48 protein-coding genes (1 of these 48 running past the window's edge) are annotated in these 57,671 nt (G+C 46.8%); 35 read left to right on the top strand and 13 right to left on the bottom strand.

The features are described from left to right. Positions 1 to 49, top strand: the 3' portion of a protein-coding gene (locus B2U97_RS02405) for a PqiC family protein (protein ID WP_110012668.1). 506 nt of this gene lie to the left of the window's left edge; the window shows 49 of its 555 coding nt (coding positions 507-555); its start codon lies beyond the left edge, outside the window; the stop codon is at positions 47 to 49. Here B2U97_RS02405 and B2U97_RS02400 read toward each other — a convergent pair. Beyond that, on the bottom strand, positions 46 to 1,356 hold the full coding sequence (locus B2U97_RS02400; RefSeq protein WP_011234305.1) for a capsule assembly Wzi family protein: 1,311 nt from the start codon (positions 1,354 to 1,356) through the stop codon (positions 46 to 48). The genes B2U97_RS02405 and B2U97_RS02400 overlap by 4 nt on opposite strands. Positions 1,357 to 1,472: 116 nt before the next feature. Between B2U97_RS02400 and B2U97_RS02395 the strand changes: the two genes are divergently transcribed. From B2U97_RS02395 to B2U97_RS02340, 12 genes are all read left to right on the top strand, one after another. Then, the gene (locus tag B2U97_RS02395) at positions 1,473 to 1,949 is read left to right on the top strand and encodes a hypothetical protein (RefSeq protein WP_011234304.1); all 477 of its coding nucleotides are present in this window, start codon (positions 1,473 to 1,475) and stop codon (positions 1,947 to 1,949) included. Positions 1,950 to 2,065: 116 nt separating this feature from the next. Beyond that, on the top strand, positions 2,066 to 2,386 hold the full coding sequence (locus B2U97_RS02390) for a BolA family protein (RefSeq protein WP_011234303.1): 321 nt from the start codon (positions 2,066 to 2,068) through the stop codon (positions 2,384 to 2,386). 84 nt (positions 2,387 to 2,470) lie between these two features. Then, the gene (gene fabV / locus B2U97_RS02385; protein WP_286825147.1) at positions 2,471 to 3,649 is read left to right on the top strand and encodes an enoyl-ACP reductase FabV; all 1,179 of its coding nucleotides are present in this window, start codon (positions 2,471 to 2,473) and stop codon (positions 3,647 to 3,649) included. Positions 3,650 to 3,823: 174 nt separating this feature from the next. Next, a complete protein-coding gene (locus tag B2U97_RS02380; RefSeq protein ID WP_011234301.1) occupies positions 3,824 to 5,164 on the top strand; it encodes a Na(+)-translocating NADH-quinone reductase subunit A in 1,341 nt (446 codons plus the stop codon). Between the two features lie 2 nt (positions 5,165 to 5,166). Then, positions 5,167 to 6,369 carry an NADH:ubiquinone reductase (Na(+)-transporting) subunit B gene (locus B2U97_RS02375; protein ID WP_114981577.1) on the top strand — a complete coding sequence of 401 codons (1,203 nt, stop codon included), beginning with the start codon at positions 5,167 to 5,169 and terminating at the stop codon, positions 6,367 to 6,369. Continuing rightward, entirely contained in the window at positions 6,362 to 7,138 is a 777-nt protein-coding gene (locus B2U97_RS02370; RefSeq protein ID WP_011234299.1) for a Na(+)-translocating NADH-quinone reductase subunit C, read from the top strand. Before B2U97_RS02375 ends, B2U97_RS02370 begins: the two co-directional genes overlap by 8 nt. Continuing rightward, the gene (locus B2U97_RS02365) at positions 7,131 to 7,763 is read left to right on the top strand and encodes an NADH:ubiquinone reductase (Na(+)-transporting) subunit D (protein WP_011234298.1); all 633 of its coding nucleotides are present in this window, start codon (positions 7,131 to 7,133) and stop codon (positions 7,761 to 7,763) included. Before B2U97_RS02370 ends, B2U97_RS02365 begins: the two co-directional genes overlap by 8 nt. Before the next feature lie 5 nt (positions 7,764 to 7,768). Continuing rightward, on the top strand, positions 7,769 to 8,377 hold the full coding sequence (gene nqrE, locus B2U97_RS02360) for an NADH:ubiquinone reductase (Na(+)-transporting) subunit E (protein ID WP_011234297.1): 609 nt from the start codon (positions 7,769 to 7,771) through the stop codon (positions 8,375 to 8,377). Positions 8,378 to 8,413: 36 nt separating this feature from the next. After that, positions 8,414 to 9,640: an NADH:ubiquinone reductase (Na(+)-transporting) subunit F gene (gene nqrF, locus B2U97_RS02355; protein ID WP_011234296.1), complete on the top strand. Its 1,227-nt coding sequence runs from the start codon at positions 8,414 to 8,416 to the stop codon at positions 9,638 to 9,640. A gap of 3 nt (positions 9,641 to 9,643) precedes the next feature. Further along, on the top strand, positions 9,644 to 10,672 hold the full coding sequence (locus tag B2U97_RS02350) for an FAD:protein FMN transferase (protein ID WP_011234295.1): 1,029 nt from the start codon (positions 9,644 to 9,646) through the stop codon (positions 10,670 to 10,672). An 11-nt stretch (positions 10,673 to 10,683) separates the two neighbouring features. Next, positions 10,684 to 10,896, top strand: a complete 213-nt coding sequence (nqrM, locus tag B2U97_RS02345; RefSeq protein ID WP_011234294.1) for a (Na+)-NQR maturation NqrM — start codon at positions 10,684 to 10,686, stop codon at positions 10,894 to 10,896. A gap of 56 nt (positions 10,897 to 10,952) precedes the next feature. Next, positions 10,953 to 13,070 (top strand): aminotransferase class V-fold PLP-dependent enzyme, encoded by a 2,118-nt coding sequence (locus tag B2U97_RS02340; protein WP_153848952.1) that lies wholly within the window; start codon positions 10,953 to 10,955, stop codon positions 13,068 to 13,070. Between the two features lie 13 nt (positions 13,071 to 13,083). On the opposite strand, the gene B2U97_RS02335 is transcribed toward B2U97_RS02340, so the two are convergent. Beyond that, a complete protein-coding gene (locus B2U97_RS02335; protein WP_114981575.1) occupies positions 13,084 to 14,154 on the bottom strand; it encodes a WD40/YVTN/BNR-like repeat-containing protein in 1,071 nt (356 codons plus the stop codon). An 81-nt stretch (positions 14,155 to 14,235) separates the two neighbouring features. Next, positions 14,236 to 14,988 carry a YciK family oxidoreductase gene (locus tag B2U97_RS02330; RefSeq protein ID WP_272988226.1) on the bottom strand — a complete coding sequence of 251 codons (753 nt, stop codon included), beginning with the start codon at positions 14,986 to 14,988 and terminating at the stop codon, positions 14,236 to 14,238. Positions 14,989 to 15,173: 185 nt separating this feature from the next. Between B2U97_RS02330 and B2U97_RS02325 the strand changes: the two genes are divergently transcribed. The 3 genes from B2U97_RS02325 (at position 15,174) to B2U97_RS02315 (ending at position 19,994) form a co-directional block, all read left to right on the top strand. Further along, the gene (locus B2U97_RS02325; RefSeq protein ID WP_286825107.1) at positions 15,174 to 17,543 is read left to right on the top strand and encodes a VolA/Pla-1 family phospholipase; all 2,370 of its coding nucleotides are present in this window, start codon (positions 15,174 to 15,176) and stop codon (positions 17,541 to 17,543) included. A gap of 72 nt (positions 17,544 to 17,615) precedes the next feature. Continuing rightward, positions 17,616 to 18,614, top strand: coding sequence for a protease SohB (sohB, locus tag B2U97_RS02320; protein WP_153848953.1), 999 nt, complete (start codon positions 17,616 to 17,618; stop codon positions 18,612 to 18,614). A gap of 96 nt (positions 18,615 to 18,710) precedes the next feature. Beyond that, a complete protein-coding gene (locus B2U97_RS02315) occupies positions 18,711 to 19,994 on the top strand; it encodes a dicarboxylate/amino acid:cation symporter (RefSeq protein ID WP_286825103.1) in 1,284 nt (427 codons plus the stop codon). Positions 19,995 to 20,038: 44 nt separating this feature from the next. Here the strand turns inward: B2U97_RS02315 and miaE are convergent, their stop codons facing one another. Beyond that, complete coding sequence (gene miaE, locus B2U97_RS02310) at positions 20,039 to 20,821, bottom strand: tRNA isopentenyl-2-thiomethyl-A-37 hydroxylase MiaE (RefSeq protein WP_286825100.1); 783 nt, start codon at positions 20,819 to 20,821, stop codon at positions 20,039 to 20,041. Between the two features lie 198 nt (positions 20,822 to 21,019). Here miaE and B2U97_RS02305 point away from each other — a divergent pair, with 198 nt between their 5' ends. Then, positions 21,020 to 21,619, top strand: a complete 600-nt coding sequence (locus B2U97_RS02305) for a Yip1 family protein (protein ID WP_153848955.1) — start codon at positions 21,020 to 21,022, stop codon at positions 21,617 to 21,619. 87 nt (positions 21,620 to 21,706) lie between these two features. On the opposite strand, the gene B2U97_RS02300 is transcribed toward B2U97_RS02305, so the two are convergent. Both B2U97_RS02300 and cysS read right to left on the bottom strand, forming a co-directional pair. Beyond that, positions 21,707 to 23,251, bottom strand: a complete 1,545-nt coding sequence (locus B2U97_RS02300) for a M17 family metallopeptidase (protein WP_153848956.1) — start codon at positions 23,249 to 23,251, stop codon at positions 21,707 to 21,709. A 28-nt stretch (positions 23,252 to 23,279) separates the two neighbouring features. Continuing rightward, positions 23,280 to 24,659: a cysteine--tRNA ligase gene (gene cysS, locus B2U97_RS02295; RefSeq protein ID WP_153848957.1), complete on the bottom strand. Its 1,380-nt coding sequence runs from the start codon at positions 24,657 to 24,659 to the stop codon at positions 23,280 to 23,282. A 117-nt stretch (positions 24,660 to 24,776) separates the two neighbouring features. On the opposite strand from cysS, the gene B2U97_RS02290 reads away from it, so the two are divergent. Both B2U97_RS02290 and B2U97_RS02285 read left to right on the top strand, forming a co-directional pair. Continuing rightward, positions 24,777 to 25,274 carry a peptidylprolyl isomerase gene (locus B2U97_RS02290; protein ID WP_011234283.1) on the top strand — a complete coding sequence of 166 codons (498 nt, stop codon included), beginning with the start codon at positions 24,777 to 24,779 and terminating at the stop codon, positions 25,272 to 25,274. A 4-nt stretch (positions 25,275 to 25,278) separates the two neighbouring features. Then, positions 25,279 to 25,980, top strand: a complete 702-nt coding sequence (locus B2U97_RS02285; protein WP_011234282.1) for a UDP-2,3-diacylglucosamine diphosphatase — start codon at positions 25,279 to 25,281, stop codon at positions 25,978 to 25,980. On the opposite strand, the gene B2U97_RS02280 is transcribed toward B2U97_RS02285, so the two are convergent. Both B2U97_RS02280 and B2U97_RS02275 read right to left on the bottom strand, forming a co-directional pair. Continuing rightward, the gene (locus tag B2U97_RS02280; RefSeq protein ID WP_153848958.1) at positions 25,962 to 27,665 is read right to left on the bottom strand and encodes a GNAT family N-acyltransferase; all 1,704 of its coding nucleotides are present in this window, start codon (positions 27,663 to 27,665) and stop codon (positions 25,962 to 25,964) included. The two genes, B2U97_RS02285 and B2U97_RS02280, sit on opposite strands and share 19 nt — an antisense overlap. A 127-nt stretch (positions 27,666 to 27,792) precedes the next feature. Then, positions 27,793 to 29,439 (bottom strand): M28 family metallopeptidase, encoded by a 1,647-nt coding sequence (locus B2U97_RS02275; RefSeq protein ID WP_011234280.1) that lies wholly within the window; start codon positions 29,437 to 29,439, stop codon positions 27,793 to 27,795. Positions 29,440 to 29,615: 176 nt separating this feature from the next. Here B2U97_RS02275 and B2U97_RS02270 point away from each other — a divergent pair, with 176 nt between their 5' ends. From B2U97_RS02270 to B2U97_RS02260, 3 genes are all read left to right on the top strand, one after another. After that, positions 29,616 to 31,775, top strand: a complete 2,160-nt coding sequence (locus B2U97_RS02270) for a TonB-dependent receptor (protein WP_153848959.1) — start codon at positions 29,616 to 29,618, stop codon at positions 31,773 to 31,775. Positions 31,776 to 31,914: 139 nt separating this feature from the next. Beyond that, positions 31,915 to 34,146 (top strand): S9 family peptidase, encoded by a 2,232-nt coding sequence (locus tag B2U97_RS02265; RefSeq protein WP_272988250.1) that lies wholly within the window; start codon positions 31,915 to 31,917, stop codon positions 34,144 to 34,146. 40 nt (positions 34,147 to 34,186) lie between these two features. Then, a complete protein-coding gene (locus B2U97_RS02260; RefSeq protein WP_272988252.1) occupies positions 34,187 to 34,579 on the top strand; it encodes an acyl-CoA thioesterase in 393 nt (130 codons plus the stop codon). 18 nt (positions 34,580 to 34,597) lie between these two features. Here B2U97_RS02260 and B2U97_RS02255 read toward each other — a convergent pair whose 3' ends face one another. Then, positions 34,598 to 37,000 carry a zinc-dependent metalloprotease gene (locus B2U97_RS02255; RefSeq protein ID WP_153848961.1) on the bottom strand — a complete coding sequence of 801 codons (2,403 nt, stop codon included), beginning with the start codon at positions 36,998 to 37,000 and terminating at the stop codon, positions 34,598 to 34,600. A 5-nt stretch (positions 37,001 to 37,005) separates the two neighbouring features. Next, a complete protein-coding gene (gene fldB, locus B2U97_RS02250) occupies positions 37,006 to 37,527 on the bottom strand; it encodes a flavodoxin FldB (RefSeq protein WP_034820885.1) in 522 nt (173 codons plus the stop codon). Positions 37,528 to 37,632: 105 nt separating this feature from the next. Between fldB and B2U97_RS02245 the strand changes: the two genes are divergently transcribed. After that, a complete protein-coding gene (locus tag B2U97_RS02245) occupies positions 37,633 to 37,929 on the top strand; it encodes a YfcL family protein (protein WP_011234274.1) in 297 nt (98 codons plus the stop codon). Here B2U97_RS02245 and mnmC read toward each other — a convergent pair. Beyond that, entirely contained in the window at positions 37,894 to 39,714 is a 1,821-nt protein-coding gene (gene mnmC / locus B2U97_RS02240; protein ID WP_273025040.1) for a bifunctional tRNA (5-methylaminomethyl-2-thiouridine)(34)-methyltransferase MnmD/FAD-dependent 5-carboxymethylaminomethyl-2-thiouridine(34) oxidoreductase MnmC, read from the bottom strand. The two genes, B2U97_RS02245 and mnmC, sit on opposite strands and share 36 nt — an antisense overlap. Before the next feature lie 133 nt (positions 39,715 to 39,847). On the opposite strand from mnmC, the gene fabB reads away from it, so the two are divergent. The 10 genes from fabB (at position 39,848) to purF (ending at position 51,407) form a co-directional block, all read left to right on the top strand. Beyond that, positions 39,848 to 41,062: a beta-ketoacyl-ACP synthase I gene (fabB, locus tag B2U97_RS02235; protein WP_011234272.1), complete on the top strand. Its 1,215-nt coding sequence runs from the start codon at positions 39,848 to 39,850 to the stop codon at positions 41,060 to 41,062. 21 nt (positions 41,063 to 41,083) lie between these two features. After that, positions 41,084 to 42,229, top strand: a complete 1,146-nt coding sequence (locus tag B2U97_RS02230; RefSeq protein WP_286825084.1) for a 4-phosphoerythronate dehydrogenase — start codon at positions 41,084 to 41,086, stop codon at positions 42,227 to 42,229. 9 nt (positions 42,230 to 42,238) lie between these two features. Continuing rightward, a complete protein-coding gene (locus tag B2U97_RS02225) occupies positions 42,239 to 43,255 on the top strand; it encodes an aspartate-semialdehyde dehydrogenase (protein WP_034820040.1) in 1,017 nt (338 codons plus the stop codon). 79 nt (positions 43,256 to 43,334) lie between these two features. Beyond that, positions 43,335 to 45,683 carry a FimV/HubP family polar landmark protein gene (locus tag B2U97_RS02220; protein WP_011234269.1) on the top strand — a complete coding sequence of 783 codons (2,349 nt, stop codon included), beginning with the start codon at positions 43,335 to 43,337 and terminating at the stop codon, positions 45,681 to 45,683. An 11-nt stretch (positions 45,684 to 45,694) separates the two neighbouring features. Next, positions 45,695 to 46,480: a tRNA pseudouridine(38-40) synthase TruA gene (gene truA, locus B2U97_RS02215; RefSeq protein ID WP_011234268.1), complete on the top strand. Its 786-nt coding sequence runs from the start codon at positions 45,695 to 45,697 to the stop codon at positions 46,478 to 46,480. A gap of 91 nt (positions 46,481 to 46,571) precedes the next feature. Then, entirely contained in the window at positions 46,572 to 47,450 is an 879-nt protein-coding gene (accD, locus tag B2U97_RS02210) for an acetyl-CoA carboxylase, carboxyltransferase subunit beta (RefSeq protein ID WP_011234267.1), read from the top strand. Then, complete coding sequence (gene folC / locus B2U97_RS02205; RefSeq protein WP_153848967.1) at positions 47,450 to 48,742, top strand: bifunctional tetrahydrofolate synthase/dihydrofolate synthase; 1,293 nt, start codon at positions 47,450 to 47,452, stop codon at positions 48,740 to 48,742. Before accD ends, folC begins: the two co-directional genes overlap by 1 nt. 60 nt (positions 48,743 to 48,802) lie before the next feature. After that, positions 48,803 to 49,291 carry an SPOR domain-containing protein gene (locus B2U97_RS02200; RefSeq protein WP_243734820.1) on the top strand — a complete coding sequence of 163 codons (489 nt, stop codon included), beginning with the start codon at positions 48,803 to 48,805 and terminating at the stop codon, positions 49,289 to 49,291. 89 nt (positions 49,292 to 49,380) lie between these two features. Further along, positions 49,381 to 49,875: a CvpA family protein gene (locus B2U97_RS02195; RefSeq protein ID WP_286825072.1), complete on the top strand. Its 495-nt coding sequence runs from the start codon at positions 49,381 to 49,383 to the stop codon at positions 49,873 to 49,875. A 14-nt stretch (positions 49,876 to 49,889) separates the two neighbouring features. Further along, complete coding sequence (purF, locus tag B2U97_RS02190) at positions 49,890 to 51,407, top strand: amidophosphoribosyltransferase (RefSeq protein WP_110012641.1); 1,518 nt, start codon at positions 49,890 to 49,892, stop codon at positions 51,405 to 51,407. A 34-nt stretch (positions 51,408 to 51,441) separates the two neighbouring features. Here the strand turns inward: purF and astB are convergent, their stop codons facing one another. Then, positions 51,442 to 52,785, bottom strand: a complete 1,344-nt coding sequence (astB, locus tag B2U97_RS02185; RefSeq protein WP_286825157.1) for an N-succinylarginine dihydrolase — start codon at positions 52,783 to 52,785, stop codon at positions 51,442 to 51,444. A gap of 296 nt (positions 52,786 to 53,081) precedes the next feature. Between astB and topA the strand changes: the two genes are divergently transcribed. Further along, on the top strand, positions 53,082 to 55,700 hold the full coding sequence (topA, locus tag B2U97_RS02180; protein ID WP_273025031.1) for a type I DNA topoisomerase: 2,619 nt from the start codon (positions 53,082 to 53,084) through the stop codon (positions 55,698 to 55,700). Positions 55,701 to 55,811: 111 nt separating this feature from the next. Next, positions 55,812 to 56,546, top strand: a complete 735-nt coding sequence (locus B2U97_RS02175) for a TadE family protein (protein WP_273025029.1) — start codon at positions 55,812 to 55,814, stop codon at positions 56,544 to 56,546. Positions 56,547 to 56,549: 3 nt separating this feature from the next. On the opposite strand, the gene folD is transcribed toward B2U97_RS02175, so the two are convergent. After that, positions 56,550 to 57,410 (bottom strand): bifunctional methylenetetrahydrofolate dehydrogenase/methenyltetrahydrofolate cyclohydrolase FolD, encoded by an 861-nt coding sequence (folD, locus tag B2U97_RS02170; protein ID WP_011234259.1) that lies wholly within the window; start codon positions 57,408 to 57,410, stop codon positions 56,550 to 56,552. Between the last annotated feature and the right edge of the window lie 261 nt (positions 57,411 to 57,671).

Genomic DNA, 57,671 nt, shown 5'->3' with positions numbered 1-57,671 from the left:
TGTTATGGACACCATCAGTCTGGGAGTAGGGCAGAAGCTGGCGCGTTAAAAGCGCCATTCTCCACTCAATTGCACGCCCACTTCGCCGTCGTAATTGCTGCCGTCAAGGTATTGCAGAGAGAGCTTAACTAACCCCGAAAAAGCAGGTTCAGTGCGCCGCAGTAAAGCCCGTGACAGAGTGTCATCATCTTTTTCTTTACTATGACTGACCAGCGCCGTCCAGGCAGAACCGTCGGCTGAAAACTGGCGATAGCTGGCAGATACAGTCTGACTCTCACGGGGGAAAGGCGAGCCGGGATTACGCTGGTGGTTCAGAAAGTATTGTCGTTGGTTTTCGTCCAGCGAATAAAAGTCATGTTCTTCTCCGCCGTCTAACTGACTGTATTCAACCGTGAAGCTATGACGACGTTCTTTAGAGCCTGTCATCCATTGTGCGCCCAGGGTATATACCGGTTTGTCGTCGGTTTCCAGTTTTCGGTCAATACCCAGTTCTGCGTAAGCTGAAAACTGATGAGTCCCCCAGTCGAAACCGGTTCTGGCATCGGCGGTCAACATCCGGTTGTCGGGGCGGTTGTCGCCGCTCTGCTCAATGGCGCTAATGCCGAACCATAAATGTTGAAATAACTGACTGGAGAAGCGGATGCCGTTAACCCGGTAATGGTCGCTGTATCCGTCGTCCTGATAGGCACTGAATAAACTGATTTTGAATGGATTCATTCCGGCTGGTGGATAATCAGGAGCGTAATCGATTCGAATTTTAGGCATAGGGCGTGCATTGTTAGAAAACAGCAAGCTGCTGTGCTCTGCCGGCCCCCAACGCAGTGGCAGTGAGTCCAGACTGAAGCTCCAGTCATTCAGGTTGTAAGCTAAGTAACTGCCATCCAGAGTCTTTTTGTGATCACCTTCAAAGGGATCCTGACGATAGTTTACCTGAATTCTTGCCGCCCAGTTTGTACCGTGCATACTGCGGCTTAGGCTAATTTTACCTTCTTCATAGGTGTCGTCGCCGTAATCCTGAACTACCTGCTCGCTATCCGTTGCACCGATATACCATCGTGTTTTAGGCCCATTCTGAGCTTGTGATAATTGATGACGCACATGGCGTAATGCTAATTGCTGGGTTGGGCTCAAACCTTTTAATTCAAGCGCATCCAACTCCGGCAGTAAGCTTTTCCAGGTTATTGGAAATTGCTGAATGGGTGTTTTGATAAGCCCTGATTCAGCTAATACAATCAAGCTGTTCCGCAATTCCGCATCATTTGCTTCAATCCATACGGAGCTAAGCGCAGAAGGGGTCATGAGTAAGCTAAGACCACCAGCAATAAGTGTGTTACGAAAAAATGAGATGGATGACATGAAACTGATTTGAATCCCTATGACAAATTACGTTCTATACTGCCAGAAATTTTAACACTAAGACAACGGTTTATCTGCGCTTTTCAGTTATAATATCAAGCCTTGGAGGTTTCCTTATGGCTTTTAAAAATTTTTTGGTGGCAGGGTTATTCCTCGCCGTTCTTAGTGGCTGCGGGCAGGAAGGTACAACCGATTTGCACAGTGCTGAAGTCAAAGCTCTGGACGAACAGTTACTGCCTAATAATAACTGGCAACTGAGCCGGGCAACGATTGAGCTTAGTTTTTGCCGTAACCGCATTAATGAGGCTTTGCTGGCATCGGAAGCCGAACTCAGAGGCTGGCGCCTATCGGGGGAAAGTACGGCGTTTCCGCCGCACAGAAGCGAGGGCATAAATGCTTTATCAAAGCTTTTCAAACAAACCGATGTTTTATTGTGGCAGGCAGAAGGAAATGTCAGTGCACAACGCTATCATTTGGTCAAACCAGCAAAGGCTTCTAAAGGCGAAGTGGTTGATGCAGTTTTTCCTGCTGTCGTCAGCTTATCCGCCATTGATGAAGTGTGTCATGCAGCAGTCGATGACTCTGAATATTGAGCAAACTTTATTCTCCGAAAATTCGTAGAGTTAGCAAGTTTTTGAAAAAAATTTCTGCGATTCAGTATAAGTAAACTAAACTGAAGATTAGAGGCGAACGCAGAGGGGGAGTCGTAATGTCTATTGGGCTAGATATTGAAAATAAATTGCGGGAAGCGTTTACTCCAGTACATCTGGAAGTAGCGGATGAAAGTCATATGCATTCAGGCGGAGCTAATGCTGAATCTCACTTTAAAGTGGTCTTAGTGACCCCTAAGTTCAGTGGAGAGAGACTTATTAACCGTCACCGTGCGGTTAATAAAATTTTAGCGGATGAACTAATGAATCATATCCATGCACTGGCGTTACACACCTATACCCAAGGTGAGTGGGAGCAATTGGGAGAGTCCAGACGTTCACCGAACTGTCTGGGTGGGTCGAAAATAGCGGCAAATTAAGAAAAATTACGCATGTCTGATGTGTTCCTGTGGTTTGATTGGTTACAATAGCCAAAATAATGCGAACAACAGGGATACATCAATATGATCATTAAGCCAAAAATTCGCGGTTTTATCTGCACCAATTCTCATCCAGTGGGTTGTGCCGAAAACGTCAAACGTCAAATCGAATTTGTCCGTAATAAACCTGCCATCACCAATGGCCCTAAGAATGTTCTCGTCATAGGTTGCTCCACAGGTTACGGACTTGCCTCAAGAATTACTGCTGCCTTTGGCAGCGAAGCTCATACTCTCGGTGTTTGTTTTGAGAAAGAGCCTACGGAAAAGAAAACAGCGACAGCTGGTTGGTATAATACCGCCGCTTTTCATCAGCAAGCGAACAAAGCCGGTTTAGCTTTCCATTCAATTAATGGCGACGCATTTTCTGATGAAATTAAGCAGGAAAGTATCGATTACATTAAGCAAAACATGGGGAAAATTGACCTCGTTGTTTACAGTCTGGCATCACCTAAACGTAAAGACCCCGATAGCGGCGAAGTCTACAGCTCAGTGTTAAAGCCAATAGGCAAACAATACACAACCAAAACCTACAATACGGACAAAGATCAGGTACACGAAGTGACGCTTGATCCGGCTACCGATGAAGATATTGCCAATACGGTAAAAGTCATGGGCGGTGAAGATTGGGAGCGCTGGGTAAAAGCTCTGCACAATGCCGGCGTGCTGGCCGAAAACTGTCAAACCACAGCTTATACCTACATAGGTAAAAAACTGACATTGCCAATTTATGGTCATGCAACCATTGGTCGCGCAAAAGAAGATCTGGATCGAGCGGCATCAGAACTTGTCGCCGAATGCGATGATCTTAATTTGAAAGCTTACGTTTCTTCATTAAAGGCGTTGGTTACACAGGCAAGCTCAGCTATTCCTGTTATGCCGCTGTATATTTCATTAATTTATAAAGTGATGAAAGAAGAAGGCACGCACGAAGGTTGTATTGAGCAAATTTATCGCCTGTTTACTGAAGGTCTATATAGCAGTAACCCTGAACTGGACGACGCAGGTCGGCTTCACATGGACGGTTACGAAACCAATGATAAGACTCAAGCAAAAATAGAAGCACTCTGGGATCAAGTAACTCAGGACAACTTCCATCAGCTTGCCGATTACGAAGGATATCATCAGGAGTTCCTGCACTTATTCGGTTTTGGCTTCGATAATGTCGATTATGACGCGGATATTGATCCAAAAGTAAACTGGTAAGCGTTGTGGGAAAAATGCTAAAATCCCAACGATAAGTGTGGAAAATGTTTCAGGTTGCCGATGACAAGCCCCCTGAAGGCGGTTGTTTGTGTCGGTAACTATTTGATTATTCAGGTTTCCAGCCCTGGTGGCTGGTTGTGATGAATCTTCCCTTAACGAGTAGTGCAAACGCATATGATTACGATCAAGAAAGGGCTGGACATCCCTATTAAAGGGGCGCCCCAGCAAGAGCTATCCGACGGTAAGGCTGTGACGACGGTCGCTACCCTAGGTGAAGAATACGTGGGTATGCGCCCAACCATGCACGTGAAAGAAGGTGACCAGGTTAAAAAAGGTCAGCTGATTTTCGAGGATAAGAAAAACCCTGGTGTCAAGTACACAGCCCCTGGTGCTGGTGTAGTAAAAGACATCCTGCGTGGTGAGCGCCGAGTGTTGCAGGCGGTTGTTATTGAGTTGAAAGGTGACGAGCAAGTTACTTTCGACAAATTTGACAGCGACAAACTCAATTCATTAGGTCGTGAAAAAGTTCAGGACATTTTGGTTGAGTCTGGTCAATGGACAGCTCTTCGTACCCGTCCTTATAGTAAGTCTCCGGCATTAGATGCAGAAGCCAGCGCGATTTTTGTTAACGCGATGGATTCTAACCCATTAGCTGGTGACCCAACTTTATTTATAAATGAACAGAAACAAGCTTTCATTGATGGTCTGAAGGTTCTTTCTAACCTGACCGAAGGTAAGTTGTTTGTTTGTAAAGAGGGTAATGCTGAAGTGGATACTGGTGACGCAGATGTCACGCTGGAGTCATTTTCAGGCCCTCACCCATCAGGTTTGGTTGGTACTCATATACACTTCCTTCAGCCTGCTAGCATCAAACGCCCGGTATGGCACATAGGTTATCAGGACGTTATAGCTTACGGTAAGTTATTCACTACAGGTGAAATCTTTACTGACCGCGTTGTCTCCGTTGCCGGAGAAGGTGTGAAAGAACCTCGTCTACTGCGTACTCGCTTAGGTGCTAACTTGCATGAGTTAACGGATGGTGAGCTAAGTGGTGATAATCAACGTATTATCTCAGGGTCAGTCCTGCATGGTCACACTGCGGATGACGAGCATGCCTGGTTAGGTCGTTTTCACAATCAGGTTAGTGTTATTCCGGAAGGCAATTATAAAGAGTTTTTGGGCTGGATACGGCCGGGCTCTGACTTGCACTCAGTAACACGTGCTTATGCCGGACACTTTAATCCGAAGAAGTTATTCAGCATGACAACGTCACTGAATGGTTCTTCACGTTCAATGGTTCCAATTGGTAACTACGAACGCGTAATGCCTTTGGACATTCTGCCAACGTTACTGCTACGTGACTTGTTGTCAGGGGATACTGATGAAGGTCAGCAACTAGGTTGTCTGGAACTGGACGAGGAAGACCTCGCATTGTGCACTTATGTTTGCCCCGGGAAGTACGAATATGGCCCGGTGCTGCGTGACTGTCTCACTAAGATTGAGAAAGAAGGCTAACCATGAGCTTGAAAGACACACTCGAGCGTATTGAACCGCAATTTGAAGAAGGCGGTAAATACGAGAAGTGGTACGCGCTTTACGAAGCCGTAGCCACTATTTTGTACACACCAGGTACTGTGACTAAGTCGGCTACGCATGTTCGTGACCGTATCGATCTTAAGCGCATTATGATTCTGGTGTGGATGATGACGTTCCCGGCAATGTTCTGGGGTATGTACAACGTTGGTAACCAGGCTGCTTTGGCTTTGGCTGACGGTTATGCGCTTTCTGACGTCTGGCAGGTTGGGTTATTCCACTTGTTCGGCGGCGAGTTAGGCGCTAGTGCTGGATGGGGCACGAAACTTTGGTATGGTGCCTGTTTCTACGTACCTATTTATGCGGTTACCTTTATTGTTGGTGGTTTCTGGGAAGTGTTGTTTGCGTCTATTCGTAAGCACGAAGTTAACGAAGGCTTCTTTGTTACTTCGGTTTTATTCTCCCTGATTTTACCGGCGACAACACCATTGTGGCAGGTTGCTTTAGGTATCACTTTCGGTGTCGTTATTGGTAAGGAAATTTTTGGCGGTACTGGCCGCAACTTCCTTAACCCGGCACTAACCGGTCGCGCATTCTTATACTTCGCTTATCCTGCCAGCATGTCAGGTGATTCCATCTGGACTGCCGTCGATGGCTTTTCTGGTGCAACAAACCTAGGTAAAGCGGCTCTGGGTGAAATGGATTATGGGAATACTCAGCTTTGGTGGGACGCCTTCCTTGGTAACATCCAGGGATCAGTAGGCGAAGTCTCAACCTTACTGATTTTGATTGGCGGCTTAGCGTTAATTTATTTCCGTATTGCCTCCTGGCGTATCGTTCTGGGTGTCTTTGCTGGTATGGTTCTGTTCTCCGGACTACTTAACCTTGTTGGTAGCGAGACCAATCCAATGTTCGCAATGCCTTGGTACTGGCACTTAGTATTAGGTGGTTTTGCCTTTGCAATGATGTTTATGGCTACCGACCCGGTATCAGCGTCCTTTACCAATAAAGGGAAGTTTGCGTACGGCTTGTTAATTGGTTTTATGACGGTCATGATTCGTGTCATTAACCCGGCATTCCCGGAAGGCATCATGTTGGCCATCTTATTTGCTAACGTATTTGCACCGTTATTTGACCACTTTGTAGCACAGGCAAATATCAAACGGAGGTTAGCGCGCAATGGCTAAGAAAAATGAAAGTTTAGGCAAGACCGTTGGTGTCGTGCTAGCGCTTTGCCTGGTTTGCTCAATTGTTGTTTCTGGCGCTGCTATTGGTTTGAAACCAATGCAGGAAAAGAATGCGGCACTTGATATGCAGAAGAACGTTTTGGATGCTGCCGGTATTCTGGAAGCCGATACCGACGTTGTTGAAACTTACAAGCAACGCATCGATACCATGGTTGTCAGCCTTGAAGATTTAACCGTTAAGGAAGACATTGACCCGACATCTTTTAGCAACCGCAAAGCAGCGAGTGACCCTGAAAGAAGTAAAAAACTTGAGAAAAAGAACGACCCTGCTGGTTTGGGTACCCGCGAAAATTTAACACAGATTTATCTTGTTAAAGATGAAAGCGGCGAAACAACAGGTCTTGTTCTTCATGTTCGTGGCCAGGGGCTATGGGGAACCATGTACGGCTTGCTGGCATTAGAAGGCGACTTTGACACTGTTAAAGGCGTTAACTTCTACGAGCACTCTGAAACTCCGGGGCTTGGTGGTGAAATCACCAATCCGGCCTGGGTAAAAACTTGGCAAGGTAAAGAAGTTTACGGCGAGGACGGTAACGTCCAGTTTGAAGTGGTAAAAGGCGGCGCCAAAGGCGAGCACGAAGTTGATGCGCTTTCTGGTGCAACTTTGACCAGTAATGGTGTTGAATACCTGGTTCAATTCTGGATGGGCGAAAATGGTTACGGTCCATTACTCAAGAAACTTCGTGAGGGAGAGTTGAACAATGGCTAATGTAAAAGAAATGAAGTCCGTATTATTCGGACCGATATTCGCCAACAACCCCATCGCACTGCAGATCCTTGGTATCTGTTCTGCATTGGCTGTAACGTCGAAAATGAGCAACACCTTGGTTATGTGTATTGCACTAACTGCGGTTGTCGCGTGCTCTAACTTATTTATTTCGATTATCCGGAATCATATTCCGTCAAGCGTACGTATTATTGTCCAAATGACAATTATTGCGAGCTTGGTTATTGTCGTTGACCAGATACTAAAAGCTTACGCTTACTCAATTTCTAAAGAGTTGTCAGTGTTCGTTGGCTTAATCATTACTAACTGTATCGTTATGGGTCGCGCAGAAGCTTACGCTATGAAGAGCACTCCGTTTATGTCCTTCCTGGACGGACTGGGTAACGGTTTAGGTTACTCAGTGGTGCTGTTGGTTGTTGGCTTCATTCGTGAACTCTTTGGTTCAGGCAGCTTGTTTGATGTACAGATTTTACCTCTGGCATCACAAGGTGGTTGGTTCGAGCCGGTTGGCTTGTTACTGATGCCACCTAGTGCCTTCTTCATCATTGGCGGGTTTATCTGGGTACTGCGTACCTTCCGCACTGAACAAGTTGAACCTAAGGAGTAATGGTCATGGAAAACTATATCAACCTGTTCATCCGCGCGGTTTTCATTGAAAACCTGGCATTGTCCTTCTTCTTAGGTATGTGTACGTTTTTGGCTGTATCTAAGAAAGTAAAAACAGCATTTGGTCTGGGTGTCGCGGTTATTGTTGTATTGGGTATTTCGGTACCGGTTAACAACTTAATTTACCACAACATTCTGGCCCCAGGTGCTCTGGAATGGGCTGGCTTCCCGGATGCGGATCTAAGTTTCCTGAAGTTTCTGACCTTTATAGGTGTTATTGCCGCTATTGTGCAGATATTGGAAATGGCATTGGATAAATATGTACCTGCACTTTACAACGCACTGGGTATTTTCCTGCCACTCATTACCGTTAACTGCGCTATTTTTGGTGGCGTAGCTTTCATGGTCGAGCGTGATTACAATTTTGGCGAATCCGTTGTTTTCGGAATTGGTAGTGGTGTTGGCTGGGCTTTAGCTATTGTTGCTTTGGCTGCAGTGCGCGAAAAACTGAAATATGCAGATGTACCTGATGGCCTGCGTGGCTTAGGTATCACATTTATTTCAGTGGGTCTGATTGGTTTGGGCTTTATGTCGTTCTCCGGCGTATCCTTATAACCAGTGTGTTGAATCGGTAAAAAAAGGTACGAATCGATGCAAGAGATATATCTCGGTGTAGGGATGTTTACCATCATCGTACTGGTTTTGGTTGCGATTATTATGTTCGCAAAATCAAAGCTGGTACCTCAGGGTGATGTGGAAATCCTGATTAATGACGACGAAGACAAAAAAATCGTGACCCAGCCAGGCACTAAACTTCTGGGCGCGCTGGCTAATGCGGGTATTTTCGTCTCGTCAGCTTGTGGTGGTGGTGGTTCATGTGGCCAGTGTCGTGTCACAGTTAAAGAGGGTGGCGGTGACATATTGCCGACTGAACTTGACCACATTACTAAACGTGAAGCTCGTGAAGGCTGTCGTCTTTCCTGTCAGGTTAACGTTAAACAGGACATGGAAATTGAATTACCAGAAGAAGTTTTTGGTATTCGTAAGTGGGACTGTACGGTTAAGTCGAACGATAACGTAGCAACCTTCATTAAAGAGTTTATTGTTCAGTTACCGGAAGGCGAAGAAGTGCCTTTCCGCGCAGGTGGTTTCATTCAGATTGAAGCTCCACCGCATCACGTTAAATACAAAGACTTTGATATCTCCGAAGAATATCATGGAGATTGGGATCGTTTCGGTTTCTTTGATGTTGAGTCTAAAGTTGACGAAGAGGTTGTACGCGCTTATTCAATGGCTAACTATCCGGAAGAAAAAGGCATTATTATGCTGAACGTCCGTATAGCAACGCCGCCACCTAACGACTTAAGCTTGCCTGCAGGCAAAATGTCATCGTACATTTTCAGTCTGAAGCCAGGCGATAAAGTCACAATTTCAGGTCCATTTGGTGAATTCTTTGCCAAAGACACTGACGCTGAAATGGTCTTTATTGGTGGTGGTGCCGGTATGGCGCCAATGCGTTCTCATTTGTTTGATCAGATGCGTCGTATAAAAACGGATCGTAAAGTATCGTTCTGGTACGGTGCGCGCTCGAAAAAAGAAATGTTCTATGTTGAAGATTTCGACATGCTGGCCGAAGAGAACGAGAACTTTGACTGGCACGTGGCATTATCTGATCCACAACCGGAAGATAATTGGGAAGGCGATACTGGCTTTATTCACAACGTTCTTTATGAGCGTTATCTTAAAGACCACGACGCACCAGAAGATTGTGAGTTCTACATGTGTGGACCACCGGTTATGAACGCGGCAGTTATCAACTTGTTGAAAGACTTAGGCGTTGAAGACGAAAATATCATGTTGGATGACTTTGGTGGTTAATTCATGATGCTATCGAAATTGTCGATTGCTAAAATTTGGCTAGCCCTTCTGGGGCTGGCCTTTTTAGTTTCTTGTTCTGATTCACCTGAGAAAATATCCTTTAGCGGTAAGACTATGGGAACCACCTATAGTGTCACTGTCTACTCTAAGGATCCCAGACACAACAAAGAAGAGATTCAGAAGAAAGTTGATATAGTGCTCAAAAGAGTTAATGCACAAATGTCGACTTATGATCCAGAGTCTGAACTCTCCCAGTTTAATCAGTTTAAAAGTACCCAACCTATGGTTATTAGCCGCGACCTTGAACGGGTAGTTAATCGTGGTCTCGAAATTGCTGAGGAAACGGAAGGTGCTCTGGATATAACCGTTGGTCCCCTGGTGAATCTTTGGGGCTTTGGTCCTCAGGCTAGGCCAGAAAAAGAACCGTCTGAAGAAGAGTTGAATGCGGTTCGTGAAAAAACGGGCTATCAGAAACTACGCGTAGAAAATCATCAGTTGATTAAAGACAACCCGGAGCTATACGTCGACCTGTCGACTATTGCCAAAGGCTATGGCGTCGACAGAGTTGCTCATTTATTAGATCAATTGCGGATAAAGCAGTACCTGGTGGAAATTGGCGGTGAGGTTATTGCAAAAGGCGGCAAACCGGATGAAGCATTATGGCGCCTGGCTATAGAAAAACCGGTTTCAACGGAACGTGCGGTGCAACGTGTTGTCCAATTTAAAGACGGCGCTTTGGCGACATCGGGTGATTACCGGAACTATTATGAAGAAGATGGTAAACGATATTCGCATATTATTGATCCGGTAACTGGTGCTCCAGTGCAGCATAACTTGGTTTCTACTTCAGTTTATGCTGAGGACACAATGTCTGCCGACGCTTATGCAACTGCATTATTTGTAATGGGAACGGAGAAAGCAAAGTCCTTCGCAAAAAAACACAATATGGCAGTTATGCTCATTTATAAAACCGATGACGGTTTTGAAGAGTATATGAGTGAAGCATTTAAGCCGTTGTTGGCTGAGCAGTAGTAGGAGTTTTAATGCAAACCTTTATAATGGTATTCGCCTTATTCATCATCGTTGTGCTGGCAATGGCCGTTGGCTATATTGTACAGCGCAAGACAATTTCCGGCAGCTGTGGTGGTATCGGCGCTCTGGGTATGGAAAAAGCCTGTGACTGTGATGAACCATGCGATAAGCGAAAAGATAGAATGAGAAAGGAACAAACCTGGAAAGAAAACCAGATTCATTGACCCTTTTAGTCATAAAGGTTATAAACATATAACTTTTAGTTAATTTGGAGGGTGGCATGAAACCAATAGATATTCAGACAAACGCAAACGAACTTTATCTGGATTGTAATGCTACCACTCCGGTACTTCCCGAAATTATCCAAGCTGTTTCGCATACGATGGAAACAGTTTTTGGTAACCCTTCAAGTAGCCATATTACGGGCTTAAAAGCTCGTTATATTCTGGATACCACGCGTCAGTTAGCTCGTAAAATTGTTGGTTTGCCTTCAGGGCGGCTTATTTTTACCAGTGGCGCGACAGAAGGCATTCAGACGGCCGTGGTTTCTGCAATTAATGCAGCTATGCAGGTTGCTCCCGATAAGCGAAAAAAATACCTGCTGTATGGTGCCACGGAACACAAAGCCGTGCCCCAAGCTTTAGCTCACTGGAATCAGTTACTTGGACTGGAGGCAGAGCTTGTTGCCATTCCGGTTGATAAACAAGGCCTGTTGGATAACCAGTTTATTGCTGAGCATGTCAAAGATGCTGCCATGATATGCACTATGGCTGTTAACAACGAAACCGGTGTTATTCAGAACTTAAAACAACTGGAAAAGACAATACGTCAGCATAGCCCGGATGTACCCTGGATGGTTGACTGCGTTCAGGTACTAGGGAAAAAAGCTCTTAATTTAGATGAAACAACCATTGATTACGCTCCGTTTAGTGGCCATAAGCTTTATGGCCCCAAAGGTATCGGGTTTATGGCGGTTCGGGATTCAGCACCTTATACCCCTTTAATTATTGGTGGAGGGCAGGAGTCAGGCCTGCGTTCCGGAACCGAAAACTTACCCGGAATAGCAGCATTAAATGCGTTATTTGAATTGATGCTGGATGGCAGTAACCGTCGCTTTCATAGTGAAGCTAAATTACAGGATTATCGATCTCAGTTGGTTGGAGCCCTGCGGTCAGCTTTCCCTTCTATTGTATTTAATCATGATTTTGAGCTGTCGGTTCCTACGACGCTGAACTTCTCCGTAGAAGGAGTTGCCTCGCGCGATATTATGGATGTTTTTGACGCCTGTCAGATAAGAGTGAGTTCAGGCTCTGCATGCAGTTCTAAGGTAACAAAAAGCTTTGTTTTAGACGCTATGGGGCTGGAAGAGTGGCGCAGCGGTTCCGCTATTCGATTATCTTTTGGTCCGGCAACGCGACAAGAGGAAATTACTGAGGCTTGTGTACGTATAAAACAAGCTGCTGACGCATTAAGAAATTCCTGTCTAATTGTTGCGGACACGAATAACGATAACGACGCTCAGTTAGATGGTGTTGTGCAACTGAAGTACGATGATCATTGCTGTTACCTGGTGATAGATAAGCAAGCTAAAGAAATAGCCGTTATCGATCCTCATCCGGCTTTGGCTGGCAGAATTGAAAATATTGTCAGCTGCCAGCACTATCGAGTGAAAGCTGTGGTATCGACATCAGCTGATTCAATTACCAGCCAGTCCATCGAGTTGTTATTGCCAATACTTATGCCTGACCAGTCTATAGACGAGTATGATGTATTTGGCTGGCCGCATTCTGCGGCCGATTCGTGCGACGCGGTTCCGGTTGAGTGCGAAGGCAGCGTCATTGGCTGTGTGAGTATTGGTGAGCGGCGTTTATTTCGAGTCGGTAGCCGTAATCCGGTCTATGTATTAAGTGAATCAGCCACACTGAAAAGTCGGGTTGCGTCAGACTTTTTATTTACGGGGGCTGAGGCAGCATCAAGCGCTTATGAGTGTTTTATCGGAGAGAATACGCTTATTTGCCCGGGACAGGATTCGGAGCACCATATCGTTTACACTCCTTGTGAATTAAACGGCGACTGTCGTGTTGATGATGGCGTTAATATTCCGGTCGGAGATACTGACGAATTCTGGCATCGCGATGATTTGTTAATTGTTGATGTGCGAGAGCGGCAGGAGCACGTGTTGTCCGATATTCCCTGTAATGCAGAGGTGGTTAATGTACCATTGACTGAAGTCATTCAGTTTATACACAGTAACTCACACTTGCGAGAACGCGATATTATTTGCTTATGTCGCTCGGGCAACAGAAGCCAGGTTGTCGCTAACGTGCTTAAGCGGCACGGATTTAATAGCCGTCACTTATTAGGTGGGCTGGCTTTATTAAGTTCTCCAGCCGCTTAATGTACGTGAACTGTTAGAGCTTAGGGCGCTGTTGCGGCGCCTGCCATTGCAAACGGCCAACGTAGCCATCTTTACCAACCAGCCAGCAACTGATATCCCCATGACACTGAATATTCCAGATGTTGGCATCAGAGAGCTTAAACCATTTCTTAGTTTGTAGGTTAAGTGCCGCCGCGCCCTGGGGGTTAGACGTTAGTAACCAGGAACCGTTGTGATCGATAAGGCTCAAGCTATAAAGAGCGCCTTTAATTGGTGGCCCGGGCAAGGCTTCAAATTCGTTATTTTGATAATGCCATAAACGATTTTCATCGCCAGAAGCATCATTTAAGTCACCACCAGCAATATAAAAGGTTTTATCGTCAATAGGCCACACACTGGTAATGCCCGCCATAGGGCCTGCTTCCATTGGTGTTTCTACCACACGAAAGCGAATGCCAAACGAGCCTTTAATTAATACTCGAGCTTTATCAGCATTACCCGTTGCAATCATCCAGTTGTCGTTATTAAAGCGGGCACAGCTGCCACTTGAGGCGAAACCACCTTCATTAGATTGAGGCGGCTCGGCGACCGCGCTGCGAACTTGCATCCAGTTGCGACCATCGGCACTGCGTACCATCCGCCATTCATCTCCAACACTGTCGCCATGTACCCAGGCTTCGCCGCTAGGAGAAAGTGCCATGCAGTTGAAGAAGCTGTCCGCTTCGCCGCGATAACGCAGACGCCAACTGTTACCACCATTCTCAGTATAGTAAATACGTGACTGACCTCCTGTACCAACACTTAATGCATAGGCGCGGCGGTCATCAATAGCTTCAATATCGCGAAAATCCAGATCATTAGGTCCGGGTTGAAAATACTCCCAGCTTTTCCCTGAATCTGTGGTTCTGGCTACGGTTCCTTTCTCACCGGAGATCCAAATAGTATCGCGACTAACAGGACTTACCCCCACCCATTGTTGCTGGCGGACGTTATCAAAAATTTCGATTTCCGGAGGCTCAGCAACTGCTGACAAACTGAACAATGCGCTGAAAGGCAAAGCGAGCCTAAGTATATTAACGGCTCGCTGCTGTAGCTTCGATGTCATAGACGTAACCTAATTAATTATGCATGTTATTGAGTGTAACACGTTTCCTTTTTACCGATACGTCAGTTCGAAGCTGCCGGTTTACTGGGCGTCGAAACACAATCCATTATCAGAAATGCTGTCGTCACTCATCAGATACAAATAAGTCGGCATCAGATCTTTTGGTGTTTTAAGTGACTTCGCGTCTTCTGCCGGATACGCTTTTGCACGCATCGCTGTGCGGGTCGCGCCGGGGTTAATGACGTTGGTGCGTAATTTGGTATCTTCATACTCGTCGGCAATAACCTGAGCCATACCTTCTGTAGCAAATTTACTGACAGAATATGGTCCCCAGAATGCCCGGCCGTTTCTTCCTACGCCGGAAGACGTGAAAACTAAGGAGGCATTCGGAGACTTTTCCATTACCGGAATCAGTGCCTGAGTCATGGCAAACTGACCCGTTACGTTAACCTGCATAATGTCGTCCCAGCTGTCTTTCTCAATGTGCGTAAAAGGGGACAGAATGCCAAGCAACCCAGCGTTATGCAGTACGCCGTCAAGTTTACCGAACTGATCGGCAATGGTCGCTGCCATATCGCGGTAATGATTTTCTGTCGCGCCTTTAATATCTAGCGGAATAATTGCCGGTTGTGGGCTTCCCTGAGCGATAATTTCGTCATAGACCGACTCCAGCTTGCTGACCGTACGCCCCAGTAAAATAACTGTAGCACCATGTTCCGCGTAGCTCAGAGCGGCTTGACGACCAATTCCGTCGCCTGCACCAGTAACTAAAATAACCTTATTTTTCAATAATTCAGGGCTTGCCTGATAATCATGTACGGTTTTAATTTCCATAACAGTTTCTTAATACCATTGGACTGTGGTCGGGTGAGTGGGCTATTGTAACGATATTCGAGTAACTTCTCAGCAAACGAACGAAAAATCGGTAAAAAGCCTTTCATCTTATTTGATACAGGTGTATAAAAATCGTTAAGAGAAGACGTAAAATAACAAATCATAAAAAGAATTGAGGATACCTCATGAAGAAATTATTACTTCCGCTTGCAATTGGTTCTGCACTTAGCCTTGTAGGCTGTGGTAGCGGTGACGAAGCTCCTGTTACAGAAACTGAAGTTAGTGTTGCTGCGTCTCGCGTAGTTTTTGATCCGTCGAATGGTGCTTTACCTGTACCAACAAACATACTCTTAAGCGGATCAGTTGACGGTACGTTGAATTTGCCGGTTGAAGATGCGTCAGATATAGCAAACCCTCAGGTTGCTATCAATGGGCTTGATGGCTGGGGTACGCACTCAACCTTAACTTTTAATTTCTCATTACCAGTTGATGAAAACGGTGAGAAAGTCACTATTGAAGCTGCGAGCCTGGAAGCTCAGGGTTCAATACGGGTATTTGAAACGATTCAGGGCGGCAGCGCTGTTTCTGAGCAATGTGCCGCTGCAAATCCTGCGGCTGTATGTGCCGTAACAGGTGAGCTTGAACACAATACCGACTTTACGGTTAAAGCAACGGGTGAGGGCAGTGTTGCCGTTGTACCACTGCGTCCATTCAAACCTAAAACCGGTTACCTGGTGGTATTGACCGACAATATTCAAGACTCCCTCGGTCGCGATGTTAAACCATCACAAACCTATACATTAATGAAGCGTAATGCCGATGAGAAGCCTGTTTCAGGTGATGCAAGTGCAGTCTCTCTGCAGCGCCTGGTTAACAGTTATGAAGGTTCTTTAGAGCAGTTTGGCGTTGATCCTGAAGGCGTGATTTACAGCTCGAACTTTACTACACAGTCTGTGGGTGATGTTTTGGGCGCGACTAAAAGTTTACTAGGACAACGGGTTTCGGCTTCTAATCCACCAGTGCTTCAAGCCGTTTCTCAGGGGATTACTTTGAATACGGTTTTGTCCGGCGCAGGAATTACTGATCCGAACGTTCTGGCTGTAGCAAGTGCAGCAAAAGTTTATGGAGGGCAGGTAGACTTACCTTATTACTCGCCGTTACCTACTACAGAGAACCCAAATGCACCTTTGACAGGACGGTGGACGGCTCAATGTGATAGTCCGGCTGCTATACTAAATGCTTTGCAGGCTGGTGAAATTGATGCTGCAGCTGAGGGAATCAGTGCTGCAATGATTGATGATCCAAAATTGATGCTGCCGCCTAACGACTGCTTTGATATTGAAGGTGTTGATGAGGAACGCAATTTAACTCGATATAATCCTATTCCTGCAAATCAGGGCGATCAGACTATAGAAGCGTTTATTACCATTCCTGATTTGGCAACGGCAAATGGCGTGCGAGCTACAATGGGGCTTGATCCTTTAACCGCTCCGGCCAATGGTTGGCCTGTTATTATCTTCCAACACGGTATTACGGGCGAGAAAGAAAATGCTGCAGCAATAGCGGGGACTTTCGCAGTAGCCGGATTTGCGACTGTTGCCATCGACCATCCATTGCATGGCGGGCGTGCATTTGATGTCGACAATGACGGCACTGATGATATCGACGCATCCAGTGAAAGTGGCGTTACCGCTTATATGAACTTAAGCAGTTTATTAACGACACGAGATAACTTGCGTCAGTCTATTACTGACCTTATTGGGCTTCGTCTAAGTTTGAATTACTTTCAGGATGCGGGTGCTACAGAAGAACTAAACGGTCAGGATGTGCATTTTGTTGGACATTCTTTAGGCGCAATTGCCGGAACTGGTTTCACAGCCTTAGCTAATACGTCTTTCGGTGAAGACAGCCCGCTTGCGGCTCTTGATGGACAGTTTTCTGTTCAAGCCTCAAGTTTAGGTATGCCAGGTGGTAGCATAGCGAGTTTCCTATTGGCTTCTGACAGCTTCGGACCGACTATTAAAGCAACTTTACTCTATTCGTCTAACCCAGAGTTTAAAGCGGCGGCCGACCAGGCTATCGCTGGCGGCGCGACTCTTGAAGAATTCTACGCAGGATTTATGACACAAGCGTCAGAACAGCAAGTTGCGCAAATTAATGCAACTCTTGAACAGTTCGCTTTTGCGGCTCAGACCGTTATCGATTCAGGCGACCCTGTTAACTATGCAAGTAGCGTAGTCGCATCGGAAACACCTGTACTTATGATTGAAGCTGTAGGTGATGCAGTAATTCCAAACGCAGTTGAAAATAAACCTTTGGCAGGTACCGAACCTCTAGCCGGATTACTAGGTTTAGAGGGCATTTCTGAGACAACAACACCTGATGGCAATTCAGTGTCGGGCATCGTTCGTTTTGGCGGTGATGCAGAGCACGCTTCATTAGTTAGTTCAGAATCGTCTGCGGCGGTTACGGCTGAAATGCAGCAACAAATCGCATTTTGGTTTGCATCTGATATGATGCAAGTGACAATCAGCGACGCAGATTTGGTAGAATAATCTCAGGTTATTGAACACTTGGTATTCAAAGGCCGGCAGTTATGCTGGCCTTTTTCGTTTTAGGAGAGTGGTATGGATTTTGTTGCTGATATTGGAGGTTTTTTACTAAAAGCCGCTATTATTGTGGTGGCTGTTGGTTTTATTGTGGGCCTTATTGCTCAGGCGGCGCAGAAACAGAAAAAGAGTAAAGGTGACTTACAAGTCACGCATTTATCTAAAGAGCTGAATGAGCTGAGTGAACAATTGAAAATTGAGCTTATGGATAAAAAAGCTCAGAAAAAAGCACTGAAAGCGTTAAAGAAAAAGAAGGCTGTGCAGAATAAAGAGAAACGTCTTTTTGTTATTGATTTTAAAGGCAGCATGGATGCAAAAGAGGTCGACAGTTTACGCCATGAAGTTAACGCTATTCTAAACTTGGCCACCGAGAAAGACGAAGTACTGGTAAGACTGGAAAGCGGCGGTGGTGTGGTTAATGGTTATGGTCTGGCGGCGGCTCAGTTGCTGCGTTTAAGAGAGCATAACTTAACCGTTAATGTTGCTATAGATAAAGTGGCTGCAAGCGGCGGTTATATGATGGCCTGTGTTGGTCATAAGCTCATGGCGGCACCTTTTGCCTTTATCGGCTCAATAGGCGTGGTTGCGCAAATACCGAATTTTCATCGGCTTTTGAAAAAGCATAATGTCGATTTTGAGCAATTAACCGCGGGTGAATATAAGCGCACTTTGACTATCTTTGGTGAAAATACAGATGAAGGGCGTCGTAAGTTTAAACAGGATTTAGAGGCCATTCACCGTCAGTTTAAGTCTTTTGTTCAGGAAAATCGCAGTGAGCTAGATATAGACAAAGTCGCAACAGGCGAGGTCTGGTCAGGTCAGGAAGCAAAAGAGCTTGGCCTGATTGATGAAGTGACGACCAGTGACGCGTGGTTAATGAAACAGCATAAAGGTTTTGACGTATTAAAATTACAGTATGTTATCCGTAAACCGCTAAGTGAACGTTTTGCGAAAGGTATGTCTGTTATTATTCATACCTTAAAATCTTCCTTAACCCGGTCAGATGTCGCACAATAGAAGGTGTTCAGCGAGGCTTACAGTTTTATAGCTGCTTATTTAAAAGCTTTCTGCTAGGCTGTCGCAGTTTTTTAGAATGAATAATAAAGGACGCTTATGAGCGAAAAGAAAAAACTCAGTCTGACTAGCCGCATTGTTATCGGCATGGTCGCTGGGATCATTCTCGGTACCATTATTCGTTACGTTGCCGGTGATAATGCCTGGGTTTCTTTGTATTTAACCAATGGTCTTTTCGACGTTGTTGGTCAAATATTCATTACCTCTTTGAAAATGCTGGTTGTGCCATTGGTGTTTGTATCACTGGTGGTCGGAACCTGTTCCTTAAGTGACCCTAGTAAGCTTGGGCGCTTAGGCGGAAAAGCAGTGGGCATGTATATGGTCACCACGGCCATAGCAATTACTTTTGCAATTGGCTCGGCAATTCTGGTGCAACCGGGCTCGGGTATTGAGCGTGCTTCAGATGCCAGCTTTGAGCCCAGTGAAGCACCATCGGTCAGCGAAGTCATTGTTAATTTGTTTCCCGACAACCCCATTAACGCAATGGCTGAAGGCAATATGCTGCAAATTATTGTGTTTGCATTGCTGTTCGGTATTTCTATGGCCCTGGTTGGTAAACCGGGTGAACGTTTGAAAGGCTTTTTCGATGATTTGAATTCGGTCATCATGAAGTTGGTTGTTATTTTAATGAACCTGGCGCCTTATGGTGTATTTGCGTTAATGGCTAAGCTGTTTACGGAAATTGGCGTGGAAATGATAGGCAGTCTGGCCAAGTACTTCCTGCTTGTGCTGTTTGTGCTGCTCGCTCATGGTTTAATTGTTTACCCCATATTTATGCGCGTTCTGGCACGGGTTAAGCCGGGTATCTTTATGCGTAAGATGCGGGATGCTCAACTGTTTGGCTTTAGCACAGCAAGCAGTAATGCGACTATGCCTATCACGTTAGAAACCGTTACCCGTCGTTTAGGTGTTAGTAACAGTGTCGGTTCCTTCACTGTGCCGCTGGGCGCTACCATCAACATGGATGGTACGGCTATTATGCAAGGTGTTGCTACCGTCTTTATTGCGCAGGTTTATGGCCTGGACTTAGGCGTTGCTGAATACCTGATGGTGATTATGACTGCGACGCTCGCGTCTGTCGGTACAGCTGGCGTGCCCGGGGTTGGGCTTATCATGCTCGCCATGGTGCTGCAGCAAGTTGGTTTACCGGTTGAAGGTATTGGCCTTATTATCGGTGTGGATCGCTTGTTGGATATGACCCGAACCGCAGTTAACGTAACCGGTGACGCGATGGTCAGTTGTGTGGTTGCGCGCTCAGAAGGCGACTTTGATGAAGATGTTTATTATGACAACGACGCTGGCAAAAAGCTGGAAGAGCTCTAACGGCTGACGTTTTTCCGGTTATTACTTTGAGAGCCGGTGCACACTCAAGTGTGCACCGGTACTCCTGAGTGAAAACGTAGCTCAGTATCTTCAGACATAATCAATTCTGCTTCCCACTCTCTGAACTGATTAACCCGCTCGGTAATGTCCGTATCGCTTAGCTTCTGCGCTAACTCGAGGTAATCCTGATAATGGCGTGCTTCTGAACGTAACAGGGACACGTAAAAGCGAGCTATATCCTCATCCAGATAAGGAGCCAGTGCGGCAAAGCGCTCACAAGAGCGCGCTTCAATAAGAGCGCCTATAATTAACTTATCAATTAAGGCCTGCGGCTCGTATGTACGTACATGCCGGATCAGGCTGGCCGCATAACGCGATGCGCTGAGCTTATAAAGGGGCACATCACGCGCCTGCATTATTTCAAGAACCTGCTGGAAGTGATGTAGCTCTTCCCGAATTAAACGGGACATTTTATCAATAATTTCGTCGGCGTATGTTTGTGACTCTGCGGCTTGTAAAGCGTGAGACAGCTGCTTGCTTTGTTTAAGTTGTTGAAAATCTCCGATACCGCGATAAACCAGGTCTTCGTAAGGCTGCAGAGCGTCAAGCAGGGTTTGTCCGTGATCTTTATTAACGGCATAACGGCGCAGCAATAAGGCTGCACTTTGAGCCGCTTTTAGCTCACAGTGCAAATGATCCAGTAAGATGACGGGCAGATTCTCAGCCAGCGACGCTTGCTTAACCCACTCAGGAGGCGTTCGGCAAAGTAAAAACGAGTGTATTGGGTCGAGTAGATTTAGATAGGGTTCGACGAGACTATAGTTCACAGCGATCCTTCTTGGCGTAAAAGGTGTAATAAGAAATTAACAACTAACCCTTTGTCCTATAACAAAAGGCCTTGACAGAATACCGGTGGTGCTGAATATTAGATACATGGGGTGAATTTTTCAGCAGTACCCGCATCAAAAATTATAACGTATTTACGAATTTGGCGGTATGACCGCGAACTATGGGGAAGTGAAATTATGATACTGAATCATATTTGGGGTTTATACGCCCATCCAGCGCAAGAGTGGAAATCGATAGACAGCAAGCGTGAGAGCTTTCTTTATTCGTGTTCTCATATTTTACTGATAGCAATATTACCTTGTCTGGCAGCTTACTATGCTTCAGCTCATATTGGCTGGAGTGTCGGTGCACGTGAGTCCATTTATCTTACCCAAAGCAGCGGCGTTATGCTTGGCGTCGCAATGTATATTGGTATTTTGGGAGCCACATTTGCATTGGCTTACTTAATTTACTGGATGGCAAAAACTTTTGGGGCTGATCCCAGTTATACGAAGTCGCTTGAATTAGCAGCTTACGCGGCAACTCCGGTTATTATGTCTGGAATAGCGTCAGTTTATCCTGAATTGTGGTTTGTTGCGTCGGTTTTCCTTATTGGCGTGGCTTATTCGGTTTACCTGCTTTACTCAGGCCTGCCGGTTATTATGCACATTCCGGAAGAACGTGGCTTTCTGTACGCGAGCTCGGTAGTGACCGCAGGTCTTATTGCTATGGTTGTACTCATGGCAACAACCGCCATTTTATGGACCAATGGTTTTGGGCCAGATTTTATTTCTTAAGGTAAATGCTAAATAAAAAAATGCCCGGTTCTGTTTAACCAGAATCGGGCATTTTTTATTGTTTTCAATAAAGTGCTTTCGTAAAAGTTATTTCTTCAGGTAATGACCCGCCAGACAAGTAACCGGAGCTGCTGTTGGTTTGCCGTGTTGCCAGTCTCCGCCTTCCACACCGCTACCGGCAATATCAATATGGATATAACTTATTGGGTGCTCACTATCAATGCCATGATTGTCCAGGCCGGATACTCCGGTCAGAAATGCCATTGGGAACTGGTGTCCACGTGGCGTAGCAGCAGAAGGACCGTTGTTAGATGACAACAGGTCATCGCACAAGGTACGGCCTTTAACAAAGTCAAAGTCTTCACGACGTGACCAGGATATTTCTGTTGGGTCACCATAGGTTTCGCCTGCATTGAATAGAGCCTGAGCCAGATTTTGACGACGTGCATGGCCATTGGGTACCAGAGCGCTGTATGGACCTTTTGAAAGGGCTGCGTGGCCTGTCAGAGTTGCTACCGTATACAATTCGTGTTCGCCATCACTTTTCGCCGCCTCTTCGCGCAAATGCGACAACAAGTCGGCCATTATCAGACGGCCTTCGGCATCGGTATTACCAATGCGGACACGCTTGCCGCTGTGGCCGGTAATAATTTCATCGGCAACAAAAGCATCCGAACCAATGCTGTTACGTACCGCGCCTATCTCAGCAACCACATTAAGGTGTTCTGGCTGTAATTCCGAAACCGTTTTTAAGAAGCCGGCAACGCCTGCGGCACCACCTTTATCGCGGCTCATACCAGCCATATGACCACCGGTTTTTAAGTCAGCACCACCGGTATCATAAACAATACCTTTACCGGCAAACATGACCGTACGCTCCGGGTTATTGCCGTGATACTCAAGGCGAATAACACAAGGGCGGTGACGCTCCACAGCCATTGATGAGCGACCAACGGCTGCCAGCAAAGGGTACTCATGTTGGAGTTGTTGGTAGTCATCGATAACCGTGACCTTAACCGAAGTGTGCGCAAAAGCCTGGCGGCAATACTCAGCGAATTTAGGTGGTGCCATACGCTCAGGTTCGGTACCTGCAAGATCGCGAGCAACGCGTTTACCGGCTTCAACTGCCATAGCCCATTCAACGTCAAGCTCTCCAACTAAAATGACGTTCTGAGTCGGTTCAATGGCTTCTTCACCATGAGCTTCACGAGCTTCCAGTGGCTGGTAAAGTGCCTGACAAAAGCCAAGGTAAGCGGCTAAAAAGGCTTGTTGGTAACGTTCGTCATTTACGTTGACATTATTCAGTGCAATAACCGGGTGGCGTGCGCCGGCATCCTGTGCAACTTTTGCTGCAGCATGTGCCGCATCGAAAACTTGACGGACATCGTCAAAGTCGCGGTTTAACGACCCGGTAGGTGCCGCGACCAAACGCTGGCCCGGAACACCGTCTGCTTTTAACAGCAACGGCTGTTTTCCCACTCTTTGATCGGTAATTTGTGCCTGCTGGATAGTTTCAGCCAAAGCTGAGTCGTCAATAGAATCAAAATTTCCAATTAAGATAAGTGCGTCGGCACCATCTTTTGAGTATGCGTCAGCCAGTGAGCTGACGATTTGCAACTGTGCAAATGCCATAGGTAAAACCTCTTAATCAGTTTGTCGGTTAAGCGCGACGCCAGCGGGTGCCTTCAGCACCATCCTCTAAAACAATACCCATGTTGGTTAGTTCATCACGGGCTTCGTCTGCTGCAGCCCAGTCTTTATCTTCCCGGGCTTGGTTACGCTTGGCAATCAACGCTTCAATTTTGGCGACATCGTCGTCGTCACCTTGTAAAAACTCTTCCGGAGACTGTTGCAGCAGCCCCATTACCTCAGCCAGCTCAAGCAAAACGTGCGCTAACTGCGCGGCTGTGTCCGGAGCACTCTCGCGGTTGCGGTTAATTTCCCGGGCAATTTCAAATAACACACTCATGGCTTCCGGCGCGTTTAAATCGTCGTCCATTGCCTGCTGAAAGCTCTGCCAGTATTTACTACGCAATTCTTCGCTGGCGGCTTGCGGTGCTATGTCACGCAATGCGGTGTATAAGCGCTCCAAAGCGGAATGCGCCTGATCCAGATTTTCCTGAGTATAGTTCAACTGCGAGCGATAGTGGCTCGACAACAGGAAGTACCGCACCGTTTCCGCGTCGTATTGTTCCAGTACGCTGCGAATCGTAAAAAAGTTACCCAGTGACTTCGACATTTTCTCATTGTCGACCTGCACCATACCGCTGTGCATCCAGTACTTTACGTACTCAGATTGATTTGCGCAGCAGCTTTGAGCTATTTCATTTTCATGATGAGGAAAAGACAAGTCAGAGCCGCCACCATGAATATCGAAAGTGCTGCCTAAGTGCTTCTTATTCATTGCTGAACATTCAATATGCCAGCCCGGGCGACCTTCACCCCAGGGAGAAGACCAGCTGGGCTCTCCGGGTTTAGCGCTTTTCCAGAGTACAAAGTCGAGCGGATCTTGCTTGGCTGTATCAACATCAACCCGCGAACCGGCTTGTAATTGCTCTAAGTCCTGACGACTGAGCTTGCCATAATCGTTAAATGTGGAAACATCAAACAGAACGTCGCCGTTGCCGGCTTCATAGGCGTTACCGTTTTCAATAAGGCGTTCAATCATATGGATGATTTCATCCATATGACTGGTTACACGTGGTTCAATATCGGGACGGACTAAGTTCAACGCGTCAAAATCTTTGTGCATTTCCCGAATAAAACGCTCAGTCACCTGATGAAAATCTTCTCCGTTTTCTGCTGCACGTTTAATGATTTTATCGTCTAGATCAGTAATGTTGCGGACGTATTTAACGCTGTACTTCAGCTTGCGCAGATAGCGCACAACAATATCAAAAGCGACATAAGTTCTGGCATGGCCAATATGGCAGTAGTCGTAAGTGGTAACACCGCACACATAAATACCCACGTGGCCGGGTTGAATAGGCTCAAATAACTGCTTTTTGCGGGTGAGGGTGTTAAATACGGTTAATGCCATAAATAGTGTCTCTTACTTTTAAACGGTTAGCGATGAAAACTGGGGGCTTATGATACCACCTATGGTACGGCTCTGGTACACTATTGGCTGGTTTAGTCAATGAAACAGGTACATTCAATGCAAGTCGTTTTACATACCAATCATGGTGATATCACTTTAGAAATGCACAATGAAACCGCGCCTAAGACTGTAGATAACTTTTTACAGTATGCCCGTGACGGTTTTTATGACGGCACAATTTTTCACCGTATTATTAGTAACTTCATGGTGCAGGGCGGTGGTTTTGAGCCCGGCATGAAGCAAAAAGAAACACGCGCGAATATTGAAAACGAAGCGCCGACAGCAAAACCCAATGTGGTTGGCTCGGTGGCTATGGCGCGCACGCCCGATCCTCATTCCGCATCGTCTCAGTTTTTCATTAACGTCAATGACAATGCCTTTTTAAACTTTCAGAATGAAACACCGAATGGCTATGGCTATTGTGTATTCGCAGAAGTTGTTGAAGGTATGGATGTAGTAAACACGATAAAAGACGTGAAAACCGGTTCAGCGGGCTTCCATCAGGACGTGCCGGTTGAAGACGTGGTTATTGAAAGTGTGTCGGTTAAAGACTGATTCCATGACCACCGGTTTTATCGCTGACTTACATTTAAGTCCGGGGCGGCCAGATATTCTGGCTGCTTTTGATGACTTTTGTCAGCAACACCAAAATCTTGATGCGCTATATATTCTAGGTGATTTGTTCGATGCCTGGCTGGGCGACGACGACACCAGCGAATTTGCGGCGCAAGTAAAAAGTCAGCTGAAGCACATGACGGATAGCGGTGTACGCCTTTACTTTATGGCCGGGAACCGTGACTTCATGGTGGGTGAGCGTTTTGCCAGCGACGTTGGCTTAACCCTTCTCCCGGATGAAACGGTTATTGACTTGTATGGCGAGCGGATACTGCTGATGCATGGTGACACCTTATGTACGCTGGATAAAGGCTATCTGCGTTATCGGGCTATTATCCAGAATGCTATGGTCAAAGGTATTATGCGCAGCTTACCCTTGTCCTGGCGTATGCGTATTGCTAATCGGTTACGGCAAAAATCCAGTAGCCAAAGACCTGAATTAACTCCGGAACAGCTTTATAAAATGGATGCTCAGCATAGTGAAGTGCTGCATGTTATGGAAAAGCACGGCGTTAGAAAGCTAATCCATGGTCACACACACCGTCCGGCCGTGCATTGCTTTACTCTCGGTGACGGCAAACCTGCTAAACGTATTGTATTGGGCGACTGGTATCAGCAGGCCAGTGCTTATCTCGTTTCTAAATAACGCTTGCGCTTTTTCGCACTGAGTTTGGTGGTATCCACTAACACCAGTCCGTCTATCGAATGATTAAAATCCGGGTCAACGCCAAACTCTAAAAACTGCACTCCGCCGGGTTCGCATAGCTCCGAGTATTGTTTGTAAAGTGTGGGAATGGCAGAGCCGATATTTGCCATGTAGCTTTTTAGCAGAACAAATTCATCGGCGTAGTTGTTACCGGTAAAGTCAGGCACCGTTGAGTCGGTGTTTAAACGATAAGGAATGTTCGCCCTTGCCATGGGTGTTTGCGGTGGGAAATGGCTGCTGTAAAATTTAACTAAAGCGGCCTGTGCATCCTTTGGTAAGGCGTTGCTAATACTGACAGAACCAAATAAGTAACGATAATTTGGGTGCTTACGCAACAGCGCTCCAATACCAACCCAGAGGTAGTCCAGACTGCGTTTACCCCAGTACCGGGGCTGAACAAATGAGCGACCCAGCTCCAGACTTTGCGGAAAAATCTCCTTCATAGCGTCTGAGAACTCATAGAATCCGTCACTGTAGAGTCCGTTTTGGCCGTGCGTTTCTATTATTTTTTTGCAGTCGCCCAGACGGTAAGCACCAGCAATTTCAAGATCATCCGGATCCCAGAGTATCAGGTGCATATACCAGGTATCGTACTCATCAAGGTCGCGTTTACGCCAGGTACCTTCGCCCACGGTGCGAAAAGCCACTTCTCTTAAGCGGCCTATTTCCCGAAGAATAGGGGAGCTACCACTGAATTCATACAGATAAATCTTTTTGCCACATGGGGTTTCACCCAGTAATTCACAGGCTTCAATGGCCGCTTTCAAAGGCTGGCGCGACTCGGGACGGGCTATTGCTGTTTGAGTCGGGAAAATCGGCTTTTTTTGAGTGCCTAAACGGTACAGGTGCTTTTTAAACAGTTTAACCTGCTGATTGACACTCAACCCCTGATGAAGAAAGGCTTCAACCGGTATTCTTTGCCCTATATGACATTTAACCTGCTTACGTTGCTGGCGAAACATTTCCTTCACCAGGAGCATGGTAGCTAAAGGCTTGTAGACCATAGAAGCGGTGTAAAACCAGGCCGAGTTATGAGCGTCGAGACGTATGGGCAAAATGTCACTTTGAGTCGCCTTGGCTATTTTCAGGAAGCCACTTTGCCAGTGTGTGTCACGTACCCCGTTAGGGCGTAACCGCGACACTTCACCTGCAGGAAACAGTATGACGCACCCTTCGTCGTGAAGGTGGTTATGTATGTTGCGAATATCTTTGCGGCTGGGTTTCCCGCCGAAGACATTAACCGGCAGCAATAAAGAATTAAGAGGTTCGAGTGCAGACAGCCATTCATTGGCAACTATTTTTACATCGCTGCGCATTTCACTCACTAACTTTAATAACGCCAGCCCATCAAGAGAGCCTATCGGATGATTCGCAATAATAACCAGACGTCCGCTTACAGGGATATTATCCAGTTCTTGCGAAGAGTAGGAGTAAGTGAAATTGAAGTAGTCCAGAGTGTGTTCAACAAAGTCTATGCCTTCTAAAGAGGGCGAGCTTTTGCCAAACTTCTGAATGTCTTCTTCGTGTAAAAGGTTGCGTAAAACCCAGGTTGTTGGCTTCTCTAACCAGGGTTTACCTTTAATGAGTGGAAGCTTGTCATTAACGACTTTGTCTACAGATAACATCAAGTGCTCCGGCAGCTACTGATGGTAAAAGTGTAGAGAGCGTAAATGACAGTTTAATGACGGTCGCTAACAAAAAAGGGAGCCGGTTAAGGCTCCCTGGAGTTCGTTCTGTGCTTTAACAGTACGCTTAGTCGTTAAATTGCTTACCGAAGAACGAGTCTTCCAGCCATTGTGGACGCTTATCGGCGTTCGCAATTTCTTTGCCAATGGCAAAGTTAATATTGGTAAAGCGGGCTCCTGCTTCGTAGTTAATATCTAAATTGAGTCCATCGCTGGGCTTGTGATAGTGCTCAGCAAAAAACTCGCCCCAGACTTCGCCGCCGTCTTCACCTTCGGTACGTGAGGTAAAGCCAGTCATTAAAAATACCGCCGGAATGCCTTTTTTGACCAGAGTGTAATGGTCTGAGCGAGTAAAAATAGCCTGCTCAGGCATAGGGTCAGGGCTTTGCTTTGTATCGAATTGCTGAGCTGCCTTGCTAACAGTGTCACCCAAAGTTGAATGAGAAGCACCAAAGGCAATGACATCGGCAAAATCATACAGTAGTACCGGCATATCCAGGTTTACGTTTGCTACGATATTTTCTAAAGGAACCGTTGGGTTATTGGCAAAGTAGTCCGCACCTAACAGACCTTTTTCTTCTGCAGTTACCGACAAGAACATAATTGAACGGTCAAATTCTTGCTCTGACTCTACAAACAAGCGAGCGGTTTCCAGCATAATGGAAACGCCACTGGCATTATCCATCGCGCCATTGTTGATATTGTCTTCGCGGCTCATGTCTTTTACTACGCCGATATGATCGGAATGCGCAGTATAAATAACGTATTCGTCTTTCAGCGTTTTGTCAGAACCAGGCAATACGGCTGCGACGTTAGGGCTGGAAATTTCCTCGTGACGCGATTCACGAGCCAGGGTGACTTCGCCTTCCAGTTCAAACCCTTTAGGAGAGAAGTCCGGGTCTTCCTCAATTTTCTCGAAGATAGTGCTCAATTCAGTCGGAGCATTCGCAAACAGTTTCTCCGCAGGTTCATCATCAATATAGGCAGAACCTTTTAACTGTTGCTCTTCACCTTTAGGTAAGCCATTAGGACCTAACCAGGTCATGCGAGGTGTCTTGGTGTAATAAACACTGGTTTCGTATTTGCGAGTTTTTTCGCGCACTGGTGTGTGTAGTGTAATAATGCCAACAGCACCTTTTTCGCGGGCAATATCACTTTTAATGTTGGCCAGGTGAGCACCTTCCTCGCTAGGTAAAAATTCCGGACGGCCGGTTAACATGACAACAATTTTGCCTTCTACGTCAAGGCCGTTGTAGTCATCAAGACCAAATTCAGGAGCTTCCATACCATAGCCGACAAAAACTAATGGCGCAGTAATTTCGTCCTTTTCTTCATAATGACTTGGACCGGTAATGAATTGCTTAGGGAATTCAAACTCGACCACTTCACCATTGTTTTCAAAGGTCATTCGGGCGCTGTTTTCTTTCAGTGTACTTTTACGAAAAGGAATGCGCTGATAATAAGTGCCGTCATCACCTGCAGGCTCAAGGCCTAACTGCTTGAATTCAGAAACGATGTAGTTCGAGGCAATTTCGTGCTCGTTGCTACCGGTTTCACGACCTTTAAGGTCATCGTCTGCAAGAAACTCTAAATGAGCACGAATATTGGATTCCTCAGCACGGATTTCCGTCGTTTTTGACTCGGGTTCTGATGCGCCACAAGCCGCGACCAGCAGGCTTAATGTAACGGGCAGAAGAATATGGGATGGCTTCATATTATGTCCTTGGTTTTATTTTTATCGTAATAGCGAAGCTAGTGTACCGCAGCAGATAACAGACAACCAGAGTGGATAGTTGAAAGAGTGTTGCAAAACGTATCAGGATTTTGTAATGTTATATTATTACAATAACGAGATGGCGTTAATCTGAAACAACGTTAACTGGAGTGGTTATGAAACTGAATGCGTTAACTCTTGCATTACTGGCAACAAGTACCGTCGCGCATGCGCAACAGCAAGAAGAACATGAACACATTAATGACTATGAAGTCATTGTTATTAATGCAAGCCCGCTGGATAAGACAGCGCTTGAATCAGCACAGCCGGTCAATATTATTTCCGGTGACGCGCTTAAGCAAAAGAATGCTCATAGTCTGGGGGAAACTCTGGCAATGGAACCGGGCATCAATAACACTCACTTTGCGAATGTCGCAGGTAGCCCCATTATTCGTGGATTGGGCGGACCAAGAGTGAAAATCACTCAAAATGGTCTTGATACTGGTGACGTATCCCGTGGTGGTCCCGACCATGCAGTAACAACGGAAACCAGTACAGCACAACAAATTGAGGTATTAAGAGGTCCGGCAACTTTGCTTTACGGTAGTGGGGCAATTGGTGGCGTAATTAACGTGGTCGACAACCGGATCCCTTCTGAGCCTGTTTACGGCATTCAAGGTAATGCAAATGTGTCAGCCTCGACTAACAATGATAATAAAGAGGGGTCTTACGACTTGCAAGTAGGCAATGGTCGCTGGGCTCTTTATACCGATGCCTTTATTCGCCGCGCAAATGATTATGAGACGCCATCCTTTACGAATGACGAAGGTGAAACGGTGGATCATGTCGAAAACTCGTTCATTGACGCTCAGGGTGGCACCATTGGCGCCAGTTACCAGTTTGATGACGGCTTTTTCGGAGTGTCTTACCAGGGACTCTATCAGGAATACGGTATTCCCGGTCATGACCACGGTCATGGTGAGGAAGAAGATGAGCATGAGGAAGAGCCGGGTCATGAAGACGAGCATGAACACGCAGAGGCTGGCCCTTATGCAGACCTGGAGCAAGAGCGTATTCAATTTGCCGGTCAGTGGCGTAATCCTTTCAGTGGCTTTAACCGCTTAGATTTTCGCGCAGCTTTAACTGACTACCAGCATCAGGAAATTGAAGACAATTTCGTTGCAACTCAATTTGAAAATGAACAAAAAGAGATACGACTGATTGGTCAGCATAAAGAAATTGCAGGATGGAAAGGTGCTGTCGGCTGGCAGTGGGACATCAGTGATAAGGCGGCTTTTGGCGAAGAAGCCTTTACGCCGAATACCTCGCGTCGCACTCAAGGCTTGTTCTGGGTCGTAGAGCAGGAATTTGGTTCTCATCACGTTGATTTAGGTGTTCGCCATGAGCGCACATCGCTTTCCAGTGAGGAGCGCAAACTGGATACCTTTGATGCCACTTCAGCGTCTGCTGGTTATCTCTACCACTTCAGTGATCACACCTCGGTTTCATTTAACCTAAGTCATGCAGAAAGAGCTCCGGCTGCAAATGAAGTTTTTGCTAACGGGAATCACTTTGCAACCCGTACTTATGAACTTGGCCTGGGTTACGAACTACATGAAGAAGAGCTTGACGAGTATCATGTTGAGCCAAACGAAGTGGCAATTAAAACCGAAACGTCAAACAACATTGATGCGGGTTTTCATTACGAAAATGACAGCTTTCATGCAAATTTGAACGTGTTCTACAATCGCGTTGATGATTTCATTTACGATGATTTTATTGGCCTGAACAGTGAACAATTGCATGGTGATGAGGACCATGACCACGAAGAGCATGCCCGCGAAGAGGAGCACGAACACGAAGGCGAGCATGATCATGGCGGTCTGCAAGTGGTTCAGTTCAAACAAGTTGACGCCGAGCTTTATGGTTATGAACTCGAGTTAGACTGGAAATTCACAGAACAGTGGTCACTTCACGGTTTTAGTGACTATACCCGTGCAAAACAGCGTGATGGCGATGATTTACCGAGAATCCCGGCGCAACGCATTGGTACAGAAGTGCGTTATCAGGCCGTTGGCTGGGATGGTGCTATCGGTTATACGCGCTACATGGAACAGGATAAAATAGGGCAGAATGAGACCGTAACCGATGCTTATGGCTTACTGAACGCCCGCGTCAATTTTTACCCGGAGTGGTTAGCTAACTATGGTGCTACGCTTTATCTGAAAGGTGAAAACCTGACAGATCAGCTAGGTTTTGTTCACAGCTCCTTTATAAAAGATGACGCACCTGTTACCGGTCGTCGTTTCCAGGCTGGCGTTTCTATTAGCTTCTAATTGAACAGCCCTCCCGAAAATAACGCTATCGTCGTAATTCGGCGGTAGCGTTTTCGTGTTATTTCACCGCAGCCAACCGATTTTTATCCCGAACTTTGTTAATATAAGTGGTAATAAACTCATCGTTGGATCTTGCATCATGCCTTTTCATTTTAATCGTCGTATTCAGGCGATTGCTATTATTGTTTTTAGCTTTTTTAGTCTCTCTGTTTTTGCCGAAGAGTTAACCATAGAACGTTTGTTTAGTGGCCCCAGTCTTACGGGGGAAACACCAAAATCGTTAAAGTTTGCGCCCGGCGGGCAATACCTTTCATACTTAAAAGGCAGTAAGGAAGAGCCGCAACGTTATGATCTCTGGTTATACGATATCGAGGCCGAGACACATAAACTGTTAGTCGCGGCAGACCAGATCGCTGCCAGTGAGCTTGAATTATCCGACGAAGAGAAAGCCCGTAGGGAACGTCAACGCATTAGCGGCAGTGGCATAATTGAGTACAGCTGGTCAGCAAAAGGGGATGCGCTGCTTTTTCCCTATAACGGTGATGTTTTTTATTACCAGACTGACGAAGAAAAAGTGACTCAGCTGACAAAAACGGATGCTTTTGAAACTGACGTTAAGTTCTCGCCAAAAAGCAGCTACGTGTCTTTTGTCCGCGAACAGAATTTGTACTTTATTGACCTTGCCAGTGGTGAAGAACATGCGGTTACAACCGAAGGCGGTAACACGCTTAAGTTTGGTATGGCGGAGTTTGTTGCCCAGGAAGAAATGAAGCGCATGACCGGTTACTGGTGGGCTCCGGATGAGTCGGCTATTGCGTTAACCAAAGTTGATGAAAGTCCTGTGCCTCTCGCTACCCGCAGTGAGATATACGCGGACCGAATTGAAACCATACAACAGCGTTATCCGTTCGCCGGAAGCGACAACGTAGAGATTGACCTTGGGGTATATCAAATTGCTGATAAACAGACCAATTGGCTGCAGCTGGATAAGCTAAATGATGGGTATTTAGCCCGGGTTAAGTGGGTTGGTGACAGCAAACGTTTGAGTTATCAATGGCAAAGCAGAGATCAGCAAGCACTGACGCTTTGGCTTTATAATCGAACAAGTGAAACCCAGCGTGAGTTGTTGACAGAAACCTCAGATAGCTGGCTGAATCTGCACGATGACTTGTATTTCTTAAATGATAATAAGCATTTCATTTGGGCATCTGAACGAAGCGGTTTCAAACATCTTTATTTATATCGCCTGGACGGATCGTTAATTCGTCAATTGAGTTCTGGCGATTGGCAAGTAGATGAACTGGAAGCTATTGATGAAAGTACTGGCACGCTGTACTTTACCGCCCGGAAAAAATCACCACTAGAATCTCACCTGTATCGTACTCAGCTAAATGCAAGTTCTGCGGCCAACCCAACGCGCATTACAACGCGTGAAGGTATGCACCATATTGAATTTGATGCCGATGTGCGCTTGTATCTGGACACCTACTCATCGCCTCAGCAGCCCAAACAAGTAAGTTTGCACGGGCCAACTGGTAATCATTTGGTGTGGTTGGCTGAAAACGAAGTGACAGATGAGCATCCACTGTCTCCTTACTTGAGAAACTGGCGTTACCCTGAGTTCGGTGAGCTAAAAGCTGAAGACGGGCAGACGCTTTATTACAAAATGACCAAGCCAGGAGATTTTGATGCAGAAAAAAAATATCCGGTGCTGGTGTATGTTTATGGCGGTCCCGGAGCGCAGCGAGTAACCAAAAGCTGGGGCAGTGGTTTTGTTCAATATATGGCTCAACAGGGCTTTATTGTTTTCACTCTGGATAACCGCGGTTCGGCGAATAGGGGAAAGCGTTTTGAGGCACCTATTTATAAGAATATGGGGAGCCCGGAAGTAGATGATCAGGTGGTTGGGGTTAGGTATTTAACCAGCCTGCCTTATGTCGACCCAAAGCGCATCGGTATATATGGTCACAGTTACGGCGGTTACATGTCGCTGCTGGCTATGTTTAAAGCACCTGAATATTTTAAGGCTGGAGTGGCTGGCGCACCGGTAACCGACTGGCGTTTGTATGATACGCATTACACCGAACGTTTTATGGGCATGCCGGGTGATGGTAATGCCTATGAAAACTCATCGGTTTTTCCATACAGCGATAACTTAAAAGGTGATTTACTGATTTACCATGGAATGGCGGATGACAATGTTTTGTTTACTCATAGCACGAAGCTGTATAAGCAATTGCAGGACAACGCTCAGGCTTTTGAAATGATGAATTACCCGGGGAAAAAGCATTCTATTAACGGGCGTAATACAAAAATTCATTTATATTCAATGATTGCTCAATTTTTTCAACAAACCATTGGCGAACAATAGGTTATAATATGTACATATCTTCCATGAACAAGGAGTGACTATGCGCTTTTTATCTCGCCGACTGGTTATGCCAAATGATTTGAACTTTGCCGGGTCGTTATTTGGTGGCCGTATTTTAGAATGGATTGACGAAGAAGCTTATATCTTTGCCAGTTGCCAGTTAGGGGCAAAAAGCCTGGTAACTAAGCATATTGGCGCTATTACCTTTGAAACTTCGGCGTTTCAGGGCGATGTCGTTGAATTTGGTCTGCAGGTGAAATCTGTGGGACGCACGTCGTTAGCGATTACTTGTCTGGTACGCAATAAGCACACCAAGCAAAATATTTGTTCAGCTGATGATATTGTTTTCGTACATATTGATCCGGAAACTCGTAAGCCAACGCCTCATGGCAAAACCAAAGAGCAGTTAGACGATTTTCCAGAGCCGCTTTAAGCGGCTCTAATCTTTCATTTAAATTGGCGAACCCGGCGGTAACGGCTCGGGTTCGTATTGTTCCGGCCATTGCCCTTCGTTTAAGAATTTATCTAAATCTTTTGCCAATTGCTTTACGAGTAGTGAGTCCGACTTGGCAAGCTTCTGTTGTTGCTCAGCAAGCTCAGCTCGCATAACTAACCGGGTTTCTGCAGCCAGTCCCGAATTTTTTACCGCTCTTACTTCGGCGTTGATAGCTGTTGCCAGCAAGCGCTGCTGAACCGGGGCTTTCTTTGCGTTTTCCCAGTCGCTGAAAACGGTATTGAAAATAGCTGTCATCAGTCCGGCCGGAGAAGGCACTCGGTCATTGTCCGCGTGTTGTTGTGCTAACCGGTTCAGACGCTGGCTGTTTAACATCAAACTTAAACTGTGATCCGCGGCGCTGGCAGCCATGCTGACGGTATCGGGTATTAGCCCTGTTTTACCACTGAAGTTTTCGCGCGATGAGCTTTCACCGTAAGCTGACGGAACCAGCCATTGTTTAATATGTGAAGGCACACGCAAAGTATCTGCCTGAATGGTTTTTAACAACTGTTTAAGAGCCGCTTGTTGTCTGGCGGCCCCTACCGGCTGGTAGTCGTCCGTAGAGTCGTCAGCCATATAGTAATGGTAGTTAACGCCGCCTAACCATTTTACTGCGGCTTCTGTTTGGTACCGGTGCAGCAAGTAAATAGGCACAAAGATTGATTGTAACTGGCTTAATGGCTGATCGCTGTTCAGCATGTCCTTGCTGAAGTTATCCAGCACTTGCTGGCGCACTGAAAGCAGGCGTTCAAGCTCGGTAACAGGTTCGCTGCCGTTATCCCATAAATGTGCCTGAGGGTGAGCACCACCGGCAGGGCGTGCATCTCTGTCTGAAATGAAGCTGAGATTGAGCGTTTTATTTTCATCCAGAATACGGGCGAGCTGCTCGTCAGACGATGGCATACCGCCAAAGTCACTGTACCCATAAGCCAGAACTTGCTTATCCCATACTCCTAAACCTTCTGTATAAGCGTTGCTTAGGCTTAAACCGCCATCTGTTGTCAGGTTTACCAGCGGGTGAGGGTAGTCCATAACGGAAGCTCTGTCTGACGCGCTGGCAGCAAAGTTATGAGCTATTCCTAAGGTATGGCCTATTTCGTGTGCACTTAATTGGCGAATACGAGCCAGAGCCATATTTTTTACCGCGCTTTTAAGTTCACTGCGGTCTTCGATAAAAGGCGTCAACAAGCCTTCGGCTATTTTCATATCCTGGCGAACACGCAGCGATCCCAGGGTGACATGACCTTTAATGATTTCGCCGGTACGAGGGTCTATTACCGACGAGCCGTAAGACCAGCCACGGGTTGCCCGGTGAACCCACTGAATAACGTTGTAGCGCACATCCATAGGGTCAGCACCGTCGGGCAGAACTTTTACCTGAAAAGCATTCTCGAAACCTAAGGCTTCAAAGCCCTGAGCCCACCAGCGGGCACCTTCAAGCAGTGCCGTTTTGACAGGTTCCGGTGCACCTGGGTCAAGATAATAAACAATAGGTTCACGCGCTTCACTTTGTGAGGCAATAGGGTCTTTCTTATTCAACCGGTGACGCGGGATATATTGCACTGTCATCGATTCGCCAAGAGGTGCTGCGTAGTCTTTAAAGCTGTGAGCCCAAAAACCGCTGTTTGGATGAAATTTCCGGGGTTGGTATCCGGCGTCAGGTAGCTTTATAAAGGAGTGGTGCAGGTGCAAAGAAAGTGCATCGGCGTTGGCCGCAACCTGATTTATCCACTGCCCTTTTCCGTCACCGACAAAAGTGACTTTCGCTTCTAGCTCCGTATTTTCTGAAAAGGCTTTGCTACGTTCAGGGTAAATGACTGAGCGGCTTGTATCGGCCTTAAATTGTCCTTGCTCGGTTTGCTGTAAGCGCTTACTAACACCGTGCACATCGCTCAACAAGTAAGGGGTGTAGTCGATTAACACACGTTCATCGTTGCTCGCAACAACGTCAAAACCATAAAGCACGGCGTCGGCAAACGCTTGATCGACACTGCTGCGTTCAGCCTGATTCCGCGTTTGTGCACGAAACTCGGTATTGTGTTGAACCAATAACGCCTTATTTCCTTCAACATGAAATGATGCTAACCGAGTTTCACCCAGTTGCCCGCGGTCCAGCCCGACATCATTAGAACCCAACCCCCAGGGAAGACTGGTTTGAAAAATAAACTGTGGTCCTTGCCTCGGCACTTCCAGATAAAACTTTGCACTAGCTTTATCGTGGTAAAAGGTGAAAAAACCGGGGTGCTCCTGAAATGACGAAGTGAACTCGTCAATGCCGGGAGCTTCGGTTTTTGCCTGGGCCGTTACCGACATCAACAAAGCGAGTAACAGCAGGGTTTTTGAAAGAAAGCTTTGCATTTTTATTATCCTAATTGTTCGGCAATTTCTTCTAAAATTTGCGTCGTCCATTGTTCAATACGTTCATCTGATAGCTCATATTGGGAGTCTTCATCTAGTGATAAACCGACGAACTGAGTGTTATCTGCGGTTAACGCTTTGGAGGCGGCAAATTCGTAGCCCTGATTTGGCCAAAAACCAATGCGCTTGCAGCCGTGGTTGGCTATGGCATCGTGCAGCATGCCCAGAGCGTCCTGGAACCAGTCGGTATAACCTTCCTGATCACCCATTCCAAACAGCGCAACAACTTTACCGCGCAGGTTCACGTCATTTATGTCGTCCCAATGGCTTTCCCAGTCTTCCTGAAGTTCGCCAAAATCCCAGGTGGAAATACCAAAAATAAGAATATCAAATTGCTCAGCTTCTTTTAGCGGGGTATTTTTTATATCAAACAGCTGAACAATGTCCTCGCCAATGGCTTGCTGAATTTTTTCTGCAGCAATTTCGGTATAGCAAGTGGTAGAGCCGTAAAACAAGCCAATTTCCAGGGACATAATAACTACCTCTGTCATAGGTTGAGTCTTTGATGCGGATGCATTGTAACAAAAAGACCGTTAGAATGAGCGCCTTTGTTTTTCAACGGGAAACTGCAGATGGGAACTCGTACGGACTTTGATCAATTAGTGGAACGACTTGAAACCGTATTCGATGATGCGGTGGTTTCCGGCACAGATGATGAGCTATTTGCCTGCGGTTATTTGCGCGGGCATTTCGACTTAGTCGTTGCGCAACTGGAAATGGCTGGTGAGACTCAACCGGAGAGAATTATGCCGGCTTTGCGTGAGGCAGTTCACAAAACGCGGCATGAGTTGTCTCCGGCTGACCAGACTCACATTAACAATGTATTGGATAAGTTAGCCCTTAAAGCGACTAACGGAGATGCGGCGTAAAGCATCTTGAGTTAACGGCGTTAACTCTCCGGTTAACTGACAGGCAATCACTTCTGCCAGAATAGGGGCAGAAGTGAAGCCCCGAGACCCTAGTGCTGTAATGACATATAAGTTTTCGGCAACCGCTCCGGCAACAGGCTGGTGATCGGGGCTGGTCGCCCGTACCGAGACTCTTTGGGATGTTAACTGCAGAGATTCAGCCCATGGCTGCTTCGCGTTTTCAGCGAGTTGTTTCAGGTTTTCTTCGTCATCTTCGGGGGTTGGTTCTAAATCCTCTCTGTCGCGATTAAAGCTTGCGCCAACACAATGATGGTTGCCATCTTCCGGAACTAAATACCCTTTAAAGCATAAAACCGTTTTTAGTGAAGATAATAACGGTGTTGTTTGAACCAGACTGACTTGTCCGCGAACTGGTTGTATTGGCAGGGGGTTAACGCTTTCCGGCAATAACCCATTGATGTGATGACCGGTGGCAATAAGAACTCGCTCAGCGGCCAGCAAACTTCCGTCCTTTAGTGATATCTGCCAACTGCCACTTTCAGTTTTCTCCAAAGCCTTAGCTTCGCCTTCAATAAGCTCAATTTGTGCTGTTTCTAAAAGGCTTTTGACCACAGCCGCCGGTCGTAACCATCCGGCTTTAGGGTAAAGCAGCGCCGGAACCGCCAGCGAAACCCCTGCTTCTTGTTCTGCTTCCGGCTGAGATAAATAGCGTACCGTTTCTGGCGCATACAGTTCATCGGCTATACGTTGATAACGCCGGGCTCTGTCGTCGTTAAATGCTGGCTGCATAACCCCCACGGGAAACCAGTGGTCGTCACAAAAATTACGGTAGAAGCTGGTGGCTGTAGAAAACGCCTGCCAATAGAAGCGACTGAGCGGCGTATGCTCGGCGTGTAACAGAGGGTAAACGGCTCCTTGAGGATTTCCGGATGCGCCGTCGGCGCTACCTGCACTAACGACTCTGACGTTAACGCCTCTATGCTTCAGCGCAAGGGCAGAGCATGCCGCGCTAATGCCGCCGCCAATAATAGTAACATCGCGGCGATCGTAATATTTCTGACAAACTTCGGCGCTAAGGTAGTGACCACAAAGCATGTCTCGTTTGCGACCAAAGCCTGCTACTTTTTGAACCTCGAATCCGTTTTGCTGTAGTGCTCTTTTGACACTGCCTGCAGCGGTGAAGGTAGCAAAGGTTGTTCCGCTATGTGCGGTTTGCTTCATGGCATCAAAAAGTGTCGGCTGCCACATTTCTGGATTCTTCGCCGGAGCAAAGCCGTCGAGAAACCAGGCGTCAATTTGCTTTTGTGCCTGTGGAAGCCATTCTGGCAGTAGCTCATTGAGGTCGCCTATCCACAGATCCAGAATGACCCGGCCCTGTGATAGTATGATGCGATGACAGCCGGGATCGGTTGCCGGGTAATGCTCCAGGAATGACTGACTGAATTCCGCTATTGGTTCTAGTAATTGGTATGCTTGTTCAAGTTGCTGGCGCGATAAAGGGAACTTTTCAAAACTGACAAAATGGAGACGCGTGTTGGCAGGTGCCTGCTCTAAAAAACGTTTCCAGGTCAGAAGAAAGTTCAAGCCTGTACCAAACCCGGTTTCGGCTATGGTAAAGCTATAATGAGCCGGTAGCGACAGCCAGCGATTAGGTAATCCGTTTTGCGCCAGAAATACGTACTGACTTTCGTCAACACCGCTTTCGACAGAAAAATAAATATCATCGAAAGTAGTGGAAACGGGTACGCCTTGCTCGTTAAACTGAACAGATGAATTAGAATTCAAGCGGCTATCCCATGATTTATTGGTTGATGACCGCTATAATAACAACTTTACGAACAACAGTGGACAAAGCAGACCACATTCACACACGACGTTGGTAAGATATCGACGTAGCAATGTCAGACAGGATTATAGAATGAGAAGAGCTGTTATCACCGGACTTGGTATCGTATCAAGTATCGGGAACAATCAAGAAGAAGTGCTGGAATCATTACGTACCGGCAAATCGGGTATTACCCGTTCAGAATCTTTTGCTGAAATGGGCTTGCGTTGTCAGGTATGGGGCGAAGTTAAGTTAGATCCTAAAGACCATATTGACCGCAAAGCGTTGCGTTTCATGGGCGATTCGGCGGCTTATGCCTATATCGCAATGGCTCAGGCTATCGAGGATTCAGGCTTAACCGAAGAGCAAGTTTCTCACCCGCGTACGGGGTTAGTTGTTGGTTCCGGTGGCGCTTCTGGTGAACATCAGGTTGCAGCAGCTGATATTTTGCGTGAACGTGGCGTGAAAAAAGTTGGCCCTTACATGGTACCTCGTTGCATGGCGTCAACGACTTCAGCTTGCCTGGCAACACCTTTTAAAATTAAAGGTGTTAACTATTCAATTAGTTCTGCTTGTGCAACCTCTGCGCACTGTATCGGTCATGCGCTGGAATTAATTCAGTTCGGTAAACAAGACCGAGTATTTGCCGGCGGTGGTGAAGAACTGCACTGGACCCTGGGCATGGAATTTGACGCTATGGGCGCATTAAGTACTAAGTACAATGATACGCCTGAAAAAGCTTCACGTACCTACGACCAGGGGCGAGACGGTTTTGTACCTGCTGGTGGTGGCGGTATTCTGGTTATTGAAGAATTGGAAGCGGCAAAAGCTCGTGGCGCCAAAATTTACGGTGAAATTGTTGGTTACGGTGCGACTTCAGACGGTTACGATATGGTAGCTCCGTCGGGTGAAGGCGCTGTTCGTTGCATGAAAATGGCAATGGAAACGGTGGATACTCCAATCGACTACCTGAATACTCACGGTACCAGTACACCGGTTGGTGACGTTAAAGAGTTAGAAGCTATTCGTGAAGTTTTCCCAGAGAAAACGCCGATGATTAGTGCTACTAAAGCAATGACAGGCCATGCTCTGGGCGCAGCTGGTGTACACGAAGCTATTTACTCTCTGCTTATGCTTAAGAATGGTTTTGTTACACCTTCAATCAATATTGAAGCCTTGGATGAAAAAGCCGACGGCATGAACATTATTCAGCAGACGACTGAAGCACCACTTAGAACGGTTATGTCTAATAGCTTTGGCTTCGGTGGTACAAACGCATCGTTAGTGATGCGCCAATACTCTGAATAATCGACTAGATCGGTTATTTCGATGAAAATCGTTGCCGATCAGAATATTCCCGCACTTTCCGACTTATTGTCGGGTGCGGGAACACTTTCCTACTTTTCTGAACGAATCCCTCCGCAGAAACTGTTGGCAGAAGCTGATGCTTTACTCGTGCGTTCTGTGACTCAAGTTGATGAAGTACTTTTAGAACAAGCTCCCGAACTTAAGTTTGTTGCGTCCGCAACCATTGGCACTGAGCATATCAATCTTCAGGCTCTAGAAGAGCGAGGCATTGGCTTTGCCCACGCGCCGGGGGCGAATGCGCAGTCAGTTGGTGAGTATGTTTTGTGCGCCGTGCTCAATTGGTTAAATGGCAAATCCCGGTACGTAGCTGACGAAATCGATGTTGCCATTGTTGGTGCCGGGCATACGGGAAAAGCCGCCGGAAAGAGGCTGGAAGCTCTGGGACTCAATGTTCATTATTATGATCCGCCCTTGTGTAAAAAAGGCGTTAAGTTTGTGCATGACCATTGGCAGCGTGTACTAACGGCCGATATTATCTCCTGCCATGTCCCTTTGACGCGGGACGGCGATTTCCCAACTCAGCATTTGTTTGAAAATACGGCATTGCAGTCACTGCATTCGCAGCAGTTACTAATTAATGCCAGCCGGGGTGCGGTTATCGACAATAATGCCTTACTGGAGCGTGTAGAGCAGGGGGAGCGGCCATCGCTGGTGCTGGATGTATGGGAGAATGAGCCCGAAGTATTGTCAGGCTTAGTGCCTTATGTTGATATCGCAACTCCACACATTGCCGGACACAGTCTGGAAGGTAAAGTCGGCGGGGCGGTAATGATTTCAAATGCATTGCTGGAACACTTTGGTAAGCCCGCCGATAAGACTTTGTCTGATGTGTTGCCGGGGAAGGCCTGGAATGAACGTGATGCCGGTGGGTTGAATTCACTGGAAAGTCTTAATTTGTGGGCAAAAGAACACTACGACTTGTTCCGGGACGATGAACTTTTCCGACAACAGGGTCTCACTACCGAAGGTTTTGATAGTTTACGACGCAATTATCGCAAAGAAAGCCCGCGCAGAGAGTTCATTAATCAGGTCGTTACATGCCATAATAGCGAGCAATATATCCAGTTTTTACAGTTGGGCTTTAGTGCCCGGCTATTGTCTAAGTAAGGAGTTAGCATGTCACATGGGTTTCGCGTTGCCGTATTAGGTGCAACAGGTTTAGTGGGCCAGCAAATGATAGAAATTTTAGCTGAGCGAAAATTCCCGGTGGCAGAACTTTTTCCGTTAGCTAGTGCCCGCTCCGCTGGCGCAACAGTGGACTTCAACGGCGAAGAAATAGAAGTGTTAGATGCTGGTGAGTTCGACTGGTCTAATGCGGATATCGCGTTCTTTTCAGCGGGTGGTTCAATTTCACGCGAGTTCGCCCCCAAAGCTGCTGAAGCAGGTTGTGTGGTTATTGATAACACCTCTGAATATCGCTATGAACCGGATATTCCTTTGGTCGTGCCGGAGGTTAATGCCTGGGCGCTAGCCGATTTCAGAAACCGCAATATTATTGCTAATCCGAATTGCTCTACTATTCAAATGATGGTTGCGCTTAAGCCTATTCATGATGCGGTCGGCATTGAGCGCATAAATGTCAGCACCTATCAGTCGGTATCCGGTGCTGGTAAAGAGGCGATGGAAGAGCTGGCAAAGCAGACTGCAGAACTTTTAAACGGCAAGCAGCCGACGGTCGCGAACTTCAGTCGACAAATTGCTTTCAACTGCATTCCTCAAATAGACGTTTTTCAGGAGAATGACTACACCAAAGAAGAAATGAAAATGGTGTGGGAAACCCAAAAGATATTTAATGACCCCAGTATTCGGGTTAATCCTACGGCGGTAAGGGTTCCTGTATTTTTCGGACACGCAGAAGCCATTCATATTGAAACGCGGCAGCCAATTACCGCTGAGCATGCAAAACAGCTGTTAAGCGAGGCTCCGGGTGTTACTTTAATGGAACAGCGCGAGGAATTTCCGACTCAAGTGGGAAATGCTGCTGGCAATGACGATGTCTTTGTAGGGCGGGTACGGGAAGATATCAGCCACCCTAATGGACTTAACCTGTGGGTTGTATCGGACAACATACGCAAAGGTGCGGCAACCAACAGCATACAAATTGCAGAAACTTTAATTCGTGATTACTGGTAATTTAAGCAGCTGTATGTCATAAAGTTTTTTTAACGAACGCCGTTAAAGATAAGAGCAAAGCGCGGGCAGAGACTAAAGGATGAGAAAAACCAAGATAGTGCAGGTACTGAGATACTTCTCGCTGGCAGCCATGGTGTTGTCCGGCAGCATGACTGTCGCTGCTGCAGGCTGGCAGGATGGCGTCGTTATAAAAGGCGAGAAAGGCTCAGAAGCAACCGATGTTCGTATCGGCCAGGAGCGCTATGGGCCTATAAGCAGCAACGACACCTTGTGGGATATTGCGCGGCGTTATAAGCCACACTCCAGTGTGACCCAGTATCAGACTATGGTTGCTATTGTGCAGGCTAATGACGATGCCTTCGTCGATGGTAATATGAACCGCATGCTCAATGGTTTTTACCTGCGCATTCCCTCTTTGCAAGAAATCAAAATGGTTAACCCCGAAGCCGCTCGTCGGCAAGTCGTGGTAGATAGCCAATTAAAAACCAAGTCTCAACAACTCTCGCAAGCTCGGCAGGACACTCAGAAAACTCGCGCGGAACAGCAGGAGTTACTTGAGCAGGCCCGGGAGAAAGCTGAACAAACCATTCAGGAAGTTGAACAGCGACAGGAACAAAACTTTCAGGAGTTGCGCTCTGATATGCAGCAGTCCATGCAGGCGGTTGAGCGCATGTATGAAGAGAATAAGTCTCTGCAGGAGCGTATCGACGCATTAGCGTCGCGTTTAGATGAGCTTGCCAATAATGTGAGCAAAACCGATGAACTGGAAGTTCAGTTTCAACAGGTATTAGCTCAACAACGGGAGCTGCTTGAACAGCAGGCTAGAGAAGAGCTGGAGCAGGAGTCCGGGTTTTCCGACTGGTTGCAAAGTCCTTTGAATATGTTGCTTGTATCAGTATTACCGGCACTGCTTATTATCGGTCTTATTGTGTTTTTCTTTTTGCGCCGTTCAGCCAAACCGGTAGAGGAAGATGAAGAGGCGGAAGAAAAGAGCAGTAAAGAGCTTACTGAAGAAGAAGCCGCCGCTGAACTCGATAAAGAACTGCTGGGAGATGTACCTAACGACAGTACAGATGGCTTATTCGATATTGATGGTGAAGAAAGCACTGATGACGAAGGTGACGACTTAAGTGCGCTAGAGGCTGAGTTAACCGGAAATTCGGATGAGCCGGAAGCCGCTGATTTGAGCGTTCGTCTTGACGATGGAAAAGACGATGCCAGGAAGGAAGAACCGAAGCCGGAAGCCGAAACTGAACCGGCTGTAGAAGACGATTTAGACGACGATGATCAGGCTGTATTGCCGGATGAAGAAGACGAAGAGTCTAGTGAATTGTCTCAGGATGAACTGGATCGTTTATTTGGCGAAGCCGACGATGATGATGAACAGGCGATTGACCTTTCCGTCACTGATGAAGAAGAGTCTCCGGAGTCATCGAGTGCAGATGCTGATGAACCTGTTTCAGAAAATATTGAGCAAGAAGGTGAAGCAACAGAAGAAGAGTCTGCAGTAGCTGACGTCGATGATATCGATGACATTTTGTCCGACAACGCGCCTTCAGAAACTCCTGAAGAAGCTGACAGCGACGATGAGCGTGCAGTTGATGATAAGCCTGACAAAGGCGAAACTGATTCAGACCAGGAAAGTGACGACTTGTTGCCGGATGACTTTGACGACAGCGAGGTTGATGATGTTCTCGCTGAGTTGGGTCTTGCGGAAAACGAAGCCGATGAGCCGGAAAGTGAGAAAGCGGAAAGCATAGAAACCGACAGCTCCGAAGCCGAAGATGAACCAGAAGCTGATGAGGCTCAATCAGAAGAGGCTGCCGAAGCGGAAGAAACCGAGCTAACCTCGCAGGAGGAAAGCCAGCCTGTAGAAGAAGACTCCGAAGAAGATAATCTGGAACAGTTGCTGCAAGAGTCGGATGAGTTGACTCAGTCACTGGATGACCTTGAAGAAGAAGTTCCCGACGACGATGCGGAACTTGATAAGGCAGAAGATGAAGCGGACAAAGACTTAGAGTCGCTATTTGGTGGTTCCGATAATGCGGATAATATTGTCGATGAAGATGAGCCGGCTACAGAAGAAAACGACACCGAAAGCGAAGCCGAAACTGATGCATTTAGCGCTACCGACGACGATGAATTTGTGGATATTGACTCCTTAATGGCGGATGCCGATGAGGAAGACGAAGACAGTGATCGCTATCAGTCGTCGGCAGTAAAAGACGTTTTACCGGATGATGAATCTGGAGATGCCGAAGGGGCTCCACAAGATGATGAACCGTCGGGTCAGCTTGATCTTGCCAGAGCCTATATTGAAATGGGCGAAGAGGACGAAGCTCGGGAGATTCTTCAGCAATTAGCAGAAGGTGATGATGAAGCGCTGGCAAATGAAGCTAAGACGCTGCAACAGAAACTAGATTCGTAGGATAAAGTAGTATGCGAATGGCCTTATGCCTTGAATACGACGGCAGTCGTTATTATGGATGGCAACGACAACGTGAAGTAGCCAGTGTTCAGCAGTGTGTTGAAGAGGCTTTGAGTAAAATAGCGAATGCGCCTGTTGAGGTAACTTGTGCCGGCAGAACGGATGCTGGTGTTCATGCTACCGCACAGATCGTGCATTTTGATGTCCCGGTACCAAGAGCTGATGTTGCCTGGACGTTAGGAGTGAACAGTAATCTGCCCGCTGGTATTGCTGTACGCTGGGCGCGGGAAGTTGACAGTGAGTTCAGTGCGCGGTTTAGCGCTACGTCGCGACGTTACCGTTATATTATTGCCAATACCAGATTCCGTCCGGGGATCCATTCGGCAGGGGTCAGTCATTATCATCAACCACTTGACGCTGAAGTTATGCAAGAAGCTGCTCAGGCGCTTGTCGGTGAACATGACTTTACTGCATTCCGGGCATCTCATTGCCAGTCGCATACCCCGTTTCGTAAGGTTTCCGATTTAACGGTTGAACGCCGTGGCGACTATATTATCGTGGATATTTCGGCGAATGCCTTTTTGCATCACATGGTGCGAAATATCGTCGGCAGTTTGATCGTTGTTGGTCAGCACCTGCAGCCACCGGACTGGATTGGAGAATTGTTAAGACAGAAAGACCGCACCAAGGCTGCAGCTACAGCGAAACCCGGCGGACTTTACCTGGTGGCAGTAACTTACCCGGAACACTATAATATACCCGATGCTCCACTGGGACCTTTGTGGCTAGGCGATTAAGAGTCACTGTTATGACCTCTTTGCTTGACCCATTTGTGGTACCATGTAAGCTACATCAAATTGACTAATAACAGCCTTTGGGCGGAATAGTATGAGCTGGATAGAAAGAATTCTTGCGAAGCCAAAAATTAACAAACGACGTGGCGTTCCAGAGGGCGTGTGGAGCAAGTGCACGGCCTGTGGCAATATTATTTATAAGGCTGATTTAGAACGCAGCCTTAATGTTTGCCCTAAGTGTGATCATCACATGCGGGTTACCGGGCGCAGCCGTTTAGATATTTTTCTGGATAAAGACAATCGCGAAGAAATAGGCACAGATTTAGAGCCAAAAGATGTTCTGCGCTTTAAAGATTCCAAAAAATACAAAGACCGTATTGCTGCCGCGCAAAAAAGCACGGGTGAGAACGACGCCCTAATTGCCGAGAAAGGTACCGTAAAAGGCGTTCCTCTAGTCGCGGTTGCCTTTGACTTTAACTTTATGGGCGGCTCCATGGCATCGGTGGTAGGGGCTAAGTTTGTACTGGCTGCCGAAGTCTGCCTTAAGCATCGTATTCCGCTGGTATGTTTCTCTGCCTCCGGCGGTGCTCGTATGCAGGAAGCTCTGATGTCGTTAATGCAAATGGCTAAGACCTCTGCGGCTTTAGCTCGTATGAGCGAAGAAGGCCTGCCGTTCATCTCGATATTAACCGACCCGACCATGGGTGGTGTTTCTGCGAGTCTGGCAATGTTGGGCGATATTCATATTGCTGAACCAAAAGCTCTCATCGGCTTTGCCGGACCTCGGGTTATTGAACAAACGGTTCGTCAAACCTTACCGGAAGGTTTTCAACGCGCTGAGTTCCTGCTGGAACATGGGGCTATCGACATGATTACCGACCGTCGTGATATGCGCGATACTGTTGCCCGTTTGTTGGCGAAAATGCAAAACTTACCTTCTACCGAAGCTACGGAAGTAAGTGTAAACGAGTAATGGCGGAGATATCTTCATCAGCTCCTGCAGTGACTGCATCACTGCAGGAGTGGCTGACCTACCTCGAAAAACTTCATCCGAAAAATATCGATATGGGTCTGGAGCGTGTAGCCAGAGTGGCTGCTAATGCCGGCGTATTAAAGCCGGCAGCTTTAGTCATAACGGTTAGCGGAACCAATGGTAAAGGCTCAACAGTTTGCTATCTGGAAACGATTCTGCAGGCGGCAGGTTACACTACCGGCGTTTATACCTCACCGCATATTACCGAGTATCGCGAGCGAGTTCGGGTTAATGCGCAAGAATTGCCGGACTCCGAACACGTTAAAGCATTTCATGCTATTGAGCAGGCTCGTAACAATACGTCATTAACTTATTTTGAGTTTGGTACGTTAGCGGCGCTTTGGTTAATGGGTCGCCAGTCTCCGGATGTCGCTATTCTTGAGGTAGGCCTGGGTGGGCGTCTAGACGCGGTTAACTGTGTTGACGCAGACGTGGCTGTGGTCACCAGTATCGGCATCGACCACATTGCTTTTCTCGGAAATAATCGTGAGCACATTGGGTATGAAAAAGCCGGTATTGCCAGATCGGGTAAGCCATTAATTTGTGGTGAAGCAAGTCCAACGGCCAGTATTGCAGAAAGCGCGGAGCGCATCGGGGCTAAGCTTTATCAAGTCGGGCGTGACTTTCATCGTACCGAATACGATGAAAGCTGGAGTTATCGTAGTCAGAACACCCAATTGAATGACTTGCCGTTACCAAAACTGCCTCTTATCAACGCGTCAACAGCCATTGCGGCTATCGAACAATTGCCGTTACCAGTCAGCTTATCGGCTATTCGTGAAGGTATTACTCGGGCAAGTTTACCTGGGAGAATGCAGTCTGATACCGTTAATGGTATTGAAGTTTTGCTGGACGTTGCGCATAACCCGCAGGCTGCAGTTTATGCTAGTCGCTATTTGAATAAATTTTATCCACAACATAAAATTTTTGCTGTTGTGGGGATGTTAAGTGACAAAGACCATGCCGGTGTCGCTAACGCATTGAGTTCTCAGGCTTCTGCCTGGTATCTTGGCTCACTGTCAGAGCCGCGTGGTGAAACTGCGGATAACTTGGTGATCAATGCTAAATTACCTACGGAATCCTGTTATCTGTTTGAATCGGTGGAGCAGGCGTTTGCAGCAGCAGTGACAGCAGCGCAGCAATGGCAAATGAATGACGGCAAAGCTCTGGTTTTCGGCTTCGGCTCGTTTTACACTGTAGCGAGAATTAACGCGTATCTAAAAGGAGCTTGAGCTTTGTCCAGTCCTCTACAAAATCGTCTCGTTGGCACTTTAATACTTGTGGCGTTAGCCGTGATCATTATTCCAGATGTGCTTGATGGCGAAAAGAAAGAGCCTGTGGAACCAATGGAAACCATTCCATTAAAACCCGCAGTAGAGGAGCAGCTGAAGAAGCCGGAAACTCTATCAGATACAACTGTAGCAGAACCCGTTACGGTTGAAGAAGCATCATCAGATGTTGAGAAAACGGCAGATGAGGCCGCTTCGGTTCAGGAGGACAGCAACGTACAAGCTCCACCACGTGAGCCAGCCGAGTTCGCGGTCGATGGTAAAGCCTGGGTTATTCAGTTAGGTGCTTTTAGCCAGGAAGATAGTGTTAAGCGGCTTATTTCACAGCTACAGGCAAAAGGCTTTGCCGCATACTCTCAAGAGACGTCCGGAGGTTCTTTGATCCGTGTATTGGTTGGTCCGGATACGTCAAAAACAGAACTAGAAAAGCAACTGACGCCGTTAAAAGAGCTAACTGGCCTTGAAGGTAAGGTCATTACCTACCGGCCATAAGTTTTGCAATATATGCGAAAAGAAATCACATTATGAATCGCATTCTGTTAAAATCGCCCGCGTCTTTAGCCCAGCAATTGTGAGTCATTATGCTCTGGATTGACTACGCCATTATTATTGTTATCGGCCTTTCTACGCTTATCAGCCTGGTAAGAGGGTTCGTTAAAGAAGCCGTATCTCTGGCCATCTGGATAGCAGCTTTTTTTATCGCTAGTCAGTTCTACGAAGATCTTGCGGTATACTTTACCCAAATTGATGATCCGTTGGTCAGAAACGCTGCCGCTATTGCCGCATTATTCGTAGCGACACTTATTCTGGGCGCTATTATCAACTATATTCTGTCTCAATTAGTTCATCACACCGGCTTGTCCGGAACCGACCGGGTGCTTGGTCTGGTGTTTGGCGCTTTACGCGGAGTGCTAATTGTCAGTGCGTTATTATTCTTTATAGACTCTTTTACTACGTTATCTTCCAGTGACTGGTGGAAGGAGTCCGTGTTAATTCCTCATTTCGGTGTATTTATTCAGTGGTTTTTCAGCTATCTGGAAAACAGCTCCAGTTTTTTAGTCCCTCAACCTGTATAAAAAGGTGAAAAGACATGTGTGGTATTGTTGGTATTGTTGGTAAGCAGCCTGTTAACCAAGCGCTTTACGATGGGTTAACCATGCTTCAACATCGTGGCCAGGACGCCGCTGGTATTATGACAGTTGATGAGCACTGTACTTTGCGTTTAAGAAAAGCCAACGGATTGGTGCGGGATGTGTTCCATACACGTCACATGCACCGCTTGTCGGGTAATGTCGGTATTGGTCATGTGCGTTACCCTACGGCCGGAAGTTCGAGCTCAGCAGAAGCGCAGCCATTCTATGTTAACTCGCCTTTTGGTATTGCCATGGCGCACAACGGTAACTTAACTAATGCTGCTGACGTTCAGGAACATTTGTTTCAAACGGCCCGTCGCCACATTAATACCACTTCTGATTCGGAAATTTTGCTGAACATTTTTGCCAATGAGCTGGATAAAAACGAGAGTTTAACGCTGAGCGAAGAAGACGTTTTTCGCACCATGACCGCGGTTCACCGTCAGGTTCGTGGTTCTTATGCCGTGGTAGCAATGATCCTCGGTCATGGCATGGTTGCATTCCGTGACCCATGGGGCATTCGTCCTTTAGCCCTGGGTAAACGTGATACCGAAGACGGCGAAGAGTACATTGTTGCCTCTGAAAGCGTTGCCATTGACGGCACCGGTTTTAAATATATGCGCGATGTCGAGCCTGGCGAAGCTATTTATATTACAAACGATGGCAAGCTGTATTCTCGTCAGTGCGCTGATAAGCCAATACATTGTCCGTGTATTTTTGAGTACGTGTACTTTGCGCGTCCCGACTCGTTTATTGATGGCATTTCGGTCTATGCCTCTCGGGTTAATATGGGCCGTAAGCTGGGCGAGAAGATAAAGCGTGATTACGGCGAACTCGATATTGATGTGGTTATTCCAATTCCTGAAACCAGCTGTGATATCGCTTTAGAGATAGCCAGCGTGCTGGACTTACCTTATCGCCAGGGCTTTGTGAAAAACCGTTATATTGGTCGTACCTTTATTATGCCGGGACAGACTCAGCGACGTAAATCAGTACGCCGAAAGTTAAATGCCATTAGCGCGGAATTCCGTGGTAAAAATGTCCTACTGGTTGATGATTCAATTGTACGTGGAACAACGTCAGAACAGATAATTGAAATGGCTCGTGAAGCCGGTGCGAAAAAAGTATATTTTGCTTCAGCGGCTCCGGAAATTCGCTTCCCGAACGTTTACGGTATTGATATGCCAAGCGCTAACGAGCTGATTGGTCACGGACGTGAAGCAACGGAAATTCGTGACATAATTAAAGCTGATGGTCTCATTTATCAGGATCTTGACGACTTAATTGAAGCAGTAGGAGCAGAGAACCGATCAATTAAACGTTTTGATACGTCGGTATTCAGTGGTGAATACGTAACGGGTGATGTGAGCCAGGAGTACTTAGATCGTTTGCATGCGGCACGTAATGACGTTGCAAGGTCCGATCGTGACGGCTCAGAAGACGCCAACCTCGAACTTCACAACGACAACGATTAATTCATTCTGAAATAAAAGACTGAGCGCTGGGCGCTCAGTCTTGCTGGAATGGGTACACCGAACCCAGCTTCATAATTTGTGTTAACTCATCAAGTGCCGTGCGCGATTCTTCCAGTAGCGCCGGGTCACGTAAATCGTCGACTGCTAACTCATCACGGTAATGCTTCTCTACCCATTGATTCAAACGATTAAATAACCCTTCAGACATCAGGCAATTCTGGTTTGCACCCGCTATTTCTTCATCGTTTAAAGCAACACGTAAACGCAAACAGGCTGGACCGCCACCGTTGCGCATACTCTGCTTCACGTCAAAGTACTCAACCCGCTTAATTGGGCTGTCAGCGCTTTGCGTCAACTGTTCAAGATAGGAACGGACATTATCGTTTTCCTGGCACTCGGTAGGCGCGATAATGGTCATTTGGCCGTCGGGCGGTGTAATTAACTGAGTATTGAATAAGTAGGTATTTACTGCGTCCTGAATGCTCACTTGTTCTGTAGCAACTTTAATGAAATGTAGCGGATGTTCGCCGAATTTACGTTGAATTTCTGCTAATTTCGACTCGGTATCAGTAAAGGCCTGCTCGTGATAAAAAAGCACATTCTGGTTACCGACCGCGATAACATCATTATGGAATACGCCCTGGTCAATAACATCGGGGTTCTGCTGAATGTAAACGGTGTTGTCTTCACTTAAACCATGCAACCGGGCAATTGCCTGAGAGGCTTCCAGAGTCTGTCTTGCCGGGAAGCGCTTAGGTGCTGGTTTAGAACTGTCGAAGGCGTAACGGCCAAAAACAAAGAGCTCAATTCCGGCATGACCATATTCACGACACAGACGGGTGTGGTTCGCGGCACCTTCGTCACCAAAATGTTCATTGTCCGGCAGGTGGGTGTGATGCTCAAAATAACGACCATTATTGAACATTGCCTGCAGAATACGGCCACTGGTTTGTGGTTCTAACGAACGGTGAAACTTATTGGTCAGATTCGCCGGAGTGAAATGCACTTTCCCATTTGCTGTGTCTGCACTGGGCGAAACTGTCGCGGCATTGGCTGTCCACATACTGGAAGCGGAGCAAACGGCCTGAAATATGGCGGACGCTTCGGTTGCTGCACGGTATAAAACCTCGGAATCAGTACCGTGGAAGCCCAGGCGGCGTAATGCAAAAATATCCGGGCGTTCCTGTGGCGCCAACACACCTTGCTTCATTCCCATATCGTGCAAGGCTTTCATTTTTTTCAGACCTTGCAGGGCAGCATGTTTGGGACTGGATGTTGCTTTTGCATTGGCTAAAGAGGCAACGTTGCCGAACGACAGTCCAGCGTAGTTATGAGTTGGCCCAACCAAACCGTCATAGTTGACTTCGAAGTGTTGCATGCTCACTTGTCGATACTCCCTGCACGTATCGTGCACCTAAAAATAGAAACTTAATTGCCATTATACTGTTTTAAAACGGCCTTGAAAGCCTTTATTTTTCTGGACTTTGGCTTGCTAACGTAATTGTGACTGTTTATTTAACTTGTGCGAATTTTTATCAAATAACCGAGTTGCGGTTGTTTCTGCAAGCGATAACCGATATACCTAAAAAAGGCCGCTAAAGAGCAATTGCACTTGTAATTGTTACTGTTAGCACGTATATACACGGTCATCTACAACAAGAGAACGATTATTCTATGGCAAAATCGCTCGTCATTGTCGAGTCTCCGGCAAAAGCCAAAACGATTAATAAGTATTTAGGTAAGGACTTTGTCGTTAAGTCCAGTGTTGGTCATGTCCGTGATCTGCCTACCCGTGCCACTGAGACAATAAAGAGTAAGCCGGCTGCAGAAGTACGCAAGATGTCGCCGGATGCTAAGGCAAAATACCAGAAAGAACGTGATTATAAGCGACTGATTGCTCGTATGGGGGTTGACCCGGAAAATGACTGGGAAGCGCATTACGAGGTTCTGCAGGGAAAAGAAAAAGTCGTTAAAGAGCTAAAACAGTTAGCCAAAAAGTCAGATGAAATTATTCTGGCAACGGATTTGGACCGCGAGGGAGAGGCGATAGCCTGGCACTTGCGGGAACTTATTGGTGGTGATGACTCGCGATATAAACGCGTGGTGTTTAACGAAATAACGAAAAAAGCCATTCAAGAAGCTTTTCAACATCCGGCAGAGCTGAACACCGACCGGGTTAATGCGCAGCAGACCCGACGTTTCCTGGATCGGGTCGTTGGTTTTATGGTGTCGCCCTTGTTGTGGAAGAAAATCGCCCGAGGGTTGTCAGCAGGACGTGTCCAATCTGTCGCTGTAAGGCTTGTGGTTGAACGTGAGCGTGAAATTAAAGCCTTTGTACCGGAAGAGTACTGGGACGTTCATGCAGACTTAAACACGCCTGCGGACGAGTCTCTGCGCATGCAGGTGATGAAGCAGGCTGGTAAGAACTTCCGTCCGTCCAATAAACAGGAAACGGACGCAGCTTTAGCACTACTGAAAAAAGCCGGCTATGAAATTACCGGGCGTGAAGATAAGCCAACGTCCAGTAAACCCAGTGCGCCTTTTATTACCTCGACTCTGCAGCAAGCCGCCAGTACCCGATTAGGCTTTGGCGTTAAGAAAACCATGATGATGGCTCAGCGTCTGTATGAAGCAGGCCACATTACGTACATGCGTACCGATTCAACCAATTTAAGTTCTGAGGCTGTCGATGCTTGTCGTGAATTAATTACCAAGGACTTTGGTAAAAATTATTTACCGGACGATCCTGTTCGCTATGGTGCAAAAAGTAACGCACAGGAAGCGCACGAAGCGATACGTCCGTCAGATGTGAAGGTTAAGTCAGAGTCACTGGCTTCTGTGGAGCGAGACGCGCAGCGTTTGTATGAGTTGATTTGGCGTCAGTTTGTGGCCTGCCAAATGGTACCGGCTCGATACGATAGTACCACTCTGACGGCAACCGCCGGCGATTTTGAATTGAAAGCTCGCGGACGTGTGATGCGGTTTGCCGGTTGGACTAAGGTGATGCCTCCGGCCAGTAGTAAAAAAGACGGTGATGCGACCTTGCCTGATGTGAAAAAAGGCGATGCATTACAGCTGGAGAAACTGAATCCGGAACAACACTTTACTAAGCCACCGGCGCGTTATGGTGAGGCTTCTCTGGTCAAAGAACTGGAGAAACGAGGCATTGGTCGTCCATCAACTTATGCTTCAATTATTTCTACCATTCAGGATCGCGGTTATGTTCGGGTGGAGAGCCGTCGTTTCTTTGCCGAGAAAATGGGTGAAATTGTCAATGATCGGTTGATTGAGAACTTCACTGAGCTAATGAATTATAACTTTACGGCAGAAATGGAACAGGCGCTGGATGATATTGCTGCCGGGAAACGTGACTGGAAAGAGACTCTGGATAAGTTTTATGCAGACTTTAAAGAGCGCCTGGAAAAAGCAGAACTGGAACCGACTGAGGGCGGCATGCGTGAGAACAGCATGGTTCTTACCGATATCGATTGCCCTGAGTGTGGTCGTAAAATGGGAATAAGAACAGCGTCCACGGGCGTATTCCTTGGCTGTTCTGGCTATAACTTACCGCCCAAAGAACGTTGTACCAAAACGCTTAACCTGACACCGGGCGAAGAAGCGATAGAGGTGACTGACGAAGAAGAGCGCGAAACAGAAGCGCTTCGTGCCAAAAAGCGTTGCCCTAAGTGTGGCACCGCAATGGACAGTTACCTTATTGACGAAAAGCGTAAGCTTCATGTTTGTGGTAACAACCCAACATGTGACGGTCAACTGGTTGAAGAGGGGACTTTCCGCATTAAGGGGTATGACGGACCCACCATTGAATGCGATAAGTGTGGTTCTGAAATGCAGTTAAAAACGGGACGTTTTGGTAAGTACTTCGGCTGCACTAACAGTGAGTGTAAAAACACCCGAAAATTACTTCGAAGCGGGGAAGCTGCGCCACCGAAAGAAGACCCAGTGCCGTTGCCTGAGTTACCTTGTGAAGAGTCGGATGCTTACTTTGTGCTAAGAGACGGTGCCTCCGGTATTTTCCTGTCGGCCAATACCTTCCCTAAATCGAGAGAAACTCGGGCAGTTACGGTAAAAGAACTGGCTAAGTTTAAAGATCGTTTACCGGAAAAGTTCAAGTACCTGGCTGAAGCCCCGAAAGAAGATGATGACGGTAATGATGCTATTGTTCGTTTTTCAAGAAAGCACAAAGAACAGTACGTTGTTACTGAAATTAAGAAGAAACAAACGGGCTGGAAGGCTTTTTACCGCAGTGGTAAATGGCAGGTAGAAGAAAAGTAGTTAAAGGCTTACGAGCAAACACTCATTTTGCCAATAGTTAAAATATAAAAGCAGGACTAACATAGTGCCGTGTCTATTGAAGGACACGGCACACCGGACACGGAGGTCCTCATGTTATTGTCTCGCTTGAGCATAACACTTCCCGCTGCTTTTCCGGCAGCGGGTTTTTCTTTTCTGAACCCCGTTAAAATATTGAAAAAACAATCCGGGCAGGCGAGTGTTGAGTTGCTGGTCGTTTGGCCTGTTATTGTCGCCTGCGTTTTTACTTTTATTCAGGCTCTCTTTATTTGGTGGGCGCAGCAAACACTTACAGTAGCGAATCAGTATGCGGTGAGGGCAGGAAGTCTTAACCATGGTAACAATAATGCCATGGTGAACACGCTGGCGGCAGGAATGGCCGGTTTAAAACCACAACTGAACATAGATAACAAAATAGCCGCCGCAGCTGAGGCTATAGCTAAACAGCGACTTCATTTCTCGCGCTTTGGACAATTAAAGGTTCTGTCACCCAGTACTGATGATTTTCGCCAGTTTTCGGACTGGCGCTGGGATAACGAATTGCAAAAAGACGTACTGGAAATTTCGGTTGACCATTATCATGCACGGGCTGGCGATAATGCCTCCGAGGAATGGCATCAGGCACGCGTTTTGGTTATTGAAACTTATTGGTGCTTGCCACTGGAAATTCCAATTGCTGCTGATTTTCTGGCGGCAACACAGAGTTTAGTCTCAGATTCAAAAGCCGCGACTTACTGTGCAGGCCGAAGTACTTTATTTGATAAACCGTTGTGGGGGTTATCGAATACCGCTCAACATGTCATGTTAAGCGGCTACCGACAGCAATAAAATTTAACGAACGTCGTGATAATCGACACAGGCCTGCAATGTGTTCTCAATTAACGAGGCAACTGTCATGGGGCCAACGCCACCGGGAACAGGAGTGATCCAGCCGGCTCGCTCGGCAGCGACAGAGAACTCCACGTCACCGGTTAATCGACCATCGGGCAGGCGATTCATTCCTACATCTATGACGATGGCGCCAGGTTTAATCCACTCGCCAGGAATGAACTCCGCTTTGCCTACCGCAACAACAACGATATCAGCACGCTTGACATGATCGGATAAGTCTTTGGTAAAGCGATGACACACCGTCGTTGTTGCTCCTGCCAGTAATAACTCCAGGCTCATTGGACGACCAACAATATTCGATGCCCCGACAACCACTGCGTTTAAGCCGTGTAAGTCAACGTGCGTGTGCTCTAACAGTGTCATAATACCTTTGGGGGTACAGGGGCGCAAAGCCGGGATACGTTGTGACAAACGTCCAATATTGAATGGATGGAAGCCATCGACATCTTTATCCGGGCGAATTCTTTCTAAAATTGGTGTGGCATCCAGACCCGCAGGCAACGGAAGCTGAACTAAAATACCATCTACGGCGTCGTCATCGTTCAGCTCTTCAATGAGCTTCTCAAGTTCTTTCTGTGTTGTGGTTATTGGTAAGTCGTAATCAAACGAACGAAAACCAACGTCTTCACAGGCACGGCGCTTGTTGCCCACGTAAACTTCTGAAGCGGCGTCGCTTCCGACCAGAACAACAGCTAACCCTGGTGCCCGTAATCCGGAATCAATGCGTTCTTTTACTTGCTGTTTAACCGCCTGGCGAACAGTGGCAGCGATGGTTTTACCATCGATAATTTGAGCTGGCATAATGACGTTCCCAAAGATGAGAGAATTCAAGGTGATATATAAGTTGTATTGTAACTTTTTTCTGCCCTGAATGTCACCGGTTGTTGGTTTAGTCGTCAGGTTGTTGCAAAAGTAGCCAGTCGGCACTGATAACCGAAAAAAAGTTTGACGGGTCAGTCTTCAGCAGGTAATATTCGCCACCGTTGTCGACCAGCAATAGTGTTTTTAAAAGCTGCGTATGACACGGCTTTCGGAGAAATTCGGCGATTAGCGCAGTTTGGT

The organism is Idiomarina sp. UBA3176 (genome assembly GCF_002364295.1).
In the GTDB taxonomy this organism is placed as follows: domain Bacteria; phylum Pseudomonadota; class Gammaproteobacteria; order Enterobacterales; family Alteromonadaceae; genus Idiomarina; species Idiomarina loihiensis.
Note: the sequence above shows the minus strand (reverse complement) of the source record. Positions and strands in the feature narration are given on the sequence as shown.

Coding starts and splice junctions, on each gene's coding strand:
- B2U97_RS02335 (WP_114981575.1), bottom strand. CDS start 14,154: ATGACATCGAAGCTACAGCAGCGAGCCGTTAATATACTTAGGCTCGCT.
- B2U97_RS02270 (WP_153848959.1), top strand. CDS start 29,616: ATGAAACTGAATGCGTTAACTCTTGCATTACTGGCAACAAGTACCGTC.
- fabV (WP_286825147.1), top strand. CDS start 2,471: ATGATCATTAAGCCAAAAATTCGCGGTTTTATCTGCACCAATTCTCAT.
- B2U97_RS02285 (WP_011234282.1), top strand. CDS start 25,279: ATGACCACCGGTTTTATCGCTGACTTACATTTAAGTCCGGGGCGGCCA.
- B2U97_RS02280 (WP_153848958.1), bottom strand. CDS start 27,665: ATGTTATCTGTAGACAAAGTCGTTAATGACAAGCTTCCACTCATTAAA.
- folD (WP_011234259.1), bottom strand. CDS start 57,410: ATGCCAGCTCAAATTATCGATGGTAAAACCATCGCTGCCACTGTTCGC.
- B2U97_RS02255 (WP_153848961.1), bottom strand. CDS start 37,000: ATGCAAAGCTTTCTTTCAAAAACCCTGCTGTTACTCGCTTTGTTGATG.
- topA (WP_273025031.1), top strand. CDS start 53,082: ATGGCAAAATCGCTCGTCATTGTCGAGTCTCCGGCAAAAGCCAAAACG.
- B2U97_RS02260 (WP_272988252.1), top strand. CDS start 34,187: ATGCGCTTTTTATCTCGCCGACTGGTTATGCCAAATGATTTGAACTTT.
- B2U97_RS02325 (WP_286825107.1), top strand. CDS start 15,174: ATGAAGAAATTATTACTTCCGCTTGCAATTGGTTCTGCACTTAGCCTT.
- fabB (WP_011234272.1), top strand. CDS start 39,848: ATGAGAAGAGCTGTTATCACCGGACTTGGTATCGTATCAAGTATCGGG.
- B2U97_RS02390 (WP_011234303.1), top strand. CDS start 2,066: ATGTCTATTGGGCTAGATATTGAAAATAAATTGCGGGAAGCGTTTACT.
- B2U97_RS02305 (WP_153848955.1), top strand. CDS start 21,020: ATGATACTGAATCATATTTGGGGTTTATACGCCCATCCAGCGCAAGAG.
- nqrF (WP_011234296.1), top strand. CDS start 8,414: ATGCAAGAGATATATCTCGGTGTAGGGATGTTTACCATCATCGTACTG.
- B2U97_RS02395 (WP_011234304.1), top strand. CDS start 1,473: ATGGCTTTTAAAAATTTTTTGGTGGCAGGGTTATTCCTCGCCGTTCTT.
- B2U97_RS02245 (WP_011234274.1), top strand. CDS start 37,633: ATGGGAACTCGTACGGACTTTGATCAATTAGTGGAACGACTTGAAACC.
- B2U97_RS02175 (WP_273025029.1), top strand. CDS start 55,812: ATGTTATTGTCTCGCTTGAGCATAACACTTCCCGCTGCTTTTCCGGCA.
- B2U97_RS02265 (WP_272988250.1), top strand. CDS start 31,915: ATGCCTTTTCATTTTAATCGTCGTATTCAGGCGATTGCTATTATTGTT.
- B2U97_RS02365 (WP_011234298.1), top strand. CDS start 7,131: ATGGCTAATGTAAAAGAAATGAAGTCCGTATTATTCGGACCGATATTC.
- B2U97_RS02330 (WP_272988226.1), bottom strand. CDS start 14,988: ATGGAAATTAAAACCGTACATGATTATCAGGCAAGCCCTGAATTATTG.
- B2U97_RS02290 (WP_011234283.1), top strand. CDS start 24,777: ATGCAAGTCGTTTTACATACCAATCATGGTGATATCACTTTAGAAATG.
- B2U97_RS02220 (WP_011234269.1), top strand. CDS start 43,335: ATGAGAAAAACCAAGATAGTGCAGGTACTGAGATACTTCTCGCTGGCA.
- B2U97_RS02340 (WP_153848952.1), top strand. CDS start 10,953: ATGAAACCAATAGATATTCAGACAAACGCAAACGAACTTTATCTGGAT.
- B2U97_RS02370 (WP_011234299.1), top strand. CDS start 6,362: ATGGCTAAGAAAAATGAAAGTTTAGGCAAGACCGTTGGTGTCGTGCTA.
- truA (WP_011234268.1), top strand. CDS start 45,695: ATGCGAATGGCCTTATGCCTTGAATACGACGGCAGTCGTTATTATGGA.
- astB (WP_286825157.1), bottom strand. CDS start 52,785: ATGCAACACTTCGAAGTCAACTATGACGGTTTGGTTGGGCCAACTCAT.
- B2U97_RS02380 (WP_011234301.1), top strand. CDS start 3,824: ATGATTACGATCAAGAAAGGGCTGGACATCCCTATTAAAGGGGCGCCC.
- B2U97_RS02375 (WP_114981577.1), top strand. CDS start 5,167: ATGAGCTTGAAAGACACACTCGAGCGTATTGAACCGCAATTTGAAGAA.
- sohB (WP_153848953.1), top strand. CDS start 17,616: ATGGATTTTGTTGCTGATATTGGAGGTTTTTTACTAAAAGCCGCTATT.
- nqrE (WP_011234297.1), top strand. CDS start 7,769: ATGGAAAACTATATCAACCTGTTCATCCGCGCGGTTTTCATTGAAAAC.
- B2U97_RS02315 (WP_286825103.1), top strand. CDS start 18,711: ATGAGCGAAAAGAAAAAACTCAGTCTGACTAGCCGCATTGTTATCGGC.
- cysS (WP_153848957.1), bottom strand. CDS start 24,659: ATGGCATTAACCGTATTTAACACCCTCACCCGCAAAAAGCAGTTATTT.
- B2U97_RS02350 (WP_011234295.1), top strand. CDS start 9,644: ATGATGCTATCGAAATTGTCGATTGCTAAAATTTGGCTAGCCCTTCTG.
- B2U97_RS02230 (WP_286825084.1), top strand. CDS start 41,084: ATGAAAATCGTTGCCGATCAGAATATTCCCGCACTTTCCGACTTATTG.
- B2U97_RS02275 (WP_011234280.1), bottom strand. CDS start 29,439: ATGAAGCCATCCCATATTCTTCTGCCCGTTACATTAAGCCTGCTGGTC.
- B2U97_RS02400 (WP_011234305.1), bottom strand. CDS start 1,356: ATGTCATCCATCTCATTTTTTCGTAACACACTTATTGCTGGTGGTCTT.
- B2U97_RS02225 (WP_034820040.1), top strand. CDS start 42,239: ATGTCACATGGGTTTCGCGTTGCCGTATTAGGTGCAACAGGTTTAGTG.
- accD (WP_011234267.1), top strand. CDS start 46,572: ATGAGCTGGATAGAAAGAATTCTTGCGAAGCCAAAAATTAACAAACGA.
- folC (WP_153848967.1), top strand. CDS start 47,450: ATGGCGGAGATATCTTCATCAGCTCCTGCAGTGACTGCATCACTGCAG.
- purF (WP_110012641.1), top strand. CDS start 49,890: ATGTGTGGTATTGTTGGTATTGTTGGTAAGCAGCCTGTTAACCAAGCG.
- B2U97_RS02195 (WP_286825072.1), top strand. CDS start 49,381: ATGCTCTGGATTGACTACGCCATTATTATTGTTATCGGCCTTTCTACG.
- B2U97_RS02300 (WP_153848956.1), bottom strand. CDS start 23,251: ATGGCATTTGCACAGTTGCAAATCGTCAGCTCACTGGCTGACGCATAC.
- nqrM (WP_011234294.1), top strand. CDS start 10,684: ATGCAAACCTTTATAATGGTATTCGCCTTATTCATCATCGTTGTGCTG.